General features: G+C 49.5%; 45 protein-coding genes and 5 pseudogenes. 31 read left to right on the top strand and 19 right to left on the bottom strand.

Translation table 11 applies throughout. The features are described from left to right. The coding region (locus ACOTXI_RS22585) for a hypothetical protein (RefSeq protein WP_421766143.1) at positions 1 to 363 on the top strand (363 nt) is incomplete at its 5' end. Between the two features lie 16 nt (positions 364 to 379). After that, positions 380 to 1,201 (top strand): DUF932 domain-containing protein, encoded by an 822-nt coding sequence (locus tag ACOTXI_RS22580; protein WP_421633970.1) that lies wholly within the window; start codon positions 380 to 382, stop codon positions 1,199 to 1,201. A 28-nt stretch (positions 1,202 to 1,229) separates the two neighbouring features. Here ACOTXI_RS22580 and ACOTXI_RS22575 read toward each other — a convergent pair whose 3' ends face one another. After that, complete coding sequence (locus ACOTXI_RS22575; protein ID WP_032636190.1) at positions 1,230 to 1,769, bottom strand: lytic transglycosylase domain-containing protein; 540 nt, start codon at positions 1,767 to 1,769, stop codon at positions 1,230 to 1,232. 573 nt (positions 1,770 to 2,342) lie between these two features. Between ACOTXI_RS22575 and ACOTXI_RS22570 the strand changes: the two genes are divergently transcribed. Further along, positions 2,343 to 2,738 carry a hypothetical protein gene (locus ACOTXI_RS22570; RefSeq protein ID WP_023327730.1) on the top strand — a complete coding sequence of 132 codons (396 nt, stop codon included), beginning with the start codon at positions 2,343 to 2,345 and terminating at the stop codon, positions 2,736 to 2,738. A gap of 32 nt (positions 2,739 to 2,770) precedes the next feature. Here ACOTXI_RS22570 and ACOTXI_RS22565 read toward each other — a convergent pair whose 3' ends face one another. Next, the gene (locus tag ACOTXI_RS22565) at positions 2,771 to 3,412 is read right to left on the bottom strand and encodes an Arc family DNA-binding protein (protein WP_032636186.1); all 642 of its coding nucleotides are present in this window, start codon (positions 3,410 to 3,412) and stop codon (positions 2,771 to 2,773) included. A 196-nt stretch (positions 3,413 to 3,608) separates the two neighbouring features. Here ACOTXI_RS22565 and ACOTXI_RS22560 point away from each other — a divergent pair, with 196 nt between their 5' ends. The 8 genes and pseudogenes from ACOTXI_RS22560 (at position 3,609) to ACOTXI_RS22525 (ending at position 7,675) form a co-directional block, all read left to right on the top strand. Then, entirely contained in the window at positions 3,609 to 3,962 is a 354-nt protein-coding gene (locus tag ACOTXI_RS22560) for a type IV conjugative transfer system pilin TraA (protein ID WP_033147099.1), read from the top strand. Positions 3,963 to 3,965: 3 nt separating this feature from the next. Then, positions 3,966 to 4,268, top strand: coding sequence for a type IV conjugative transfer system protein TraL (gene traL, locus ACOTXI_RS22555; protein WP_023327727.1), 303 nt, complete (start codon positions 3,966 to 3,968; stop codon positions 4,266 to 4,268). A gap of 6 nt (positions 4,269 to 4,274) precedes the next feature. Next, the gene (locus ACOTXI_RS22550; RefSeq protein ID WP_023327726.1) at positions 4,275 to 4,856 is read left to right on the top strand and encodes a TraE/TraK family type IV conjugative transfer system protein; all 582 of its coding nucleotides are present in this window, start codon (positions 4,275 to 4,277) and stop codon (positions 4,854 to 4,856) included. Between the two features lie 11 nt (positions 4,857 to 4,867). Further along, positions 4,868 to 5,036, top strand: a pseudogene (locus ACOTXI_RS22545) (conjugal transfer protein TraK); the annotation flags it as partial. After that, positions 5,029 to 5,805: pseudogene (locus tag ACOTXI_RS22540) on the top strand (conjugative transfer relaxase/helicase TraI domain-containing protein); the annotation flags it as partial. The pseudogenes ACOTXI_RS22545 and ACOTXI_RS22540, both read left to right, overlap by 8 nt. Positions 5,806 to 5,833: 28 nt before the next feature. Then, a complete protein-coding gene (locus ACOTXI_RS22535) occupies positions 5,834 to 6,619 on the top strand; it encodes a DsbA family protein (RefSeq protein ID WP_023327724.1) in 786 nt (261 codons plus the stop codon). Between the two features lie 121 nt (positions 6,620 to 6,740). Then, entirely contained in the window at positions 6,741 to 7,268 is a 528-nt protein-coding gene (locus ACOTXI_RS22530; RefSeq protein ID WP_223195142.1) for a hypothetical protein, read from the top strand. Next, complete coding sequence (locus ACOTXI_RS22525) at positions 7,259 to 7,675, top strand: type II toxin-antitoxin system YafO family toxin (RefSeq protein WP_023327722.1); 417 nt, start codon at positions 7,259 to 7,261, stop codon at positions 7,673 to 7,675. Before ACOTXI_RS22530 ends, ACOTXI_RS22525 begins: the two co-directional genes overlap by 10 nt. A gap of 211 nt (positions 7,676 to 7,886) precedes the next feature. On the opposite strand, the gene ACOTXI_RS22520 is transcribed toward ACOTXI_RS22525, so the two are convergent. Further along, positions 7,887 to 8,876 carry a tyrosine-type recombinase/integrase gene (locus ACOTXI_RS22520; protein ID WP_023327721.1) on the bottom strand — a complete coding sequence of 330 codons (990 nt, stop codon included), beginning with the start codon at positions 8,874 to 8,876 and terminating at the stop codon, positions 7,887 to 7,889. Between the two features lie 247 nt (positions 8,877 to 9,123). Between ACOTXI_RS22520 and ACOTXI_RS22515 the strand changes: the two genes are divergently transcribed. Together ACOTXI_RS22515 and ACOTXI_RS22510 are read left to right on the top strand one after the other, a co-directional pair. Then, positions 9,124 to 10,275 carry a hypothetical protein gene (locus tag ACOTXI_RS22515; protein WP_265190943.1) on the top strand — a complete coding sequence of 384 codons (1,152 nt, stop codon included), beginning with the start codon at positions 9,124 to 9,126 and terminating at the stop codon, positions 10,273 to 10,275. 263 nt (positions 10,276 to 10,538) lie between these two features. Next, positions 10,539 to 10,729: pseudogene (locus ACOTXI_RS22510) on the top strand (hypothetical protein); the annotation flags it as partial. 326 nt (positions 10,730 to 11,055) lie between these two features. Here the strand turns inward: ACOTXI_RS22510 and ACOTXI_RS22505 are convergent. The 13 genes from ACOTXI_RS22505 to ACOTXI_RS22445 form a co-directional block, all read right to left on the bottom strand. Then, positions 11,056 to 12,555, bottom strand: a complete 1,500-nt coding sequence (locus ACOTXI_RS22505; RefSeq protein WP_032636178.1) for a helix-hairpin-helix domain-containing protein — start codon at positions 12,553 to 12,555, stop codon at positions 11,056 to 11,058. Positions 12,556 to 12,580: 25 nt separating this feature from the next. Then, positions 12,581 to 14,218, bottom strand: a complete 1,638-nt coding sequence (locus tag ACOTXI_RS22500; protein WP_023327718.1) for a PP2C family serine/threonine-protein phosphatase — start codon at positions 14,216 to 14,218, stop codon at positions 12,581 to 12,583. Beyond that, the gene (locus ACOTXI_RS22495) at positions 14,218 to 15,258 is read right to left on the bottom strand and encodes a TerY-C metal binding domain-containing protein (protein ID WP_001253653.1); all 1,041 of its coding nucleotides are present in this window, start codon (positions 15,256 to 15,258) and stop codon (positions 14,218 to 14,220) included. Before ACOTXI_RS22495 ends, ACOTXI_RS22500 begins: the two co-directional genes overlap by 1 nt. An 85-nt stretch (positions 15,259 to 15,343) precedes the next feature. After that, positions 15,344 to 15,982, bottom strand: coding sequence for a vWA domain-containing protein (locus ACOTXI_RS22490; protein ID WP_023327716.1), 639 nt, complete (start codon positions 15,980 to 15,982; stop codon positions 15,344 to 15,346). Continuing rightward, a complete protein-coding gene (locus ACOTXI_RS22485; RefSeq protein WP_000116681.1) occupies positions 15,982 to 16,623 on the bottom strand; it encodes a TerD family protein in 642 nt (213 codons plus the stop codon). Before ACOTXI_RS22485 ends, ACOTXI_RS22490 begins: the two co-directional genes overlap by 1 nt. Positions 16,624 to 16,645: 22 nt before the next feature. Continuing rightward, positions 16,646 to 17,284 (bottom strand): vWA domain-containing protein, encoded by a 639-nt coding sequence (locus ACOTXI_RS22480; protein WP_023327715.1) that lies wholly within the window; start codon positions 17,282 to 17,284, stop codon positions 16,646 to 16,648. A 463-nt stretch (positions 17,285 to 17,747) separates the two neighbouring features. After that, positions 17,748 to 18,215: a tellurium resistance protein TerW gene (gene terW / locus ACOTXI_RS22475; protein WP_001176767.1), complete on the bottom strand. Its 468-nt coding sequence runs from the start codon at positions 18,213 to 18,215 to the stop codon at positions 17,748 to 17,750. A gap of 17 nt (positions 18,216 to 18,232) precedes the next feature. Then, the gene (locus ACOTXI_RS22470) at positions 18,233 to 19,441 is read right to left on the bottom strand and encodes a DUF4236 domain-containing protein (protein ID WP_023327714.1); all 1,209 of its coding nucleotides are present in this window, start codon (positions 19,439 to 19,441) and stop codon (positions 18,233 to 18,235) included. A gap of 10 nt (positions 19,442 to 19,451) precedes the next feature. Beyond that, positions 19,452 to 20,408: an HpcH/HpaI aldolase/citrate lyase family protein gene (locus tag ACOTXI_RS22465; protein WP_000797363.1), complete on the bottom strand. Its 957-nt coding sequence runs from the start codon at positions 20,406 to 20,408 to the stop codon at positions 19,452 to 19,454. Then, positions 20,408 to 21,487, bottom strand: a complete 1,080-nt coding sequence (locus ACOTXI_RS22460) for a cysteine protease StiP family protein (RefSeq protein ID WP_023327713.1) — start codon at positions 21,485 to 21,487, stop codon at positions 20,408 to 20,410. Before ACOTXI_RS22460 ends, ACOTXI_RS22465 begins: the two co-directional genes overlap by 1 nt. A 1-nt stretch (position 21,488) precedes the next feature. After that, positions 21,489 to 22,262: a hypothetical protein gene (locus tag ACOTXI_RS22455; protein WP_001040062.1), complete on the bottom strand. Its 774-nt coding sequence runs from the start codon at positions 22,260 to 22,262 to the stop codon at positions 21,489 to 21,491. Beyond that, positions 22,255 to 23,397, bottom strand: a complete 1,143-nt coding sequence (locus ACOTXI_RS22450) for a phosphoribosyltransferase domain-containing protein (protein ID WP_023327712.1) — start codon at positions 23,395 to 23,397, stop codon at positions 22,255 to 22,257. The genes ACOTXI_RS22455 and ACOTXI_RS22450 overlap by 8 nt, the downstream gene beginning before the upstream one ends. Positions 23,398 to 23,406: 9 nt before the next feature. Further along, positions 23,407 to 24,465 carry an ATP-grasp domain-containing protein gene (locus ACOTXI_RS22445; RefSeq protein ID WP_001035171.1) on the bottom strand — a complete coding sequence of 353 codons (1,059 nt, stop codon included), beginning with the start codon at positions 24,463 to 24,465 and terminating at the stop codon, positions 23,407 to 23,409. A 321-nt stretch (positions 24,466 to 24,786) separates the two neighbouring features. Here ACOTXI_RS22445 and ACOTXI_RS22440 point away from each other — a divergent pair, with 321 nt between their 5' ends. The 16 genes and pseudogenes from ACOTXI_RS22440 to ACOTXI_RS22365 all read left to right on the top strand — a co-directional run bounded on the left by ACOTXI_RS22440 (position 24,787) and on the right by ACOTXI_RS22365 (position 38,521). Further along, on the top strand, positions 24,787 to 25,368 hold the full coding sequence (locus ACOTXI_RS22440) for a TerD family protein (protein WP_000254136.1): 582 nt from the start codon (positions 24,787 to 24,789) through the stop codon (positions 25,366 to 25,368). Further along, on the top strand, positions 25,368 to 26,525 hold the full coding sequence (locus tag ACOTXI_RS22435; protein WP_001054786.1) for a TerD family protein: 1,158 nt from the start codon (positions 25,368 to 25,370) through the stop codon (positions 26,523 to 26,525). The genes ACOTXI_RS22440 and ACOTXI_RS22435 overlap by 1 nt, the downstream gene beginning before the upstream one ends. 22 nt (positions 26,526 to 26,547) lie before the next feature. Continuing rightward, positions 26,548 to 27,003: a tellurite resistance TerB family protein gene (locus ACOTXI_RS22430; RefSeq protein ID WP_000007448.1), complete on the top strand. Its 456-nt coding sequence runs from the start codon at positions 26,548 to 26,550 to the stop codon at positions 27,001 to 27,003. Positions 27,004 to 27,025: 22 nt separating this feature from the next. Beyond that, on the top strand, positions 27,026 to 28,066 hold the full coding sequence (gene terC, locus ACOTXI_RS22425) for a tellurium resistance membrane protein TerC (RefSeq protein ID WP_000255079.1): 1,041 nt from the start codon (positions 27,026 to 27,028) through the stop codon (positions 28,064 to 28,066). Positions 28,067 to 28,114: 48 nt separating this feature from the next. Then, positions 28,115 to 28,693 (top strand): tellurium resistance membrane protein TerD, encoded by a 579-nt coding sequence (terD, locus tag ACOTXI_RS22420; RefSeq protein ID WP_000116680.1) that lies wholly within the window; start codon positions 28,115 to 28,117, stop codon positions 28,691 to 28,693. Between the two features lie 68 nt (positions 28,694 to 28,761). Next, on the top strand, positions 28,762 to 29,337 hold the full coding sequence (locus tag ACOTXI_RS22415; protein WP_020996162.1) for a TerD family protein: 576 nt from the start codon (positions 28,762 to 28,764) through the stop codon (positions 29,335 to 29,337). Between the two features lie 427 nt (positions 29,338 to 29,764). Beyond that, a complete protein-coding gene (locus ACOTXI_RS22410; RefSeq protein ID WP_008786868.1) occupies positions 29,765 to 31,006 on the top strand; it encodes a vWA domain-containing protein in 1,242 nt (413 codons plus the stop codon). Positions 31,007 to 31,093: 87 nt separating this feature from the next. Continuing rightward, positions 31,094 to 31,549: a hypothetical protein gene (locus ACOTXI_RS22405; RefSeq protein ID WP_033147098.1), complete on the top strand. Its 456-nt coding sequence runs from the start codon at positions 31,094 to 31,096 to the stop codon at positions 31,547 to 31,549. Between the two features lie 176 nt (positions 31,550 to 31,725). After that, on the top strand, positions 31,726 to 32,241 hold the full coding sequence (locus tag ACOTXI_RS22400) for a type II toxin-antitoxin system RelB/DinJ family antitoxin (protein WP_421633969.1): 516 nt from the start codon (positions 31,726 to 31,728) through the stop codon (positions 32,239 to 32,241). 341 nt (positions 32,242 to 32,582) lie between these two features. Beyond that, positions 32,583 to 33,239 (top strand): trypsin-like serine protease, encoded by a 657-nt coding sequence (locus ACOTXI_RS22395; protein WP_023327708.1) that lies wholly within the window; start codon positions 32,583 to 32,585, stop codon positions 33,237 to 33,239. A gap of 186 nt (positions 33,240 to 33,425) precedes the next feature. Further along, positions 33,426 to 33,923 carry a hypothetical protein gene (locus tag ACOTXI_RS22390; protein ID WP_023327707.1) on the top strand — a complete coding sequence of 166 codons (498 nt, stop codon included), beginning with the start codon at positions 33,426 to 33,428 and terminating at the stop codon, positions 33,921 to 33,923. Positions 33,924 to 33,927: 4 nt separating this feature from the next. After that, a complete protein-coding gene (locus ACOTXI_RS22385) occupies positions 33,928 to 35,316 on the top strand; it encodes a hypothetical protein (RefSeq protein ID WP_023327706.1) in 1,389 nt (462 codons plus the stop codon). A gap of 400 nt (positions 35,317 to 35,716) precedes the next feature. Then, a complete protein-coding gene (locus ACOTXI_RS22380) occupies positions 35,717 to 36,010 on the top strand; it encodes a helix-turn-helix transcriptional regulator (protein ID WP_032636197.1) in 294 nt (97 codons plus the stop codon). A gap of 4 nt (positions 36,011 to 36,014) precedes the next feature. After that, positions 36,015 to 37,284: pseudogene (locus tag ACOTXI_RS22375) on the top strand (type II toxin-antitoxin system HipA family toxin). A gap of 202 nt (positions 37,285 to 37,486) precedes the next feature. Next, positions 37,487 to 37,897, top strand: coding sequence for a hypothetical protein (locus ACOTXI_RS22370; RefSeq protein ID WP_023327703.1), 411 nt, complete (start codon positions 37,487 to 37,489; stop codon positions 37,895 to 37,897). A gap of 12 nt (positions 37,898 to 37,909) precedes the next feature. Continuing rightward, positions 37,910 to 38,521, top strand: coding sequence for a hypothetical protein (locus ACOTXI_RS22365; protein WP_223998213.1), 612 nt, complete (start codon positions 37,910 to 37,912; stop codon positions 38,519 to 38,521). 200 nt (positions 38,522 to 38,721) lie between these two features. Here ACOTXI_RS22365 and ACOTXI_RS22360 read toward each other — a convergent pair whose 3' ends face one another. Continuing rightward, positions 38,722 to 39,207 carry a GNAT family N-acetyltransferase gene (locus ACOTXI_RS22360; protein ID WP_013087269.1) on the bottom strand — a complete coding sequence of 162 codons (486 nt, stop codon included), beginning with the start codon at positions 39,205 to 39,207 and terminating at the stop codon, positions 38,722 to 38,724. Next, positions 39,195 to 39,461 (bottom strand): DUF1778 domain-containing protein, encoded by a 267-nt coding sequence (locus ACOTXI_RS22355; protein WP_007869691.1) that lies wholly within the window; start codon positions 39,459 to 39,461, stop codon positions 39,195 to 39,197. The genes ACOTXI_RS22360 and ACOTXI_RS22355 overlap by 13 nt, the downstream gene beginning before the upstream one ends. A 652-nt stretch (positions 39,462 to 40,113) precedes the next feature. On the opposite strand from ACOTXI_RS22355, the gene repA reads away from it, so the two are divergent. After that, positions 40,114 to 41,127, top strand: a complete 1,014-nt coding sequence (repA, locus tag ACOTXI_RS22350) for a plasmid replication initiator RepA (protein ID WP_023327701.1) — start codon at positions 40,114 to 40,116, stop codon at positions 41,125 to 41,127. A gap of 950 nt (positions 41,128 to 42,077) precedes the next feature. Continuing rightward, positions 42,078 to 42,872: a DUF4225 domain-containing protein gene (locus ACOTXI_RS22345; RefSeq protein ID WP_421633968.1), complete on the top strand. Its 795-nt coding sequence runs from the start codon at positions 42,078 to 42,080 to the stop codon at positions 42,870 to 42,872. Positions 42,873 to 42,950: 78 nt separating this feature from the next. Here the strand turns inward: ACOTXI_RS22345 and ACOTXI_RS22340 are convergent. Further along, positions 42,951 to 43,063: pseudogene (locus ACOTXI_RS22340) on the bottom strand (IS5/IS1182 family transposase); the annotation flags it as partial.

The following is a 43,063-nucleotide window of genomic DNA, read 5'->3' as shown; positions in this document are numbered from 1 at the left end:
CTCCTTTGCCCTTTGCCGCGAGAGAACTCACCAGGGAGATGGACAACCATCACCACAGGAGAAACCAGGATGCACACACGAAACGTCAACGTCAAAACCGCCGCTCAAGAATCTACCGGAAGATGTGATTCAAACCTCACCACGTCCCAGTTTACGGATCTGTTTTGCTGGGTCCTGGCCGCATCGGAAGGGGAGCCACAACCGGTAATTTTTACGCCGCCAGAGAATGCCACTGAGCTGACGTTAATAAATGACGAATGCCCGGATTATATCTCTGTCTGGGTTGTAGATGGTCGCCCGGTGGCAGCTGCAATCCCGCTGGATAATTTTCACCGCGTTATTTCTTCATCTCTTACTAAATAATCAGGAGTAAATAAAAATGGTCAGTTTCGCAAGCCGCTATCGTATGCCTGCCTCGATCCGCAAAGACCGTCCGCTGACGAATGATGAATTACAGCGCATCGTTCCGAGCGCGTTCTCATCGGATAAACACGATTCACGCTCTGAACGTTATACGTATATCCCGACCATTAACATTCTTGATCGCTTACGTGATGAAGGTTTTCAGCCATATTATGCAACGCAGTCACGTACACGTGACCAGGATAAACGCGACTTTACAAAGCATATGCTTCGCCTGCGCCGTCATGACCAGATTAACGGAAAAGAAGTGCCGGAAATTATTCTGCTGAATAGCCATGATGGTTCAAGCAGCTATAAAATGATCCCCGGCATGTTCCGTCAGGTTTGCAGTAATGGTCTGGTTGCATGGAAGGATTTTGGTGAAATCCGCGTACCCCACAAAGGGGATATTGTCGGGCAGGTTATTGAAGGCGCTTACACGGTGCTGAAAACATTCGACGCGGTTGATGAAAATATAGACCTCATGAAAAGCATTCAGCTCACTTTGCCTGAGCAGCGCCTTTTTGGTGCGACCGCCCTGGAAATTAAATACGATGGAAAACCAGCGCCGATTACACCGGAGCAAATTATTAACCCTCGCCGTGTGCTCGACAGAGGCCAGGATTTATGGACCACGTTTAACGTGGTGCAGGAAAATGTGATCCGTGGGGGAATTCGTGGCAGAACGGAAAAAGGGAAGATGACCAGAACGCGGGAAGTCACCGGAATAGATGGTGACATCAAATTAAATCAGGTGCTCTGGAAAATGGCGGAGGAGTTTGCAAAACTGAAGGCCTAAAAATTAAGCCGCTCAACAGAGCGGCTTTTTACTGCACGCTATGTGACGATGCTGTTTCTGCAATTTTAATATCATGCTCCTTTCCCGCAGCTGGCGCGAGACGTTCTGAAAGTAACTTTTTTCTGGCCAGTAATACACGATATATATTTTTGATATCCTGTGCATAGGCCTTGCGCTGTACAATGAGCTTTTTGCTCGGTCCAGTATTATACATCCCCACGCTGTCCCAGTTTTTCCCGTATGACCGAAAGTTGTGCGCCAGTACCCATGCTCCCGTATAAACGCAGATACATGGATCATTTAACAGGCGCTCACGGGTAATATTGAAGTTTTTAAGTTTACCGTAATGGGAACTGTTCACCTGCATACCGCAGACATCTTCCGTTCCATTCCTGTTTGATCCATTTATCGCATCCGGTACAAGATGGCTCTCTTTAATCGAAATTGACATAAGCAGCAGCGGATCAATTTGGTAATCTTTCCCGGCCTGATCAAAGCACATCTGCGGAGCTGCGCCAGCAGATAGTGAAAGAGTCAGTAAAGCAGCAGGCAGTAACGATATTTTCATGGTTTGGCCTTTTAGCGAAATAAACGGGCTCTGGAGAGGCGCTTTAAAAAATACCCCGGCGGATCGTCGCAATCAAGTAAATTCACTACAAACGCGCCTGAGCGCTCTCCTGAAGGGATTTAACACCTGTCCGAAATAAACATGCCAGAACGGTATACGGTATTAACATGCCGCTCTTTACTAACCCTTTAAAACATCACACCCCACGCAAGACTTCGTCTTGCAGATTTTTCCTTTCATTTCAGTGGGATGTTTGTAAGAAATTTGCGCGCTTTTGGAATGTGACCGTTTAATGTCGTACATACCGACACTACACTATCGTATAATCCTGATACCTGTTAGTGTCGGTATGTCACACATGTATCATACAATTGTAGATATGCTTTAATTACATTGAATTATATATCGCACAGTGTCACACTATCGCACATCATAGTGCTGGATTGTACTACTGTATAGAACAGAAATGCACAGCAGTATCAACCCATTACAGCCTTGCACAGCAATGTGGAAATCCACCAACAGGCCATACATAGTGTCGGTTCCGACACTAACTTAAAACAGGTAAGAAATATGGGAAGAGTCGGCATCTACCTTAAAGATAAAATTGAACGCGAAGTTCGCGATATTGTTCAACAAGACCTGCAGAACGGCGCTAATGCTGGAGAAGCAAACATATCAGCTACCTGCAACGAATTAATCCGGCTTGGACTGCTTGTTTATAAACGCGATGGCGAGGATGGCAATCAATTTGATATCGAAGGATATCGAAGAGACCTCATAAGAAAAGCAGCCGGCTCACGCGAAGGCACAGTTCTCATTGCCACCCTAATCGCTGAGATGTATTTAAAAATGACAGGAAAAGACGGCGAAGGCAGCCTTGAAGATACGCTTGATATGATTTTAAGCGGCATAAACACAGCCGAGAACGAAGCAGAAGCAAGGCACTTCATCAACGAAAAAGAATAAATCTGTGAGCCGGACACCCCGGCCCACATCGATCACAGGGACGGTTTTTCATCCCAGGGAAGGTCACTTTTCTCCACCTCCTTTATTTTTTCTTTCAGGAACACCTCGAACTCCATGCAAAGAACTTTAAGCGCCTGCACATCCTCATTCTGGTCAAGTAACCTTTCCGTAAAATAACCCAGCGTATTCATCAGACGGGTGAGCATTTCATCATTCAGACTACGGTTATGCACCTTCGCCATTGCCCTGATTTCATCTGCAAGGTTTTCAGGAATTCGCATGCTATATCCGGTTGTTTTCCCCGGAAGCAAAACTCTTTCACCCTCACGCCACATCCACAATTGCTCCTGCTTGGGCGAGGATTTAATTTCTCCAGCATCATCAAGAGATTCACCATCAAGTAATTGCCCTAGCCACTCTTCAAATCTCACCGCCAGAGCAATGAGCCGCTCACCCTCCGCAGTTTTAATGACAGGCTTGCCGGGCTGATAATTCAGCGACAACAAAAGCCTGGCAATAATTTCCTCATTCACACTTCTGTTGCCAGCTCTGGCACATATTCTCAGCTCCATAAGCAGATTATCCGGTGCACGCAATCGCCACTCCACCGCCTCACCTGGCTGGAACTTGCGTGGACGGCCGCGACCATCCCACATTTTTTCTTTTACTTTCATAGCTATAGATCCCATAGACCATCTCCGAACTTACTGGTCAACAAAGCCTACCCACTTACATATTCGGATAAATCTGAATGGTTACAAAAAGTGTGACATGCGTCACAGTTTTTTTTTTTTAGGGTCATTGGACAATTGCGCCCGCGTAAACAAGCACTTACGCGATTCACTTTTGTTTACTTCGGAGAAAACAAACATGTTAACCAAAGGCAGTGCCCTTAACGTCGGTAAGGGATGGGCGGTAGCGTCTTTATTCCGCAAAGCACGCGAAAATCGCCAGGCTAAATTTTACTTAAAGTCAGCAGGCGCTTTTTTAATTGCACTTATGGTCACTCACCCGGCATTCGCATCTGGTACCGACCTTCTTTCCTCGCAGAACGCCACGGTTAATTCCACCTTCGGCTCCGGCTCATCACTGGTTAAATGGTTCTACATCGCCGAAATCATCATGGGCCTGTTTATTTACATTAAGGCCCGCTCACCACTGGTATTCGTCGGTATCGTTATGGCAATCATCTTTACCCGTGTCGCCTTCGGTATCGCGAGCTAAATGATGAACGGGGAAGGAGATAAATATAACTTCCCGGAAACAATGAACCAGCAGAACCGCTATTTAGGCTTACCGATTGACGAATTGATTGTTACCGCACCCCTTTTAGTTTTGGGGGTGCTTAACAACCTGTCACTCGAACTTGGTGTAATCGCGGGAATCCTCTGGTTCATCGTCAGATATCTGAAAAAAGGGCAGGGGTCGTACTGGTTGCTTAATTTCTGCTACTGGCACCTGCCATCACTTTTATTCAAAGTAACCTTTCGCCAGATACCTGACTCAAGTTTCCGGCACTGGAGGGCATAGTTTTTCATGAAACTGAATATTAAAGGAGAGCGCGATAAACAACTCCGCTATGCGTTTATTGGTCTTTCAGCTTTAACTTTACTCATGAGCGCAGGGAATGTACTGACAGGGTCACTGGCATGGTATTTCGCCACAACCCAGAAAACCATCACCACGCCGTTAACGTTTAACCGCCCATTTGCATCAGATTCTAAAAGTGTCGATGCGACCGGTCTGACACAGTTCGCCGCTTCCTTTATTTACTGGCGACTCAACGTTACCCCGGAAAACATCGAACATAACCAGAAAATGATTCTTGGATTTGTCCCCTCCGCCGAACGGGACGTACTCAAGAAAGCCCTGGACATAGAAACTGAGCGCATCCAGAAAGCGGGCATCACCACCCAGTTCGACACGAAAGAAATTCGCGTCATGGATGATGGCTCCGTGCAGTACAGCGGGGTACTGAAATCCTCCACCACAAACGGCGCAATCATCACGCCACTGAAAGACCAGGAAAAAACCTACCGACTGAAACTGAGTTATGACAACGGTGTGATTAACCTCCACAGCTTTGAAGAACTCAAGCCGGTATCTTCCACTAACTGACAGGACTGCCCATGAAATTTCGCATTTCACCGGCAGCTGCTGCTGTGTTTCTGGCAGCGGGATTATTTACCAGCGGCCTCCGGGCCGCTTCCTCACCCGCAGCCATTCCGTTTGAGAACGACGCCGCCTTTAACGTCACTCTCAGCAACACCAACCCGAGTAAGGTTGTTGTACCCGGCGCTTTCCTGAACCGGCGCTGGCGCTGCCGGTGTATGACAACAATGGCAGGAGTGCGGGCCTGGCCATGGTTTCCCTGGTTGCCAGCCCGGAAGGGCGGATGACACAGGGGGAGACCCGGATGGTCATGACAGAACGTGCCCGTGGTGCGGTACTGCAGCGAAGCCAGTCAGGCAACACGATTGTGGCCAGTGACCTGGCGGCCGCGCTTGATGCAGTACGACATCACCCGAAGGACGGCGTGGTCTGGCAGACCGGCGATGAACCGCCTTCAGCATGGTTGCTTAAGGTGAGCGGTGGGACAAAACAGGATGTGTCGCCGGGTATTGTCTCCACGCTGACTGACGAGCAGAACGTACAGCAACTGCGCGAACAGATGCTGGCAGACCAGATTCGCAATGAAGACGCCGGACGGAACAGGCAGCCGGAGTCGTTGCTGCCGGAAATTCCGCAGGAAGAGGTGATCAGACTGAAACCGGAAGACATTAACCCGCGTAAACCGGAACCACTCACCCCGGATGCAGATGTAATCGCCAGGGTGAGAGGTGAGGAAAACACCGGTGGACAGGAAATGAAAGCTGCTGCAGGTGTCAGGAGTGAGCTGGAAGGTGCTGACAAGGCATCCGGTGAACAGTCGCGGGCATCGCGTGTGATTGCAGATCTGGCAAACGCTGAGCGCGACATGCTCAGGGTGGCAGAAAATACTGAACGCGGCCGCATGCCGGAGCGTGAAGAACAGACCCTCACCCGTACCATTCAGAAAGAACGCTAATCCCCCATTTAACAATGAGACTCAGACGATGAAAGTACACAAATTAGCAGCATTAATAGTTACAACATACATTGGCTTTATTGCAACGGCACACGCTTCGGCCCCTCAGCCGATATTCAGCCCGGAGCAGGAGGCCCGTATCGGGGAAATCGCAGCAGACTACCTGGTATCCCACCCGGAGATACTGGTGACGGTCAGTCATAAGCTGCAGGAACAGCAGGAGGCACGTAAGCAGAAGATGTTTGCACTCAGCGTGATGGAGAATCAGGCGAACCTTCTGCATGATCCGGATACCCCGGCTTACGGGCCTGATAATACAAAGGTCGCGGTGATTGAATTCTTTGATTACCAGTGCGTGTTCTGCAGCCGCTTTGCGCCGGAGCTGGAGAAGGTCATGAAAGCGCAGCCGGACGTCCGCTACCTCTTTAAGGAGTGGCCAATATTTGGTGGCCGCTGGGAAGCCTCACTTCAGGCAGCGCAGCAGGGGCTGACGGTCTGGCAAAAGAAAGGGCCGCAGGCCTATGTCACCTATCACAATGCCATCTACGCCACCGGGCATAATGAAGGCAAACTGACGGTGGAGGATATTCGCGTTGCAGCGTCAAAGGCGGGGCTGGCCACCTCAGCTCCTGGCGACCATACCGCGTCTCTTGAGAAAAACAGCAATCTGTCGGAGGCGCTGGGACTCACCGGAACGCCGGGGATCATCGTCATGCCCGTTAGCGGGGCGACTCCCGACACCATCACGGTTTTCCCGGAAGCCGTAACCGCTGACAGGCTTCAGGTAGCAATCCGGAAAGCCACGGCCAGATAGAAGATTTCAATTTCCTGTTTGCTGTGCCAGCCACATATGCAACCAACTTTTTTTAGCATATAGTTAAGTTCAGTAGTAAAATGCAGCGCCTCGTCGAGAGATGATGATTATGGAGCCCGTCGTGAAATTTAAAATCCAGCACTTGCAGGCCGCAGTGGCACTGGTTCTTGCCAGTTTCCAGCCGCAACCCAAAGCGGTTGCGTGTCAGCCTACGATTGTTGAACGGGTTTACGAAATGGGCTCCAGAGTCAACAAAACCGATATCAGCGAGCTCACTGTTGCTCTCAATGACGTAGCTGAAGAATTACGCTCAAGTCGCATCGAGCTGGCACGGTATGCAGACAGCGATTTCGCCGGCGCTATCAAAGTCGCCAGCGACATCAGAAATCATACTATCCATGTCGCAGGTATCGCAGAGTCCTTTGTTCTGATGCTGCCGGAAAAAAAAATCGTTCAGTCGTATGACAGGAATTCTGTTGAGTTTGCATTCTTTAAGGCCATTAAAATGGTCAGTCTTGCGACTAAAAACTACCTCAGTCTTATTGATCAAATCACACGAACGACAGAAGTGCGTGACTCTGGAATCAACCTCTCGGCCATGAATCACCTGCTGGATTCAGGCAACAGGGCAGCGGCTAAATGGCGTTAACAGCTGAGTACAGTCATGTCACGTGGGATACTTTTTTCCAGCCCACGTTTGCCGTTTACCCTGAGCTGGAGAGCCAGTTACAAGCAGAGTTCATTACGTATAAATCAACTGGCGCACCGTCAAATCTTCTTGGAAGGGACGCCCCTTTTGATTACCCGCCATTCGCTGTCGATGCTAACGTCCAGCATATTCACGTTAATCTGCATTTCCAGCTCACCTGGAGTGCCAGACAAGAGAATTACAACCGTACCTCAGATCACTATCTCATTTACACAGAACACATGTGGGATAGCGGCCGCTTTCTGCTGATGGGGCTGATAACACCGGCTCATGAACGTATGCCCGCGAGAGATACACGGTTACTCAGCTACTTTTCTGAAGTTGCAGAAGATTTTCACGCTTCATAACCCTAAAAATCACATATGGTACCCGGCAAAAGAACGAAAAGGACCGGCCATCCCGCATATCCAAACCACCCCGGTTCAGAAGGGGAAACGGGATAGCCGGCAGACCTACTTTAACGGAAGTTCCAATGTGACACCATTTCAGAAAATTGCAAGCATGCGAGCATCCACACCTACTATCTTGTTAACTTGTTATCTTAACGTGTTGTTAAGTTCATATCAGATCCAGACGGTCGCGCGCCGTTCGCAGGCGCGCCTCGCCGCGGCGATCGTACTGCTGGGTGGTGGTGACGCTGGCATGACCCATCGCATCCTTCACCGTAATCAGGTCTTCCCCATTATCCAGCATGGCCGTGGCAAAAGTACGCCTTAAATCGTGCGGGGCGCATTTCGCTATTCCTGCCTGGCGCTGGCGCACCTGCAGGACATGGTACACTGCCTGGTCGGTGAGACGGTCATTCGTCAGGGTGTCAAAGCGACGGATACGGGTAAACAGCGGCCCGTCTTTTTCTCCGCGCACTTCATCGATCCACAGCTTTAGCCGCTGCCAGGTGCCCGCCGGCATATAGGCCAGCCGTTCCTTGTTCCCCTTACCCAGCACCCTGAGTGCTCGCTCAGTGGTGACAACGTCACTCAAATCCAGCCCCACGGCCTCCGACCGGCGCAGGCCGCAGCCAAGAATGACACCCAGCATCGCCGCATCCCGGAGGCCGATACTGGAGCCATCATCCTCGCAGGTACTGAACAGCGCTAGGATCTCCTCCGGCAGCAGGGCCCGGCCGCGGGGGAGACGGCTGCCGCGCAGGTTGCGCACCGCCCGGATGTGCTGGAAGCTTTCCACGTCCATCAGCCTGAGCATCCAGGCTTCCTTCGCCACGCCCTTGAGTGCCGAAAGGTAGGTGTTGACGGTGGCCGTGGCCCGCCCGCTATCGCGCAGCAGCTCGGTCACAGCCATCACGTGATGACGCCGCAGGCTGCCCCAGCTGCAGGCATCCATGGAAGCTGAACCGAGCATGTCCGCGACGATGCTAAGGAACGAGGCCATGGTCTGCCGGCTGCGGGGGGAATTCAGGGAAAGCAGGTACGCCCGGGCGGGACTGACCGGACCCTCGCCGCCTGTCAGCGCCGGCAGGAAATCCCCATCAGGTGGTATGACCGCCGGCGACATGGACAGGTCAGGATCATCATCAGGCATCTGTGTCATCCAGGGCTCCGTCAGGGCCGGAAACCGTCCGGCGCGCTGCGTGAAAAATCGGGGGAAATGATACCGCCAGAGCGTATCGCAGAAAGTCTACTTTTTCAAAGGTACATTTTAATTAGTAGAAGATAAAAAACAATTCTTCGTACATTGCCACACAAACAGCTGTTGACGGTCAGATTCGGGTAGGTGCCTGTACGATGTAACGCTGCTAATTTAGCTTAACCACCATAATAAAGAGGGAAGGTTAACAATGAATCAGAAATGGAAGACGCTGTTAATTTCGGTATTAACTCCGTCTGGTATCATATCTGGGATCGCGCTGACTGTGCTCTGGGGATATTTCAGTCGTCTTGACAGACTCGATGTTTTCTTTGAGGTGTTGAGCATCAAGAGTCTATTCGCTCTGGTCTGCTGCGCAGCCGTATTCTCATTAGCGATTCTGTTATTTATCTTTTTTATAATCTCTATATTCATGCCGATTATCATTCCTCAGGACATCAATAATCTTCCTACATACAATAAAATTCAGAATAACTTTTTATCGATACTGATGCTGTCAGGACTGTTCCCGATGGCGTTTATCTATGTATTTTACTATGCTTTCGATTTCAGCCAGGCCGTAAAAAATAATTCAGGCTGGCTGTCTTTGCTAAGTATCGGTGTACTGACCATAATTATTTCCTGCCTGATAAACCGAAAATATCTAGAACACGACTTATCAATTAAAAATACGAAGGTGAGATGGATGCGGCGATGCCAGATTTATGTGGCCATCCCGCTCTGTATAGCACTGCTGGCGCATCTTCAGGTGTTTCCACTGGAAATAGTATTCAGGAATATTTCTGCTTCAACTGAAAAAGTAAGTTTCAGGATCGTGGCCGGAATGGCGTTCATGTCTTATATGGTTTTTTTTATGACAATTTTGCCTGGCCTCGTTTACCTCAGAATGGATGCCAAGGATAAACTCCCCAAAAAAATTAGCACTTCCTTGATAGTGTCTCTGATGATACTGTTATTTATTTCTACAAAAATAACTGTTTTACCTGTTATATTTACTCATTCCGTCATTAAACTTTCAGGTATAAGTGATTTCAGCACCCACAGCTATATTATAAAATCTAGCGAGTATCCGGAGGAGTTTTTTTCTAATTCAGTTTGGGATAGGAAAAAAATCAAAGCAGGAAAATATTACTCGGTTCGGGCTGTTTCTATATTTACCACCAATCAATTCAGTTTTCTTTGCCCTGAAGAAATAATCAAATCCTATAGGGAAAGCTGGAAATTTAATCCGCTGGATTCTGAGTTCGATACAGATGTCAGGCTTAAACTCCAGAAAGATGCCGCTTACTGCGTACCGGTTTCAGCGACAGCTGTAAAACGCTGGGATGTTCCACTCCAGTAACCGAAGTTTGCAACTTCGTTCCTAATAAGGGTATAAGTACGAAACTTATACCCTTCATTATCATTTCCCGGTAGATTTACTGGGTTTCAATCCGGGTGTATTACCGGGCGTATCCTTATTATCGCGACGACGTTGATTTGGCTTTCCTGTTGACTTGGCAATTGGTTTGGGACCTGGTTTTAAACCCATGATACGGATTCCTGAGTTTCAGAGGGACATCCTCAATATACATATATGGGATCCACTGTACCTTATCAAGTTATAAACGCAAAATGTTCCCGACAGATGACCGGTACGGAAGATTATATCTCTGCCGATCAAGGATGCGTCGAAAAAATGGAGTATACCGCTCCAGAACTGGCGACTGGCGATTAGTGGTTTTATTATCGAGTTCGGTGACTGCCTTAGCGATCACCTTTCATATATTGGAAGTTACACAGAATTACAGGCTTAAAAAAACAAAAGGAACATCTTGAGAACCTTTAGAGGATAAATCTGATTGTTTTGCCGGATTAAACTTCACTATTTATTAAAATTCGCATTTTGCAGCTTCGCTCCCACTAGGCCGTAAAGGAGGGCGGCAGGGTAGAGCCACAAAACCATTCACTTTTATAAACAACTTGAGCTTTGCGCATTAAACCCTTGCCGCAGGCGGTGAACCGCATATCCGGCACAGACAGTCAGTTTTTCTGGCAGCTTAAATTTGACACAGCTTAATATAGTGATTCATTAAACAGGTTCAGTATTCTGCCAGAACGTTTTAGTCGTTATGGGCGTCCGTTAGTTTTCTACTAACTGAACGACGACTAGCCTGCCGCCTTCCTCCTTTGACAGAACAAACTGAGCGTTATTCGTCAGTTCAATTTTTTCACCAATGGCAATCTGTCGTTTATCCGGTAATGACATAAGCCCATTTATGCCTTCATTTACTAACCACCACTGATCGTTATGGAAAACAAAATACCCAACTCGTTTCCTTTGTGCATCGGTTGTGCGCTCATTTGGCGCAATGAGGCGATTCACATGCCACGCATAGATTGACTGCCCGCTCCACACCATCAACCGGTGATCGTCAGGACGATAACTGCCTTCCTTTCGGGATGAATATAAATTTAGAATCGGTAATTTACCCTTGTATGGCGTACCGCAGTAGGGACAAACCGGCTTTGTCTTACCTGAGAAAACGTACCATTTCTGTTCACACGCCTTGTTCTGGCAGGGCTGTATCAGATCGACTGTTTTAACCAGGGCACTTTCCCACTCATCGGCGGTCGGGCGTTTAGTGGCATCGTGTAAGCCATCAATAAAGGCGCGTTCAAACAAAGGCGTCAGATAAGGGCCCATGATGGTGTAAGGAATTTTCTCCGGGTCAGCCCAGGGCAGTGAAAAGGAGGATAGCTGACTGACTTTGACTGCATTGCTTTTGTCTGTCGGATGTTCAATGAAGAGTGCCTTCTCACCCATAGATAAGGTCTCATCACGTACTTCATCCGACATGTCATGTATTTTTCCGCCACGTAGCGGATGACGGAAGAACAGATACATGTAGATAAGCACCGACAGCGCATGACGGTCAGTAGAAATGCTTGGCAATACGCGGTTCGGATCCTCTTTGGAAAGATGGCTGGTTTTCACCACTTCCGGAGCGATAAAATCCGGGGTGCCCACGACGTCGGGAGGATACTTTCCAGGGACAACCAGGCCGTCTACGTCAATGATGCAGGCATGTCCCATTTCTGGATCGATAAGCACGTTTTTATAGCTTAGATCGCTGTGACAGAGACCTGCCGCATGCATCCTTCTGACGGCTCTTGTTAGCAGCAGACAGACCTTGAGATAGGTAAGCGTATTGCCTCGTTCACGTGGGTCGAGAAATTTATTCTGGTTGCTGGCGCTGGCAAACCATTTGCCTTCCTTTTCACGGCCTTTTATGCCAAGAAAATCATCGTTTTTAGAGCCGTATTTAAAGAAAAAGTAGCTTTTGTAGGTTGGAACCACGATGCCGATTTTATCCCCATGCTCAACAACGTGGGTCGGCCAGCAAAACAGGTCCTTCCAGTATTCACCTCCGGACTGGCCAAAAATGTTTTGCCTGTAGCGTCCGGTGATCATATCAATCCGATCCCGGGCCTGCTCGTTCTGCGGTTTATGATAAAAAGCGACGACGTATGATTTATCAGGCGAGAAGTAAACATCCTTCATCGAGCCCGAACCAATTACCTCGTCAACATACTGGACTGTTTCGCCGTCCTTTGTTTTGCACGTAACAATATTTGCCATATTGATCACCGAAGAAGCGTATCCCTTACCACAACACCGCAATAGTGCGGTCATCGTGGTTCCCTGTGGAGAAAAAGTTAAGCCAGTCGCCTAACCTCTCAGGCGCAATACTGGCGTCTGTAAGGACAGGGATGAGCTCATCAAGGAGACGGGTCCATTTTTCGTCACTGCGAAGCCCGTTATCTGTCTCAAACAGAGGGTCTGATACGCCATCTGTCATGAGGATCAAGTGAGATACATCATTCCATTTACCCACGCTGATGCGGCCGCTAAACGAGGGGTCTGCGATAATGCTCTGGTCAAGAAAGCGGGTTTGTCCTGCGTATTCTCCGCTATCGGGATTTCCCAGTATCCTGACTTTACCGGAAGGGCTGTATGCACCTATCGCACCATCACCAAGCCAGAATGCAGCCGCAAACAGCTCGTTATCAGTTCGTAGCGCTACAGTTGCCAGTAGGGTTGTTGAATAGGATTTCACAGGTTGTTCTGCACAAATGGCTTCGTTCTGGATACTGTTGACCGCGAGCGTAGCTGCCTGTTTAAAATGATGAAGCATGGCGTTTATGGTTGCCTGCTGATCGCTCCCTTCCCACGCCGTGATGTGCTGCTTTAGATGGACGCCTTTCAAACCACTGAGCTGATTGAAAAGGTAATCGCCAGCCGTTTGGACTGCAATCCGGGAGCCTTCCCGGGAATTTACCGCACTACCGGCCCCGTCTGCGACCAGCATGACAGACCATCCTGTTTCCTGGCAGTGGTTGATATAGAAGTCGTCATCTCTGAAGCTCCCGGCATGCTCATGAGATCGTCCCCGGCGACTGGCGGCAGCAATACGTATGTCACCCCTGACCAGGCCAGCAGCGTCCAGATGGGACTTAGGGTAGGAAGCGTCTGCTGGTGGCTCTACCACCTTCCACAGGCTTCTCGGATCGGGATTGACTATAAAAAGCTGTTTTGTTTCGCATTCGTCGTGCGAAGCGCATGACCAGAGTACTGAAAGCTCTATATCGCCGCTTTCGGTGGGTGTACCTGTCAGCAACTTATGCTCTTTGTCAAAGGTCAGGCCAATGTTCCTGGGAAAGACAACGTCCCTGACAGTAGCCTGCTGGCCCTCATCCAGAACTATAGCAACCGGCGAAGAGAAACGTTCGCCTGCGCGGGCGTTGGGAATAACTATTTTAGCTCTCGGGGGAACGGCAGGTGGCACAGCTAATCCGGCCCGCTGCTGGCCTGTCGGTATCTGCCCGGGTTTTAATACCAGGGAAGACAGGTTTTCGTCTTCCCTCTGTGCTGGTTTATCAAATTCGTAATAAGGCATCAGCTTCCAGAACGGAGGATGAGGTTCATTTTCTGGCAGGGGTTGCAGTAATGGTGTATCGGTAGCGTCAATGCCCGGGTTATCAGCATCACTTACGACCGTTTGTTGCTGATCGGAAAGGCTGGATGCTGACGAGGGGGCGATCTCTGCGTCGTTATAACCTTCGCTAACCCGCGTAGATAAACCCTGTGCAAGGCTCTCAATCCGCTCTTTAAGCCGCATAATCTCTTCAGTAAGGGAAGGGTCGTGCGATAGAAGAAAAAGCCGCTCACCTTCTACAGGGTGGCCCAGCTCAGACAGCACTAAGCGGATAATCTTCTCTTCAAGTAAAACATTTTGCGACATCAACCTCTCCCTCTGTTTACGTCGAAGTTAGTGTTTCCGCCATCATTGCTGAATGACAGACCTGTTTCACACCACGGGCAGATCACGTCATCCGGGCCGTCAATGCACAGCAATTTTCCGCATGAGCACAGGGCAAACGCACTGGCATTACCGCAGTGAGGGCAACCCGGTACGCCATGCAGTTCGCTGGTGTTTACCTGCAAACCGGTAGCGGTGGCATCTGACCATGCAAAATAGTCCTCATCGATGGGATAGCATCCGGCAATATTAAAGCTGTTCAGGTTCAGGCTGAAATCGAGCCCGGAAATCCTTGCTGGTGGCCGTTCATACTTCATCAGATACGGACGACGGGTCTTGCTGCAACGGCCGGTAAGCGTAACGCAGTTTTCGTCGTACGCTTTTACTGGCTCGTCCTTGGCCAGCCGGACTATGTATTCAGTCTGGCTGAGCTCAGGTTGTTTGTCGTCTCCGACGCTGCGGCTGTGCGCCGTAACCGAGGCTGTGATCCATTTGATGAAGCGGGTAAAGTCCCCTTCCTGAGACTCGGTGAACAGCATGACATTCTCTGTCAGTTGCCGCAGGGTATTCAGGTCCGCTGACGGCCCCAGGCCAACGGCAATGAGATTCACTTTACTCGCGTAGTGATCCTTCCAGCGCTTCACTTCTGCGGTTGTGTCGTCAGTCGGACGTCCGTCGGTAAGGAGATACACGACGGGTTTCCAGTCGCCTTTAGCCTCATGAGTGGTTTTTCTGACCTGGGTATCAATTTGTACGGTCAGCTCACGCAATGCGGCCCCAAGGCTCGTACCGCCGCCAACGGGAAGGCGGGGAGGGTAGAACGAGGCAATTTCGTGAAGAGGTACAATCGTACGGGCTACACCGGCAAATGCGATTACCGAAACCCAGGCTGTTTCAAGTGCGTGTGGATCCTTTCTTAAATCTCCGATGATCATTTGCAGACCATCAGTCATTTTTTTCAGGTTTTCACCAATCATGGACTCTGAACAGTCCAGGACAAAAAACACGGGAAGGCGTCTCATAATTTTCCTCGTACGGCTGGTACGGCCAGCAGAAAACGTTGCTGTACAGAAAGGTGCTGCCCGGAAAGCAGCACCTTTCTGTCTGTCAGAGCACCAGCTGGATTTCTGGTGGAGGAGGGGGAAGGGTATCAGTTCCGTTATTGATCCCCGCGCTTGTGCTGCCGGAAGACACGCTGGCCGATACCCATTTAAAGAAACCTGCAAACGCGGTTGAATCTAGCGTCTCCAGAGACACAACCTTATCGGTGAGCTGTTTTAAGTGCTCATGGCCTGCTTTAGGACCAACGGCGCAGGCAATGATGGATCCGAATCCCCGGCCGTGAATCGCTTTTACCGCTTCACCGTACGCCAGGGCATCAGAAGGGGTTCCATCAGTCATCAGGAATACCAGAGGACGCCAGTCTCCTTTTGTATCACCATCTGAGCGACGTACATCCCGTTCAACACACTGCATCAGACATTCAAGGGCAGCACCGGTGAACGTCCCGCCTGCGCTTGGCACAACGATGTCAGAAAACTGGAAGTCTTCCAGCGGCGTGAGAGGAATGAACTCACGCGCCTCATTGTCATAGGTGATAATGGAGATATGAACGCTTTCGAGGGCGTAGGGATCCTGGCGAAGAGCGCTAAGCATCGCCTGAATTCCAACGTTAACGGAATGGATGGACTCACCGCGCATCGAGCCGGATGTGTCGATAACAAGGTAAACAGGCAGGCGGCGCATCACATGTAATTCCTCAGGTGCGAGACAAACGAATCTGATTCTGAAGGCTCACCAATTGCCCTGAGTTTCCAGCCTGTAGCCTCGCGTATCAGCTCGGCAAAAACCATGGAGCGCTGGCTGGCGAAGGCGGGTCCGCCAGAAAGATCGAATCGTGCCATTTCAATATTACGGGCATCTACTGCCCGGATGAAGGCATTCTGAACTTTACCAAAGTGCTGCTGGAGCTTTTCACCATTGTAGATCTGAACGATGAACACAATTTTCTCGTACTGAGCGTCAAGGGAATTCAGGCGCACAATAATTTGCTCATCGTCACCATCACCGGCTCCGGTTCGGTTATCGCCCGTCAGCCAGATATTTCCTGACTTATGGCGAAGGCTGTTGAAAAAGATGATATCGCCATTCACAAGCGTTGGTTTACCATTTTCCACATTGCCGAGATCGGTCACCTTTCCGGCTGAATTACACAGGAAAGCGATCACATCAAGGTCGTATTCTTCTTCTTTTTTACCAAAGATCCCGCCGAGGAAACCTTTCTTTTCCTCATTAATATCCCAACCCAGGCCGATAGTAACGGACGAGAGATCGTATTCATTTTTTTTCAGGCTTACGCCCTGGCCTTTGCTCAGACTGACAGACATGACATCCCCTTAATTAATAAAATTATAAGACCACGTTTACTTCTGGCGGCGGCGGTGGCAGGTCTTCAAGACCGATCACTTCTTTTTTGCTGGACTCCACTTTCTGACTGCCTACCGAAATGCTCGCACTGACCCATTTAAAGAAAGCTTTAATCGTCGAACTGTCAGCTGTATCGAGCTGAACCACGATTTCAGTGATTTCTTTGAGGACGCTGGTATCGGCATCATGCCCGGCTGCACATGCCACAACAACGCCGGTTCTGGCCGCTTTAAAGTCATTCAGGCCTTTACGCCAGTCATCATTCGGACTTCCATCCGTCATCAGGAATACAAGGGGACGCCAGTCACCTTTAGTGTCAGCCGTCGTTTTCTGTACTTCTTTGGCAATGGAGCTGGCCGTCAGGGTAAGCGCTTCGCCAAGAGAGGTGGTGCCGCTGGCTGTTAGTGCTGGTATCTGGAAACTCAGGAGGTCTGTCAGGGGGACTGCCTGTCGGGCTGAAGAATCAAAGGTGATCACTGACACGTAAGCCGTTTCGAGTGCATACGGATCCTGTTTCAGCGTGGTAAGCAGCGTCTGAACGCCATTCTTAACCGCTTCGATAGGCTCTCCGTGCATAGAGCCGGACGTGTCGAGTAGCAGATATACGGGTAAGCGTCTCAAATGTAATTCCTTCTTAAGAGATCGGAAGAGGAGAGTAGTTTCAGGAAGAGGCCAGAGTTTGTAGATTTGATAAAACGGCACGACATCTGTCGGGTGGAGATTAAATACTCAGAAGCGGCATTAAAGAAATAAGTTAACCACCATTGAATTACCGACATGTGAATGGCCTCTTATCAGAGAAAAAAATTCAGACCGTACTGGAATATAAAATTTCTGAAAAAAACTCCGGCAAAAATAAACTTTCTTATGTATGAAAATCATCATACATCACAGATCTGCATGAATGGAGTGTAAATCGCCCAAAGATTGATGTGTAGCACAAGAGGATGTCAAGACACCAGGTTTTGTAGGCAGAAAGGCGCTGCTGACATTGCGGGAGGAGAATAGATCAAAACTCCGTCACGCAGATACAGAGGTGAAATATGACAAAACCGGGGTTTTCACCCCGGTCTGAGATTTAGCGTCAGGACTTTTTAGCGCTGTATTCTTTTATCAGTTCATCAACGGAGTGCAGAGCCAGCTTCTCTACCGCTTCACTTCGGGTCGAGCCACTCAGCGCAGCCAGACGGTCAATTTTTCTTAAAATCCGCATGCGTAGCGATAATGACACGGCTGTTTTTTTATCCTTATCGAGTACGACCTTCCCTGTGGACTCACCGGTTTTCAGTTCAGCATTCTGTGCGAGCGCTTCATTCATCCGGCGAAGGGTCTTTTTATCCAGCTGGCCCGGATTAACGAGATGGTATGAATGACCTGCCTTGCTGTATTTGATCTCCGCAGAATATGACTCGCGTAGCTCTTTGAGTGCCCGGGTTAATGTCGGCTCTGAGCATTCCAGACTGGTTATAATGTCGGCAGCGGAAACGGGCTTGCCGGTGCCCAGTAAGTTGGCAAGCTTAAAAATCCGGGCCTGTCTGGTATTTAATTGCATCGTAAGATTTAGCCTGCTTAAAGGGTTAGTGGTTCAATAGGCTGAAAAATGAAGGTACTGCTCATCTTTCGAATAACCGGTTGATCGCCTAACGCTTCAACCGGATCAATGTGTTCTAAGCCTGCAAAATTTACTGACGACATCTGGCTGCGACTGCATTTGCAGGACAGGATATACTCATCCTCCAGATAGCCGGTCCGCTTACTGACCCGTTGCGTAAAGCCTGACACAATCACGTTGTCGAACGGTAGCGTATGTAAAACGATACCGACCAGGCGGAACAAGCAGCCATGGACGTGGCGGGCATAGTTTTCGCGTACGGCTTTTTGCGTCATGGCTTTTTCCGTCAGCTCCGTGCCCCGGGCATTAACGCCGTAAATCTTATCAGGGAAATCTTCAATCTCAGCTAAATCAACATCCAGCAGGACTGCTGATAGCTCCGGCTTTACTTCAAATGCAACAAGCGTTTCACGCGGCCATTCAGTTTCTGCCAGCACACCCGCCAGGTATGATTCGAAAAACGCGGCGTCTGTCCGGAACTGCTGCCGGGCATCTGCCTGAGCCGTGGCGAGCCGTTTTTCATGTTCTTCAGCCTCAAACTTCCAGTTTGCATACTGTTCGGCCCAGGCCGTCCGTTGTTGCTGGTACCGGTGCTGTCGAAGGGTATTCTCACGCTCGACATCAATCAGCTCCTGCTGCCACCGGCGAAGATTTTCGGCGTGGCGCTCAGCTTTAGCTGATTCCGATTCAAACCATTTACCCAGAAAACTAATGCCTTCGCTCTCGGCAGGCTTTTCCGGCAATGCAAGATAGTCTGGCTTTTCTGGACGCACCGGTGCCGGAACCTGAAAAGGCGACGTTCTGTTATGCAGGTATACTGCTTCCAGCTCTGCCCAGCTGATGCCTGTTTTAGGATCCGGCGTCAGCTCGTGAATATTACGGATTGCGGTCACCGCTGACATGAGATCAGCGGCTTCCTCCTCAAGCGCCTGTCTGAGCCCCGGGTCGGTAGCCGTCCGGTTCCCACCTCCGGAACGCGCGGCCCGGTCAAGCCGGGTACGGTAACTCAGCCCGGTACCGGGCAAGCCCAGATTGGCATAGGTCCCCCGGCTTCCAAAAGAAACGGAAGCACCTCTCGGCCCGACACTCAGGCTCGGTGCACCGTTACTCAGGTTGAGGCGAACACCAGGAATAATGTTGATCGACTTTCTGAACCTGAACCCCATTATGATTTCCTTAATGATGCTGGGTCACGGTAAGTAATCTGATTCCATCAGCGCTTTGCTCGTTCTGTAACCCATAAAAACGAGCTCTGTCCAGAATGCCAGCCGCCCAGCGGCGATGTGTGGCGGGTTCACACATTGCTCCCTGCGACTTAAACACGGCCTGGGTAGAGTTCAGGATCCGCAGAGCGTCAGAATGCTCACCCTGAGTGACCATCAGCGCGTTTTGAATGACCTCTATCTGACCCGGGTGAATGGCCGTTTTCCCAACAAGCCCATGTGCCATATCAAGAGCCAGCTCTCTGGCCATTACGGCATGATCGTCAATATGCTCACATACGGGCGCGGTCAGGGCAAAATCACGCGGGCCGAAGACCGAAACGAGCATTTTGATGACGTAGCCCATCGGGCTATCATACAGCGTCAGGTCCCGGGGACGGCGAAGCGACACAACGTTCATAAGATCGTTGCCGCCGATTCGAAGCGCAATAATGCGGTCGTGGCAGGGATGTTCCACCAGACGGGTGGCCAGCTCCCGCATCTGAACCACGTCAAAGACGTCTTCTGTTTCCAGCGTTGGCATCATGCACAGGTGAGTCCCGCCCATGATATCCCACCATTCAGCTAACGAACTGAGGGTAAATTTCGGCAACACAAACCCGTCGACAGCGGAAAGATCATAATGCGCTTTTAACCATCTGCCCATGTCGGCATGCCGGGGGCGAATGAACACCAGAGGCCAGTCATTTTTACCCAGGCTACGCATGCTGTTACTGAGCTCGTGCAGCAGGTGCTCCAGATTTTTGAGGGCGATGGGGATGTCTGCTTCACTGACAGCATCCTCAAGGCAAATTACCAGAGAGCGCAAACCCGGGATTTTCCCATGCAGGACGGCATCAGCAATATCTTCCCGTGTTGCAGGCATGTATAGCGTGGCTCCCAGATTCCAGGGAGAAAGACGATTTTTCATCAGAGTACCTTCTTGATAATGGTTACAGCCCGATACTGGCCGAGGGTTCCCCCCATTTCTGTAACAACTATTCCCTTTTCACGAGCAAGCCCTACAAGCAAGGCAACGTCCGGGTCGTCAATAGAACGCACAAATATATGGTCCGGTACCCGACGCAATACAGCCCGGGTTGCTTCAGCAATACCGGGTTTAATACGATTGACGCTGTCCACTTTAAATTCATCGGCCAGGAACGCGATAACGTCGCGACTTGTCTGCCATAAGATCCGGGCTGACTCCGTATTCCAGCTCAGGGGAGCGAGGGATGTCGGTGTTAACTTCTTACGGAAATGAGCGACGGCATCGACAAGCATCCGGCTGCATTCGAATTCACTGAGATGCTCGCAAACCATGCACCCATGTAATCCTTCAGAGGACCATACTGACCGGGAGATCAGGCCTGATACCGGCGCACCCATGATGCCAAAAGGAATGAGCCAGTCATCATCACTTGCTGCAAGCCAGGAACAGCCACAGGGATCGGCCAGGACAACCAGTCGCGGCTGCTCAGGATAGCCCGGGCGATCTTTCAGTGCGCGTACAAGCTCTCCGGTAATTGCGCCTTTACCTGTCCATCCGTCAACAAAGACAATACCGCTGGTACCATGCCGCTCTTCAATGACGTCGAGTGCTGCACCGTCAATTCCACGATCCCGGATGATGCTGATGCCGTAATGCCATGAGGTTTTCCCCATGTCACGCAGGGCCTGGTGCAGCATAACGCCGAGCGGTACGCCAGCTCTGACAAGACTGGCCAGTACAATGGGCTCATCACCGAAGCGTTCGGCCAGAGAAATAGCGAGCTGTGTGACTTCTTTTGCAAGCCTCTCTGCGCCCCGATCCAGCGCCCGGTGAAACAAATCAAGATGCCATTGTGTTGGTGCTGGCTCCTGGCTGAGCATGTCTGAATAATGTTTCTTCCCGGACTGAATCAGCTCTTCTTTTTGATCAACCGGCGTCATCTCAATGACAACCGGCTTTAGCAGAAATTCCACGTCACCGGGCTGGTATGAGCCGGTAAATGTTTCATGTGGCTGCATTTTAATTTTCTCCAAAAATTCGCTGTGAAATGGCATCTGCAAACTGACTCTGACGCGGGATGCCAAACCAGCTGCACAGTTTCATAAAACGATGATCGCTCAGGCTGTCGCCCAGACCAATTACGGGGAAAACGCCGCGTTCAGCCCGAAGTTTTTCAAGCAGCCAGCTGACGGCCAGCCCTTTCTCAACCGGGGTGGGTAGCCAGGCCACGTTATTACTGTTGCGGTGGATGTAGAAGCCCTCGGTCGGAAACACCGTTTCTATCTCATCTGCAATGGCATTGAGCTCGTCAAGGCGGGTGCTGTCGCGGTGTTTCATCACCATATAAACCGCCGTTTCACCGTATTCGAAGTTCAGTCTTGCCCAGGCATTAATCCCTTTTGCGTCCATCATTTCAGTGATCAGTCGCTGCATCGATGTCAGCTTTTCCTGATAGGGAGCCAGCTGGCCGAGCATATGGGCCTTCCACTCCTCGTCGGGGTTGCCTTCAGGCGTGAGAATGACGGCCCCGTGCGTGGTGATTGCCCAGGAGTGGAAAGGGATCCGTACGCGGCTGATTTCTTCAGTTCCCCGTGCGGTAACGGGAATGAGTTCAGCCTGCTCCAGAAGCCAGTCCACTAACATGGACTGTTCTTCCGTCATAAAGCTTCGTGGATTCAGGGTACGATCAACGGCACCGGTACGGAATGGCTCCAGGGCCAGCTCGTCCACCATTTTACGACGGGTCTGAAAGAGCGTGTCGTCAAGGTCGCTCAGAACAACGGGTTTATTCATAGGTAACAATCTCCACGACGGGCGCAACCTCAGCCAGCGCCTTAAGAAGCTGCGCGTCAATACTTTCTGCGGGTGTCTCAGTACACACAAGAATGCGGTCAAACTGCTGGTGGGCGACGTTATAGACAAAATTGGGGATGCCCAGCCCGTAGTTATCCGTAAAGGAAATGGCGGACTCAATGGCATAACCAACGGCGATAGGGGAGCGGGTGGTCGAACCGTAAAATGCCTTTGCCCCGGCAGCTTCGAGCCGTTCTGCAAGCAGGAACGGCTCCCAGACGAATTCCCCTGTCCCGAGAACCAGAACACGCTCCCCTTTGCGGACGGAAACCTCATGGCCGAGATCGGCCGCAGGTGCGAGCATCCCCAGTCGACCCCATGACTGTTTCCCCTGGATGTCCCATTCTCCGCGTGAAGTTACGTTGACTTTCGGCATGTCCGGGACCGGTGCATCTGGTAATGTGGTCCATCCCCACTGACCGCTTACAAGAGAAACAGAAGTGACGGGTAAGGTGCTGCGCTCGGACAAGGCTTTGCCACTCCAGTCGGTAAGCGTAACGGCGATAACCTGTTCAATATGTTGAAGCTTGCCGGTATTACGCAGGGCAGAAAGCAGGTTAATAAAGGTATTACCGGTGGTTGCCTCGTCATCAATCAAAACCAGCGTTCGCGCGTTGGTAACACGACGTCTTTTCTCTTCATCATCTGGCAGATAGATCAGATGATCAGTGGCGTGGCTGTGTTCTTCCTTGAACTCGCAAAGCAACGTGCCATCAACCGGGTGACGGGTAGAGGTCAGATATACAGATTCACGATGCTGGTGGCGCACTTCATCAAACACACCGGCCCCAAGCCCAACGGCGGTTTCAGCCATACCGATAAACAGTACGGGCCCTGTCAGCGTTGAGGGGAACTGGCTGGCAAGCTGTCTGTAGGCCTGCCGCATGACTGAGGGTAGCACGGGAATGTGCCTGCCGAGTACTTTGCTGACAAACAGAAAGGCGCGTTTCGGGTTACGTCTTTCAGCGATATCAAACAGGTCATCGAGCGAAACTTCACCCTGATCGCGGATTACCTGAATCGTACCGCATGAGAGGGTACGGCGATAAATCATATCTTCGAGGTTATCAGACATAAACACGCCTTAATTCAAAAGGTTAGAGAGTGATTCCGGGTATGCAATTACATCCGTAATGGATCTCACCGCAACCGGAGAAAAGGTGTTTTTAGCGCTCTGGCGCACCATATCTTCAGACATCAGACCGAGCTTAAAGGCAGCAAATAACCCAGGAAGGTTCACCCCGCTGTGAAGGGTATAACCCACCCCCCCTGACGGACGCATGTTGGTTTCAAGCAGCACCGGGTTGCCATTCACATCGTTTCGCGTCTGAACATTCACCAGCCCGTCGGCCTTCATAACCCGGGCGCAGTCACACGCCAGTTCCCAGGCGCTACCTTCGTTTACCAGATACTGGATAGCCCCTTCCTTACGGCGTCCCACGGCTGCGAGTATTTCGCCCTTATCCGCGAGGATATCGACGGAAAATTCCGGGCCTGGCAGGTACGGCATCAAAACAAGGGGTTTAAACGACTCAGCAGCTGATGCTGCTGCAATATACTGTTGCGGACTGACCAGACGATGTTCGGGATGATTAAAGACGGCCATAGGCGAAGCACTGTCATCAAAGCGCCAGAATCCCATGCCATAGATACCCGTCACCGGCTTCACGCATACCGGGCTGTCAGTGAACGGCGGGGACGCGAGGTGTGTCTTTAATTCTGCCAGCGTATTCACCCGCCAGGATGGTACAACCGGGAGTCCCTTTTGCTCCATAAACTGAGCAAAAGTAACTTTTTCGTCAGCCAGAGTTAACCAGTCGACGCTCGTTGCACCGGTAGTAAGTGTGGCACCGGTCGATTCAATGTCTGAACGGTGTTCTTCAAACCACTGGCTGTTACGGCCAGTATGAATATGGTGGATGCCGTAGGTCTGAATGGTTTCCTGAATAAACTGGAGACGTTTTTGAGGATCTTCAGGTTCAGTCAAAGAATAATCGGCAACGGAAAGGATTTCATTTCTTTCGTTACGGTGGGAGGCAAAAACGGTAATGGCAAAATTATTTTTTTGTGCAAATGATTTTACCCCCTGAATAATATCTCGCTGGGAGGATAAACCTTCCATAAACCAAATTTTCTTGTTCATTTTTTTTAATTATCCGGAACGCCATGCAAATTTATGATTGAGAAGTGAGTCTATGAGTGTCTAAGCTACATGTCAATCATAATATGATTAATAACTTCTGTGGTTATGGAGTGAGTCAGTATTTTTTGGATTTCAGATAAAGTATTGATATTTAAATTAAACATAGAAAATTAACACCCTGAAAAGATTTTCTTTTTGTGTTTTTACAGAAAACTACCAAAATTTCCCTTGTCATAGAACTTCATCATGATATGATTTTCTTCGTCAGTTAATAAACAACCCTTTGATTGTCTCGGTCATTACCATTTTAAGGAATAAAACATGGTTTCATTAGTTAAGAACCAGACGGTATCACTCAGCAAAGAATCATCTGCATTAAGCCAGCTTCATTTCGGTCTCGGTTGGGATCCGGTTAAGAAAAAAGGTCTTCTTGGAGGATTGTTTGGAGGCAACGACTCAATCGATCTCGATGCTGGCTGCGTATTAATGGACAGCACCGGTAAAACAATTGACACCATCTGGTTCCGCAAACTGGAATCCACCTGCGGCGCTGTTGTGCACAGTGGCGATAACCTGACCGGTGAGGGTGACGGTGACGATGAAGTGATTAAGGTCAACCTCTCCCGACTGCCTGCAAACGTTGAATACCTGGCGTTTACGGTAAACAGCTTCCGTGGTCAGTCGTTCAATGACGTCGAAAACGCGTTCTGCCGCGTTGTCGATCAAACCGGCAAAGAGCTGGCTCGCTACAAGCTGACTGAGCAGGGCTCACATACCGGGATCGTTATTTCTTCGCTGCGCCGTAATAACGGCAACTGGGACTTTACCGCCCTTGGCCATGCCTGTCGCGGCCGCACAATTGACGATATGCACTCCGATATCGTTTCAGCGGTTATCCGCTAATGAACCTGACGCCGGGGGGCAATGCCCCCGTTCCAGCCCAGGAGTTGCGGGTCCGGATCACCTCGGGCGGCCAGGTGGATGCTTCGGCGTTTCGCCTGTATGCCGACGGGAAGGTGCAGGGTGATGCGGACATGGTGTTCTATGGTCAGCCACGTAACGATGATGGTACCGTCAGCCTGGTCAGTGAAGGCCAGTACTCAACCTTTACTGTCGCGCTCAACCGGCTGAAACCTGATGTCCAAAAAATTGCGTTCACCGTGACCTGTGACGGTGGGCAGACGGTGTCCGGTCTTCGTAATCTTTCCATCGACGTGGAGCAAGGGGCTACCGGCCTGGTTAGCGGCAGTGTCGAATTGAGCGGCCGTCAGGAAGCAGCCTTAATTCTGGGTGAATTTTACCGTCGTAATAATGACTGGAAATTCCGCTTTGTTGCGCAGGGGTTCAACGGTGGACTTAAACCGCTGGCAGAGCATTTCGGCGTAAATATTGCCGACGAACCTGCTCCCGCAGCCCCGACTCCTCCGGTTGTAACCCCTCCGCCAGTTGAGACAAAAATCAGCCTGAGCAAGGTATCGCTGACAAAAGAGAAGCCTGCAATCAGCCTGACCAAACGGGATAACTTCGGTGAAATCCGGATCAACCTGAACTGGCACCGAGGCAGCGGCAAATCCGGCTTTGCAGGCATGTTCGGCTCCAAAGGAATCGACCTGGATCTGGGGGCCTTTGTTGAGCTTCAGGACGGGTATAAATCGGTCATTCAGGCGCTCGGTAATGCATTCGGTGATTATCGCGATGAACCGTATGTTCAGCTCAAGGGAGATGACCGGACGGGTGATGTATCAGACGGCGAGTGGCTGCATATCAATGGACGTGAATGGAAGCATATCCGCGAAGTGCTGATTTACGCCTTTATTTATGAAGGTGTTCCCAGCTGGGACAAGACTGATGGTGTGGTCACTATTCATGTGCCGGATCAACCGCCCATTGAGACCCGCCTGACCGAAGGTGAAAACCGTCGCACATTGTGCGCCATTGCCAGACTCGTAAACGAAAACGGTGCAATTAAAGTCGAGCGAATTAACCAGTACTTCAAAGGCCAGGACGAAATGGACCGGGCATTTGGCTGGGGATTTCGCTGGAGCGCCGGTTCTAAATAACACAGCAACAAAGGAAACAGGTATGAGCTTTTTCGACAAGGTAAAAGGTGCCATTAACTCTGGCCGGGACGAACTGACCCGCCAGGTTGGCCGTTTCAAAAACAAAAAATTTATGCACGGCACCGTTGCTGTATGTGCCCGTATTGCCGTATCGAGTGACGGCGTGAGTTCGGAAGAAAAGCAGAAAATGATGGGCTTTCTTCGCTCTTCAGAAGAGCTGAAGGTATTCGATACCAATGAGGTGATCGAGTTCTTCAATAAACTGGTTTCAAGCTTCGATTTCGATGTTGAAATCGGCAAGGGCGAAACCATGAAATACATCCTGGCGTTGAAAGATCAGCCTGAGGCCGCTCAGCTGGCCTTACGTGTTGGTATTGCCGTTGCAAAAAGTGACGGTAACTTCGATCAGGACGAGAAACTGGCCTCCCGCGAGATCGCTATCGCGTTGGGCTTCGACCCGGCTGAATTTGGCCTCTGATCCACATCCCTAAGGGTAAAATATGGTTTCCACACACATCGGCTTCCCGACTGAAACGGTCATTGTTTTTATTGCGCTTTCAGTCGGTGCCATCTTTATTGACCTGTTTATGCACCGTGATGACAAGCCAATCTCGCTTAAGAGTGCGGCGCTCTGGTCCGTATTCTGGGTTGTGGTTGCGATGGCATTTGCCGGTTTCCTCTATATCCACCACGGTGCTGAGGTTGCTAGTCTGTTTGTCACGGGTTATGCGCTGGAGAAAGTGCTGTCGGTCGACAACCTGTTCGTCATGATGGCCATCTTCTCCTGGTTCGCCGTTCCGGATCGTTATCGCCACCGTGTTCTCTACTGGGGGATCATTGGTGCCATTGTCTTCAGGGGCATCTTTGTCGCCATCGGTACGAGCCTGCTGAGTCTGGGGCCGTACGTTGAAGTTGTCTTCGCTATTATCGTTGCCTGGACGGCGGTCATGATGCTTAAAAGCGGTGATGACGATGATGAAATTGAGGATTACTCCCAGCATCTGGCTTACCGCATGGTTAAACGCTTCTTCCCTATCTGGCCGAAGCTCAGAGGGCATGCCTTCCTGCTTAACCAGAAGGAAGTGGATGCCGAACTGGCGAAACCAGAAAACAGCGATGTCACCATTGGCCGTGGTAAAAAAGCGGCGCTATATGCGACTCCGCTGTTCCTGTGTGTGGCTGTGGTTGAACTCTCGGACGTAATGTTCGCGTTTGACTCGGTACCGGCAATCATTGCCGTCAGTCGTGAACCGCTTATCGTCTATAGTGCCATGATGTTTGCTATCCTGGGCCTGCGTACTCTGTATTTTGTCCTTGAGGCACTGAAACAGTACCTGGTTCATCTGGAGAAGGCCGTTATCGTGCTGCTGTTCTTCATCGCGGCAAAACTCGGCCTGAATGCGACCGATCACATCTGGCATCATGGTTACAGCATTGCGGCAACAACCAGCCTGTATGTTGTACTGGGTGTACTGGCGCTGGGCATTCTCGCAAGCGTCATGTTCCCGGGCAAACCTGAATCTGAGGAAAAGGGGAGTTAATCCCCTTAAGTGTTAACCTGAACAATTACTAATCGAAGAGGTTATTTTATGAGTGTTTCTCTTTCCAAAGGCGGGAACGTCTCCCTGAGTAAAGCAGCTCCGTCAATGAAAAACGTCCTGGTGGGCCTTGGCTGGGATGCGCGTTCAACAGACGGTCAGGACTTTGACCTGGATGCTTCAGCATTCCTGCTGGCCTCAAACGGCAAAGTGCGCGGCGATTCAGATTTCATCTTCTATAACAACCTGACGTCATCCGACGGTTCCGTAACACACACCGGCGATAACCGCACCGGTGAGGGCGATGGTGATGATGAATCGCTGAAAATTAAACTGGACGCCGTCCCGTCTGAAGTTGACAAGATCATCTTCGTTGTGACCATCCACGATGCTCAGGCTCGTCGCCAGAGCTTTGGTCAGGTATCCGGTGCGTTTATTCGTCTGGTTAATGACGATAACCAGACTGAAGTCGCTCGCTACGATCTGACCGAAGATGCGTCCACTGAAACCGCCATGCTGTTTGGCGAGCTGTATCGCCACAATGGTGAGTGGAAATTCCGCGCAGTAGGCCAGGGTTATGCAGGTGGTCTGGCATCTGTATGTGCTCAGTACGGCATTAACGCCTCCTGATCGAAAAGTAACTTTTCATATCCGGGGCTGTTAATTCAGCCTCATTCAACTGTTTGCAGGAGCTAAAAATGGCAGTTTCTCTCGTAAAAGGCGGCAACGTATCTCTGACCAAAGAAGCACCAACCATGAATGTCGCTATGGTTGGTCTGGGCTGGGATGCCCGTGTAACCGATGGTCAGGGTTTTGACCTTGACGCTTCCGTATTCGCAGTAGGTGAAGACGGTAAAGTGCTGTCAGATGCCCATTTCATTTTCTTCAATAATAAAACCAGCCCTGATGGCGCAGTAGAGCACCAGGGCGACAACCGTACTGGTGAAGGCGACGGCGACGATGAGCAGGTCAAAATTGATCTGACCAAAGTCTCAGCAGACATCAAAAAACTGGTGTTTGCCGTTACCATCTATGATGCAGAAGCGCGTAAACAAAACTTCGGCATGGTGAGCAACAGCTTCATGCGCGTTTACAACAACGACAACGGCACGGAAATTGCCCGTTTCGATCTGTCTGAAGACGCCTCAACTGAAACCGCAATGGTCTTCGGTGAACTGTATCGCCATGGCGCTGAGTGGAAGTTTAAAGCTGTCGGCCAGGGTTTTGCCGGTGGCCTGTCAGCGCTTGCTTCCCAGCACGGCGTCAATGTCTAAAAGACGCTGAGTCTGACCCCGGCAATGCCGGGGTTTTTTTTGGGTAACGATCCGCTATCAGCTGTTGAATCTGAGAAAGGGGGCCGGGCGTTTTCAGAAAGCAGAGTAATGTTAATTCTGGCGTGAACCTTTTTGCAGGACCCGGGTTTATCTATGGTTGCTGGTTAAGCCAGTATTCCGTGCCTTATATCAACAGCATGCCCCTCGGATATATGTTACTTTTGCGATTTATGAAGGAACGGGATCTGGAACATAAGATACCCGGGCAATGAAAATTCAAATTCAACAGGTATAGAAACTTCAGCGTGATGAAATATGGTGTCACACCATATTTACGCCTCACCGAATATCCAGCGTCCTGAACTAAGCCTGGGGAACATATATAAACGCTGCGCTTTAAAAATAATCAAAAATCAGGAGAGTTAATATGAATCTACAATCCGGACAAAACATACCCCTTCAGCAATCTGCTATCAGGCTGAATCTTCAGTACCCTGCCAAATCCGGCTTTAAAGGCGAACCCGATACCTGCCTGTTCTTGCTTAATGCTCAGGGAAAGGTCAGTGGCGATTCTGACTTTATCTTTTATAATAATTTGTCTTCTCCTGAGGGGGCAGTCAAGCTCGTTACCGGTTCGCAGCAGTCCAGCATTGATATAGCACTGGATCGTGTTCCAGCGAACGTCAGTAAAATTGCGATCACCGTTGTCATTGATGGTGAAGATACCATCAGTGGGCTCAGTTTATTGAGCATTCAGGCTCCTGGTATCGCTGACTTTCAGGCTGAGACTCAGGGCCGCAGTGAGAAAGCAATCATCCTGGGTGAAGTATATCGGCACAATGGCGCCTGGAAGCTTCGTGCGCTCGGGCAGGGTTTCAACGGTGGACTTGAGCCTCTGGCCATTAGCTATGGCGTTGATGTCGCACAGCCAGCTCCGCAGCCAGCAAAGCCAGCTCGTATCAGTCTGGAAAAGAAACTGGAAACCAGATCTCCGCGCCTTGTAAGCCTCGCTAAAAAAGCCTCGGTCAGTCTCACTAAAAATAAACTGGACACCCTTGAGGCAGCGGTTGCATTTGTACTTGACGCATCCGGCTCGATGAGTGGCCAGTTCAGTAAGGGTAACGTTCAGTCTGTGCTGGACCGCATCGCCGTTCTTGCCGCCCAGTTCGACGACGACGGTGAAATGGATGTCTGGGGATTTGGAGAGAAGCATAAGAAGTATCCAAACGTCACACTGGACAACCTGGACACATATATTCAGTCCATTCGCGGGTCTGGAAAGCGTTCAGCCTGGGAGAACCTGCCGGGCCTTGGAGGGACAAACAACGAGCCTCCTGTGATGGAAGAAATAGTCGACTATTTTAAGGACTCGAAAATCCCAGTATATGTAGTATTTATTACCGATGGCGGGATCAGCAAGACCCGGGCGATTAAAGATGCAATCCGGCGTTCTGCCAACTACCCCATCTTCTGGAAGTTTGTCGGCCTGGGTGGTTCAAGCTACGGTATCCTCAAAAATCTGGATGACTTTACTGACCGCCGGGTTGATAACACCCACTTCTTTGCCATGGATGATTTCGGTTCGATTAGCGATGAAAAGTTATATGATAATCTACTGGAAGAATTCAGACCGTGGATCGATGAAACAAAAAGGTTAGGCATCCTTTAATACGCACCGTTTGAGCATGGTTGAATGAGCTCTACAGCAGCTTAATACTGTAGAGCCTTTCATTGGAAATCGTACAGGGAGGAGCATATGGACCGCATCAAGTACCTGAAATGGATAGCTGAAGAATCACCAACTACGGCTCAGCAGCTGGTGGCTTGGTTAAACAGAGCAAGGCACTATACGCCCGACATGAAAGAGCATCAGGCAGGTGTACAGATTCAAGAAAAGGGGATTGTTGTAGGGCTTAGACAAAGTACTAATCGTTACCAGGGAGATTGTCTGGCCATACATGTGGTACAGCTTCCGGAAGAAATACAAAACAAGGGATGGTTTAAGTCTTTTCTGAAGCTTTGCTGTGAAGCGAATCCCTGGGGCGATGTTGTAATTGAAGACGTAAAAAATCCATATTTATTAGGCTTTTGCAAGAAAATAAACTTTACTAAATTGGATGAGTTTTATTCGGATACGTTCATTGTAAACACAGATGCCATTATGAGTTTATCCATCCCACCCTTAGGGAGATACGAAACCTATCTTGATTAAACCTGCGAACCTTTACCGGTTGCGTGGGGATCGGATGGATCTCGGCTAAAGAAAAATCACATCGTGTATTTTGACCAGAAAAAACTAATCCGCCTGATGTAATGCATTTTTGCATTACTGGTTGCGTGTAATGCAAAAACGCTTTACATTAATATCTTCTCCCAACAGGAACTGAGATGATGGCAACGATAAACGTTCGGATTGACGATGCAATCAAAATGACTGCTGATGAGGTTTTAAAAAACCTCGATGTCAGTCAGACACAGGCGATCACTGCGTTCTATCAGTACATCGCTGAAAACAAAAAGCTTCCCTTTACTGCACTCATGAGTTTCAAAACTCAGGATGATCTTTTAAAGACGTTCAACGATATTTTATCCGAAGCCCTTGCCATTGTCTTAAACTTACAGGTATGGATTAATAAATCAGATATTATTGATGGCAAAATAATTCAGAAATATTATCGCAGACTTGACAGCTATTATAGCAGTGCTAAAGAGCAGCTGAATTTCCTTGAAAGCAGAACAAAAGCAGCTCAGGTTTTAAATGCGCTTAATAAAATTTTGACGGTAATTGTCGATTTCAGTAATTTTGGATACGGATATGAGCAAGTAAAAATTTCTCATACAGAAAAAAAAGAATTCGAATCTTCTGTTTTCGATTTCGAAAACAGGCTTAAGGAAAGCTTTTAAAAAAAAGATGAGGTAGCAGGATGAAAAAAGTAAGAAACGCTGTATGCCCTCAATGTTCAGGTACGGGGAATGTTTCAGGATTCAGATCTGGAATCATAAAAATATACGCTCCCGTTCAGTACATACGGCTTGAAATGGATAATGCCATTAAAGGAATTCCAGTCTTTCGTCGATAACAGTTTCTGACCATCGCCATAACCATGTCATGGAGGAGACTAACCGTGTTTCAGAGGTGAGCTGGTGCCTGGCAAAACATACAAACTCAAATATCAGGAAGAGAGTTTAGTTGTTTATAACATGCAGTCGTGTAACTGATTAGGTACCGGCAAAAGGAGGAAATAATGTTTGAAAACTACGTCTGTAAAATCTATGTAAGTAATGATCCTCATTTTAGTAGCCATATCGAAGCAACTGCGTTTGGTTTCGATAATGGTCAGCAGCAAAAGATTCTCACCGCAGCCCATGTTGTTACCAATGCTCTTGGAAAAAACTATCCCCTTAGCAATACCCAAAAACTTTACATCAAATTTCTTAACCATCAAGGACTGCTGAACGAAGAGCCTGTTCTAGTCGATTTCATTCTCAATGAGGCTAATGATAGGGCAGACTTTAAAGACGGCATTCCGTTTGTTGACAGTGCAGAAATCGTATTACCAGCTGGAATACAACAGCCTGTAAGTAGTTACTTTAAGGTCCTAGCTCCCGCAGCTGGCATGGATACATTGGGTGTCGGATATCCAATGAATGAGAAAACAATTTCGACATTCCCTGGTGAATTTTTAGGCATTTGGCCTTTAAATTGCTCAAATCATTCTCCCCATCATCACACAACTCGCTTTGTAATCGCACATTACAACACCGAAGGATGCTCAGGTGGACCCTATGTCGTCTCCGAGGGTGACCAGCATTTTGTCATTGGAAGCCTGATTGGAATTATGTCTGGAACCAGTCCAGATATAAATCCGCACATGTCTGTTCAGTCCGCAACAGATTTTTAGGAAAGCCAGTTCCAAAGGGGCAACGGCACGGCAGTTATTTCAGGTCTGCCCTTACTAACAGCAACAGCATTAAAACTGACAACCGTGAACTGGAAAGTGCCCCAATAGTAAGTCATGATTTCTTCATCACTTTTATGGTGCACTTTTTCACCCATAACACAGCAAGTTAAGAATAAGAGGCCTGTAATGGACGCTACCGAAACTGAAGAGCTGGAAAAAATTCGCAAGAAGGCAATGGATGAAGTTACAAGTGCTCTGCAGGCGCTTGAAAATAAGTTCCCGGGTATTACTGAGGGCGCAGCAGCATTGGCGGGGTCAGGCGTCGGCGCTGCGGCTTCCTTCGGTGCTCTCTATACGCTTGGTACAACGGGAGTGTCAGCAGCAGGCATAACCTCCGGGCTCGCAACAGCAGGATCTATCGTAGGCGGTGGCATGGTGGCAGGAATTGGAATCCTGGCTGCGCCTGTAGCAGTGTTAGGGATTGGCGGATACGCGATAGTGAAACACAGGAAAAATGGGAAGCTGAAAGTCGCCCTTACTCTGGCCATTAAAAAGCTCTACGATGTTCAGGAAAAGTTAATGTCGAACGCTGAGTACTTTAAGGCAGAAATTGCTGTCATAAAGGCGCACATCGATATGCTTAATAAAAAAGCCCCCAAAGGGGGACTGGGCGCAGCGAGGTAAACACATGAGTCAGTCTCCTTATGATGATGAGCTCAGAGCCATCCGTTATATTCAGCTCCGTGGTCAGGATATCGCGAACGCTCACGAGACAATTAACAGTGATATAGAGAGCCTTAAGGCACAGTTGACCGGGCTAATCAGCGGCACTGAACTTGATGAAGCGGAGCATCTGGCGCTTAAAGAACATCATCTGCGAGAAATGACCCCCTCAGATGCTGCCATGCTTCAAACAGGCCTTAAAACCATCTATAGAGAGGCTAACCAGCGTGTATACGGTGATATTGGACTGGCCACAATACTCTCCACGGATGACCTGGCTGTTGTAGATGCCCGGATCCAGAATCATATTAAAGAATTTAATGATCGCTACGCACTCGACGCCTGGGATTATGCTATTGCCTGCGGATGCGGGCTCATAGCATCCATGCTGGATTTACTTTGCGTCAGAGCCCCGCCAAAACCTACGGTGAGCTTTACGGCAGAAGTGGATGGTATTTTCAATAAACAGGTCCAGAAAGCCTTCAATGCCATTTTGCCGGAGGACCTGAGTACAAAACTCTCAGATTTGTTTCCTATAGGGGCACCAGACAGTTCGATCAGCAGCGATTTAGTGGGTGCAGCCGTTGGCGTTTTGTCTCCCACAAATCACCGCTTAAGAGCTTTGTCACACGACCCCATACTGGGCATTATTTTCGGCATAAAGGATATGCTGAACGGGACCTGTACGGTGGTTCAGAATGGACAGATCGTGGTTTATCCTTCCAGTAAAGGCGTTACAGACGAAACCAATATTTTCAGGCTCATCGCCAGAATGTTTGGACACCTGGCATCGGATGTTAATGCCCCCTCAGCAAAAGGAAACCGTGGCATGGGTTTACCGGCTCCTTTTATGGGGCTACTTCGTATGCTTGAGGGGATCCCTGTGGGGAGTTCTAACTTCGGCAAACAAATAGAGTACATGTATGTCAACGGGTATGACTTTCGTCAGTTTATCGTGACAAGTATTCCGATGACCATAATGGAAGTTTTGATGCGGGTTTTCTTTGTGGCGAAACAGGTATCGCTGGGAAAAGGAGCTTTTGGGGAGACCTTACTGGATACCATGCCGTTGCGGCTAAATCCACGCTTCCGGATGATGCTTGCCCTGGGTTATGGAACTTCCAGTGCTGTTAACGCAGGTAAAATGTATATCACCGGCACTATTCTCAATGCGAATTATGCCTCCTGGATGGGGTTGGCCTGGAATGGTTTTCACTCACTCAAGTGGTCCCTTTATCAGCGACACTTAAAGCTTTGGGCCGGTATTGAAAAGGCGGAACTGGAAGAGCTTCAGAACAATATAGACAGCATCGAGGCATTGACCATCAGAGCAGGAAGCTTGCCAGTCAAGTAACATTCACCGGAGCACCTCTGGAACCCCATAGCCCACCAGCTGCTAAAAATGTCTGCCTTTGCTTTTAATACTCTGTTTGCCTCCTCCTGGAGGCAAATGGAAGGTCACAGCTCTTATACAGCTCACAACAGGGGCCATAAGATACTCCGGTTCTCGTTAACTGATGATCCTGACCTGTCAGCTCTCTTCCCGGATGCTGTACGAGCGTAACGGCTTATAATCGAAAGTTCTCTCATATCAAACGTCATAAAGATCTATGCTGTTACTTAGTAACAGCCTAAAGGTTGTATTTCATATTTAACAGCTTTTAGGCTGTTAATTTGATATTACAGCTTTTAGGGTGTATGTTTAGAAAACAGCCTGCAAGGTGTATCAGAGGAACTGCCGAGGCCAGCTTATGATCAATAATGATTACCCGTTAAACACGCTCAACCAGTTGCGTCCCTTGCTCATTGGTTTTCGCAAGGCGAATGGCCTGACGCAAAAAGACCTGTCCGAAAGGTTAGGGGTCACTCAACAGACATACTCACGTCTGGAAGCCAACCCTGCCAGTGCGAGCATTGAACGGCTATTCAAGGTGTTTTCCATCCTGGGCGTAAAAATCAGCTTCTCCTCGACAACCACCTCTTCAGAGAGGAAGCAGACGGAAGAAATGCTTAAATCAAACTCACCTGCACGACAGGAGAAATGGTAACGATATGAGCCGGAAACAGCAGCGCCTGGCAATCTGGATGAACGGAATCAAAGTCGGATACTGGGAAAAAAGTAAAGGGGTAGACAGCTTACAATACCTTCCTGACTGGAGTGCAGACGAACAGGGAAGGCCGCTGTCATTGTCCCTTCCTTTTACTCCCGGACAGCGAAGGCATACGCAGACGTCTGGCAATGCGTTACAAGGCCGATAGCCTGGAGCCTTTTGATCTGCTGACGGAGCTGGGAAAAGACTGCGTGGGCGCGATACAGCTGCTTCATGACGGAGACGAACCCACAGATTTATATTCCGTGAAGTGTCACCCTCTTACTGAATCAGAAATTGCGGCAACTTTGCGTAATACCACGGAGACATTGCTACCGGGCAGGCCAGAAGATAACGACGACTTACGTTTATCTATTGCCGGTGCTCAGGAGAAAACAGCCCTACTGTGGCATGAAGATCGGTGGTGCATGCCGGAGGGTAATACACCAACGACGCATATATTCAAGCTACCGCTCGGACTTGTGGGGAACATGAAAGCCGACATGAGCTCGTCGGTTGAAAATGAATGGCTCTGCTCGGTACTTCTCGAACAGTACGGGCTCCCCGTGGCAAGAACGCAGATTGCTCACTTTGAAGATCAGAAAGCGCTGGTGGTAGAACGTTTTGACCGAAAATGGTCAGGAGACGGACAATGGATCATTCGTTTACCCCAGGAGGATATGTGTCAGGCCCTGGGCGTTTCGCCATTACGAAAATATCAGGCGGACGGCGGGCCAGGTATATCGGAAATTATGGAAGTACTGAGTAATTCAGACCGCGCAGAGCATGACAAAGCGCAGTTTTTTATGACGCAGATAATTTTCTGGATGATGGCCGCAACAGATGGCCACGCTAAAAATTTCAGTATTTCTGTTGGGCCACAGGGACGTTATCACCTTACACCACTCTATGATGTGTTGTCGGCATGGCCGGTGATCGGTCAAGGGAACAATCAGATATCCTTGCAGAAGTGCAAACTGGCGATGGCCGTACGTGGCAGTAGCAACTATTACCAGATATATCGAATACAACGACGCCACTGGATCAGGCATGGTGAGATAACCGGCCTGAGTAAACAGCAGACGGAGGCGATGATAGAGGAAATCATCGCCAGAACCCCGGGAGTCATTGAACGTGTTAGCGGGCTTCTTCCGTACCAGTTCCACCAGCAGCTTGTCGAAAGTATTTTTGATGGAATGAGGCAGCAATGCAGGCGCCTGGCTGAGAAATAACAGCCGCAATTGAGAACTTGCTGGAGAACGTATGCACAGATTGTAGCTGATGCCACCAGCGGAGAAGATGGGCCTGATACTTACAAATGGAGTGTTGGGATCGCGCCTTAGCATCCGTCGGTCTGGGGATGAAAACGTACTTAACATCCAGCGAATTCCCAGACTTCACATTGCGACGGCCGCAATCACGTGAGAGAAAAAAATGGCAATTTTAGCAATGATTGCAGTTATCGCCCTGGGTGGATACGTCTACGGATTTATTAAAGTTCGTGAACTGGGTGCATTACGTAAAGAAATGAAACTGTACGTGGATCGCATGGAAGCGGCGGAGCTGGACTTACACGCAATCAGAAGCGTAGCGGAGCACCGGTTACACGGTGCAGGTAAACAGTTTGCCGATCTTTACAGCCGTATTGACGGTACAACTGTGACGCTGACACCCGAAGATCAGCTGTTACTGTCAACGATGCCATTTAATATCCAGGATGTAGAAGACATCGTAAACGAGCGCGGTCCAAAGACAATTAGCGGCCGTCCGTTCTGGGAAGTTGAGCCAGGCCAACATGACTATGAATATGGCCCGCAATATCCGTATTTCCCAGACCAGCGCTAGAAAGAGATCAAGATGAGAGAGCCAAGACCCCGCCATACCTTGCAAGTCATTCGAGTGCCTTCTCTGGAGGTTCAGAATCTGGGACTGACCAGCTTTGACAGCTGGCTTGACGAGAACGGTTATGACAAAACGAATGCCGGAAATAACCGTACCATCTGGGCGAGAGAAAGCGGATGGTATCTGAAACGTTGCAGAAATCTGAAAACTGGCACGGACGATTTCTGGTTTATCGCTTTCGATGGTAAAGGCGGAAACCTTTACCCGCTAAAAACCCAACGAGACTACCGGGCTGCATATCGTAAGCTCGAAGCCGAAGGATATGCGCCTGCGGTTATCGAGCAAATGACCACAGGCGCAGCATATAACCTGGCCTATCCACGTTCCAGCCTTAAACAAGCTGAGATGGCCATCAGCGAGCCGATGCGTAAACCTGACGTAGATATCATGGGTGAGCACTGCGAGCGTGTAGTGACGCAACGTAGTGGCGTGGCACAGGGTAAATTCAAAGTTCTGCTCATCGAGAATTTCTCGGGCCGTTGTGCGATAACCGGTTGTTTCCGGTGTGGATGGGTTGCGCTTTCAGGATGTGCAGGTGACTGCCGTAGAGAACACGCAAGACTGTAACGACAGTTATGAACGTTGATGGCATAGAATCTATGGGCATAATTCGCTGAATGAGCAGAACAAGGCTGGGCCCGAAACGGCTGGATTTGTTCTTAATTAATCTTAGTGCGCATAACAATGTATATTATGTTAAATTCAATGGTAAAGTCATTATAAATCAATATCTTAAATATCGAACAAGCCCCTTTCTTCCTCAAACCTCACTGTGGTAACTTTAAAAACAATGTCCGTTCCTGAGTTTGTGATGCCTTAAAGCCATGGTGAAGATAAAAGTTTTTGGCTTCTTCAGTCAGTGCATGAACCATAATCGCACGGACTCCAATATTCTCAGCTACACGGTAACAGCGCAGAACTGCATCATGCAGTAAATCGGCCCCGAGCCCTTGGCCACGGTATGAAACATCAACTGCCAGGCGAGCAAGTATGATTACGGGAATTGGATCTGGCATATTGCGCCTGAGGCTTCCCATTGCTTCCACGTGGTTAACGCTGCCGGTGGCCAGAGAGTAAAAACCGACAACCTGTTTAGTGTCTCTTTTACAAACGACGAACGTTCGTGCTGCACCAAGAGCTTGGTTTTTTAATCCCCTCTGTTTAAGCCAGTCATCAAGTACTGCCTCACCACTGACGAACTCTGCTAGTTGATGGGAGCTGGATAATGGTTCTGGTGCTGTTACACGTCCCACTGAGGTTTCCTTGCCAGAAGTTTATCAATAGCCGCCTCATCCGAAACCGGTGCATCGAGCATATCGATAAACTCTGCATACTGCTCATCGTTAAAATTAAATACGCGACGATCGAGGATCACATTCTCCGCAGCCTGACATGCCATTTCCAGGATGAAGTCCGTGCGTGATTTATGGAGAATCTCTGCTGCAGCATCAATAAGTGCTCTTTGAGATTCTTTAGCTCTAAGGTTGAGCTGAACATCTGATTTCATGAGTGCGCTCCTTGTATAGCGATTGCTTTACAAGCATATCATATGGATTCTGTATAGCAAAAGCTATACGGTTTTTTAAGTGCAGTGAAGATACGAAAGAGTCAACTTGCAACTATTAGGTAAAGCTCTTCCTCTAAATTATTTTCCTTGCTCTGGCCTACCAAATCAAACCCAACGCCCTGAATTTACTGCGTGCGATGCTTGCTAGCAGTCTCATCCGGACAATTAGCATGAAAACTATGGATTGTTATCTGGTCTAACATCTGGAAAAGTTACTGATGAGAAGGTAGTATTCGGATCGTCAGCGATCGTCTTGTGGTGGGACAGATTGTTGATTCAGATTACTTTTGTGTCCTAACTCAAACTGACGGTTTGACTGCTTTGTGGTGAGGCAGGCGGGTGGCAAAAGATGGTTTTACGGAAGAAATGCGGACTTCCGGAAACAGACAGGGACAGGACGTGTCCAGTAAAACGTTCAGGAGCAGGTAACGGGATTTCCCGGAGCCTGAATGCACAAACCCCCCGACATCTGTCATCATCTTGGCGGAAGACACAGATATCAGGGGGTCCAAAAGCAGGCGCGTGGCCTGTGAAGGATTATAACGCATGCACCACATAACACAACACCCGGCCGCCATAAGAACAGGCCGCCGTGAATGACAATCAGATTTCTGTTCACTGGTCAGATCTACCGAAAGATGAGCTAACCCGTTTCTGCCAGGATGTCGATGCCGGCACTCAGGGTAATTTCCTCATTGCACCGGTCAAAAAACTGACCCGCCGCAAACGCGGTGAGCATTCCACAAAAGCCAAATGTGAGAACCCGGCCTGGTATCGCCCGGAGCATTATAAAAAGCTCTCCGGACAGCTCGGTCATGCCTACAATCGCCTGGTGAAAAAAGACAAAGAAACCGGGCAGGTCAGCCTGCGCATGTATGTTTCTCGTCACCCTCTCTATGTCGCCGGCCGCCGTAAGGCGGGACGTAAATATGGCTTCCGTCCGGAACGTCAGCGCCTGCTCGATGCGCTCTGGCCAGTGCTCATCAGCTTCTGTGATGCCGGCAAGCATACCGTCGGCATGTGTATCTCCCGTCTTGCAAAAGAACTCAGTGCAAAGGACGCAAAAGGCAATGTCATTCCTGAAACGGAGGTGACGGTGTCACGCCTTTCACGGCTTATTGAGGAACAGGTACGGTTTGGCGTTCTGGGCCTCGCAGAAGAACGCGCCTGGGATCGTGAATCCCGCACCTGGTTGCCAACGTATGTCTATATAACCCCCGTGGGATTCCAGATGCTGGGCGTCGATATGGACAAGCTGTTTAAAGAGCAGGAGAAGAAGCTCCGTCAGAGCGCCGAGCGTGAGCAGCTGATCCGGGAAGGAGTGATGAGCGAACATGATGATGTTCAGGCCCACTCTGCGCGGAAATGCTGGTCTGGCCGTAAGCGTCGGGAGGCACTCGTTTACCGCCGCAAAAAAGGCGCGGAGCGTAAACGTGCCAACAATCTGATTAAGCTGCCGGCAGATGAACGACTCCATGCAATGTCTGAATGGATTTACCGCACCCTCCCGCCTGACGAAGCGTACTGGTGCACATCTGAGCGCCTGAAGGCTCTGGCCATCCAGCATCTTTACCAGCTGGATCTGGCGCTTTCTCCCCCGGACTAGTCACAGACGACACAACAGTCTTCTTGTTTACGGGCCCCTCACCGGGGCTTTTCGTGCTGGTTTTTTTCGGCCATTCTGCTCATTTTTCATCCTTCACTCCTTTCTTCTTCCGGTCATCATGACGTTCTGCCGGTCGTTATGGCCCGCAATGGCCACAGTCTCTTTTTTTTACACAGAAATCCGCAAACGAATAAGTGAAGTAACCCGGAAATGAATAAAAGACATTCCGCAAAACAGTCTTACTTCACCTTTTTTATCTCTCTGTTCATTACATTCCAGAGTGGATCTTTGTCTTGGGCCACTCTGTGGATAACGTAAAATGCCTTCGCATGCAGCGGCCTCACGGCCGCGCGCTCAGAAGGAAATCAAAAGTACCTCCCGTCGCAAGCGCCGGGCCTCGTTCTCGCCAGAACCAGGCACCGCATACATACCTGACCCCTGCTAAACCGACGCCGCCCCGGCCCAAAGGGCCGGAACACCCTCGCTTTAAGAGGGATGTTGTAACTAGTATCAAGAGTAGCTGTAGTTAAGTCACGGTAATCACTTCATACACGCTCGTAAGCGCCTGACGGCGCTAACGCGGAGATACAGCCCGTCAGCGGCCATCGGCCTTGACGGACTCACTCCGACCGCGCACATTAGCAATCGGAAAGCTTTAAGCGGGTATAGCTTTGCAGGGAAAGGGATGGGATTGGCAGAACCTATCAATCCGTAACGGCTGATGCCGGTTACGACGCCCCTCACCAGAATCACCCGGTTCAGCTCCGGCTGGCGTCTCCATGCCGCTTCGCGGCATACATGTTCCATGAACCCTGGACTACACAGGCTGGCCATCATGGGCGAAGGTTTACTGACAGCATCAGACTATTATTTTACCCTTTAAAGCAGGGTTGCCTAAATCCGGGAGCGCGATAAGCTTTAACGGGTGATTTTCAATCAGGATGAGTAAAATGGATATAATTCTTCCGGGAAACAAAAGCCAGGCACGACTCTGGGCAGAAACCATGATTAATCTGGAGGCCCGCAAACTCGTCAATACCGCTAATATTGTTGGCGCCCGACATCTGGGGGATGGATTGACGCGTCTCAAATTCATCGATGAAATTAAATCTGTCATTAATGGCGAATTTGAGCGTGCCCGGCGGGCAAAGTCTGACGAAGAGTGCATGACCTGCCTGCGTAACCTGCAGGCAGAAAACAGCAGTCTGCTTGAGCAGAGCCGGCAGCTCCAGACCGGTTATGCGAAACTATATGCCCAGATCAAATACGTCAGGGATGAAGACCGGATGGTCGGTTATGTCATCTCAGGAATTAAAGTGGTGCTGGCAGGTATGCAGGGCGTATTTGGCTTCGTGCTGACTTCCTCAATGACCCCCGTAGGCGTTCTTGCCGGGGCTATTCTGATTGTCGACTCGGCCAACACGATAACCCGTGAAGTTGGTCGTCAGTTCCTGAATGAACCTGACACGCAGGGTATGTTTGGTGATGGTGCCATGAACATCGCTAAATTCATGGGATTTGAACGATCAACAGGGTTAGGGATATACAACGGGATCGCGCTTGCAGGCAATATCTACAGTGTCTATGGATTAATGGCCAGACCTGGGACATGGCGTCTGTTTAACTATATCAGCACCGATTTTTACCGGAAAATCGACACCATGTCCCGGGGCAAACTGACAATGAAAATTGTGGGATGGGGGGTAAAGGGGTTTGAGGGCCAATGGAACGAAAACGTACGCTAAGAAGTTAATTCATTGTTTAAATTGAAATGTTGAATAAATCAGATTTCGGGTAAGTCTCCCCCGTAGCGGGTTGTGTTTTCAGGTAATACGCACGCTTTCAGGCATACCTGCTTTCGTCATTTTGTTCAGCGCTCGTACCAGGGCCATAGCCTCCGCAACCTGACCATCGTAGTCACGCAGCGTCAGTGAAC

Source organism: Enterobacter cloacae complex sp. BZL2005 (genome assembly GCF_049238885.1).
Classification (GTDB): Bacteria; Pseudomonadota; Gammaproteobacteria; order Enterobacterales; family Enterobacteriaceae; genus Enterobacter; species Enterobacter roggenkampii.
This window is presented reverse-complemented; position numbering and strand designations above follow the sequence as displayed.

What these genes read in the sequence shown, in the direction of transcription:
- ACOTXI_RS22580 (WP_421633970.1), top strand. Translation starts at nt 380, where the DNA reads ATGGTCAGTTTCGCAAGCCGCTATCGTATGCCTGCCTCGATCCGCAAA.
- ACOTXI_RS22575 (WP_032636190.1), bottom strand. Translation starts at nt 1,769, where the DNA reads ATGAAAATATCGTTACTGCCTGCTGCTTTACTGACTCTTTCACTATCT.
- ACOTXI_RS22570 (WP_023327730.1), top strand. Translation starts at nt 2,343, where the DNA reads ATGGGAAGAGTCGGCATCTACCTTAAAGATAAAATTGAACGCGAAGTT.
- ACOTXI_RS22565 (WP_032636186.1), bottom strand. Translation starts at nt 3,412, where the DNA reads ATGAAAGTAAAAGAAAAAATGTGGGATGGTCGCGGCCGTCCACGCAAG.
- ACOTXI_RS22560 (WP_033147099.1), top strand. Translation starts at nt 3,609, where the DNA reads ATGTTAACCAAAGGCAGTGCCCTTAACGTCGGTAAGGGATGGGCGGTA.
- traL (WP_023327727.1), top strand. Translation starts at nt 3,966, where the DNA reads ATGAACGGGGAAGGAGATAAATATAACTTCCCGGAAACAATGAACCAG.
- ACOTXI_RS22550 (WP_023327726.1), top strand. Translation starts at nt 4,275, where the DNA reads ATGAAACTGAATATTAAAGGAGAGCGCGATAAACAACTCCGCTATGCG.
- ACOTXI_RS22535 (WP_023327724.1), top strand. Translation starts at nt 5,834, where the DNA reads ATGAAAGTACACAAATTAGCAGCATTAATAGTTACAACATACATTGGC.
- ACOTXI_RS22525 (WP_023327722.1), top strand. Translation starts at nt 7,259, where the DNA reads ATGGCGTTAACAGCTGAGTACAGTCATGTCACGTGGGATACTTTTTTC.
- ACOTXI_RS22520 (WP_023327721.1), bottom strand. Translation starts at nt 8,876, where the DNA reads ATGACACAGATGCCTGATGATGATCCTGACCTGTCCATGTCGCCGGCG.
- ACOTXI_RS22515 (WP_265190943.1), top strand. Translation starts at nt 9,124, where the DNA reads ATGAATCAGAAATGGAAGACGCTGTTAATTTCGGTATTAACTCCGTCT.
- ACOTXI_RS22505 (WP_032636178.1), bottom strand. Translation starts at nt 12,555, where the DNA reads ATGGCAAATATTGTTACGTGCAAAACAAAGGACGGCGAAACAGTCCAG.
- ACOTXI_RS22500 (WP_023327718.1), bottom strand. Translation starts at nt 14,218, where the DNA reads ATGTCGCAAAATGTTTTACTTGAAGAGAAGATTATCCGCTTAGTGCTG.
- ACOTXI_RS22495 (WP_001253653.1), bottom strand. Translation starts at nt 15,258, where the DNA reads ATGAGACGCCTTCCCGTGTTTTTTGTCCTGGACTGTTCAGAGTCCATG.
- ACOTXI_RS22490 (WP_023327716.1), bottom strand. Translation starts at nt 15,982, where the DNA reads ATGCGCCGCCTGCCTGTTTACCTTGTTATCGACACATCCGGCTCGATG.
- ACOTXI_RS22485 (WP_000116681.1), bottom strand. Translation starts at nt 16,623, where the DNA reads ATGTCTGTCAGTCTGAGCAAAGGCCAGGGCGTAAGCCTGAAAAAAAAT.
- terW (WP_001176767.1), bottom strand. Translation starts at nt 18,215, where the DNA reads ATGCAATTAAATACCAGACAGGCCCGGATTTTTAAGCTTGCCAACTTA.
- ACOTXI_RS22470 (WP_023327714.1), bottom strand. Translation starts at nt 19,441, where the DNA reads ATGGGGTTCAGGTTCAGAAAGTCGATCAACATTATTCCTGGTGTTCGC.
- ACOTXI_RS22465 (WP_000797363.1), bottom strand. Translation starts at nt 20,408, where the DNA reads ATGAAAAATCGTCTTTCTCCCTGGAATCTGGGAGCCACGCTATACATG.
- ACOTXI_RS22460 (WP_023327713.1), bottom strand. Translation starts at nt 21,487, where the DNA reads ATGCAGCCACATGAAACATTTACCGGCTCATACCAGCCCGGTGACGTG.
- ACOTXI_RS22455 (WP_001040062.1), bottom strand. Translation starts at nt 22,262, where the DNA reads ATGAATAAACCCGTTGTTCTGAGCGACCTTGACGACACGCTCTTTCAG.
- ACOTXI_RS22450 (WP_023327712.1), bottom strand. Translation starts at nt 23,397, where the DNA reads ATGTCTGATAACCTCGAAGATATGATTTATCGCCGTACCCTCTCATGC.
- ACOTXI_RS22445 (WP_001035171.1), bottom strand. Translation starts at nt 24,465, where the DNA reads ATGAACAAGAAAATTTGGTTTATGGAAGGTTTATCCTCCCAGCGAGAT.
- ACOTXI_RS22440 (WP_000254136.1), top strand. Translation starts at nt 24,787, where the DNA reads ATGGTTTCATTAGTTAAGAACCAGACGGTATCACTCAGCAAAGAATCA.
- ACOTXI_RS22435 (WP_001054786.1), top strand. Translation starts at nt 25,368, where the DNA reads ATGAACCTGACGCCGGGGGGCAATGCCCCCGTTCCAGCCCAGGAGTTG.
- ACOTXI_RS22430 (WP_000007448.1), top strand. Translation starts at nt 26,548, where the DNA reads ATGAGCTTTTTCGACAAGGTAAAAGGTGCCATTAACTCTGGCCGGGAC.
- terC (WP_000255079.1), top strand. Translation starts at nt 27,026, where the DNA reads ATGGTTTCCACACACATCGGCTTCCCGACTGAAACGGTCATTGTTTTT.
- terD (WP_000116680.1), top strand. Translation starts at nt 28,115, where the DNA reads ATGAGTGTTTCTCTTTCCAAAGGCGGGAACGTCTCCCTGAGTAAAGCA.
- ACOTXI_RS22415 (WP_020996162.1), top strand. Translation starts at nt 28,762, where the DNA reads ATGGCAGTTTCTCTCGTAAAAGGCGGCAACGTATCTCTGACCAAAGAA.
- ACOTXI_RS22410 (WP_008786868.1), top strand. Translation starts at nt 29,765, where the DNA reads ATGAATCTACAATCCGGACAAAACATACCCCTTCAGCAATCTGCTATC.
- ACOTXI_RS22405 (WP_033147098.1), top strand. Translation starts at nt 31,094, where the DNA reads ATGGACCGCATCAAGTACCTGAAATGGATAGCTGAAGAATCACCAACT.
- ACOTXI_RS22400 (WP_421633969.1), top strand. Translation starts at nt 31,726, where the DNA reads ATGATGGCAACGATAAACGTTCGGATTGACGATGCAATCAAAATGACT.
- ACOTXI_RS22395 (WP_023327708.1), top strand. Translation starts at nt 32,583, where the DNA reads ATGTTTGAAAACTACGTCTGTAAAATCTATGTAAGTAATGATCCTCAT.
- ACOTXI_RS22390 (WP_023327707.1), top strand. Translation starts at nt 33,426, where the DNA reads ATGGACGCTACCGAAACTGAAGAGCTGGAAAAAATTCGCAAGAAGGCA.
- ACOTXI_RS22385 (WP_023327706.1), top strand. Translation starts at nt 33,928, where the DNA reads ATGAGTCAGTCTCCTTATGATGATGAGCTCAGAGCCATCCGTTATATT.
- ACOTXI_RS22370 (WP_023327703.1), top strand. Translation starts at nt 37,487, where the DNA reads ATGGCAATTTTAGCAATGATTGCAGTTATCGCCCTGGGTGGATACGTC.
- ACOTXI_RS22365 (WP_223998213.1), top strand. Translation starts at nt 37,910, where the DNA reads ATGAGAGAGCCAAGACCCCGCCATACCTTGCAAGTCATTCGAGTGCCT.
- ACOTXI_RS22355 (WP_007869691.1), bottom strand. Translation starts at nt 39,461, where the DNA reads ATGAAATCAGATGTTCAGCTCAACCTTAGAGCTAAAGAATCTCAAAGA.
- ACOTXI_RS22345 (WP_421633968.1), top strand. Translation starts at nt 42,078, where the DNA reads ATGGATATAATTCTTCCGGGAAACAAAAGCCAGGCACGACTCTGGGCA.